Here is a 57,671-nt window from a genome sequence, read left to right as displayed (position 1 = left end):
CGACGTCGCGGCGGCCCTCGCCGACCCGCCCCCGGAACTCGTCGGGCTCGGGCTGCCCCGCCTCGCCGACCTGGCCCGCGACGACATCCTGTGGTGGGGCGAGGTGGCCGCCGGCCGGGAGCCGACACCCGAGCTGCCGCCCTGGGCCCGGGCGCGGCTGCCGGAACTGGTCGCCCTGGAGTCCCGCCTCCCGGCGTACGCGGACGCCGCGGCGACCGGGCTGATCCACTGCGACCTGCGGGTGGACAACGTGCTGATCGACACCGCCGGCCGGGCCTGGATCTGCGACTGGAACTGGCTCTGCCACGGGCCGGCCTGGTTCGACCTGGCCGGCCTGCTGATCACCGGGTACGCCAGCGGCCTCGACGCGGACGCGGCCTTCGCCACCCACCCGGCGGCAGCCGGCGCCCCGCCGGACGCGCTCGACGTGACCCTGGCCGCGCTGTCCGGGTACTTCCTCACCAGCGCGGCCGCCAGCCCCTCCTCCGCGTCCCCACACATCCGCGCTCACCAGCGGTGGAGCGGCGAGCAGGCGCTCGGCTGGCTGGCCGCCCGGCGGACCTGGGGCTGAGCCGTTTTGGCTCGTCCCGACCGACCTGGTAACCTGGCTCTTCGCGCAGCGATGACGCATGCTCGTCGCGCGTGGAAGCAGACCAAACCGAGCTATCAAGACGAGGCTGTCGCGTGGCGAACATCAAGTCCCAGATCAAGCGCAACCGGCAGAACGAGAAGCGCCGGCTGCGTAACAAGTCGGTCAAGTCGTCGCTGAAGACCGCCATCCGCAAGTTCAACGAGGCTGCGGAGGCCGGTGACGCCGAGAAGGCCACCGTCCTCATGCGCGACGCCGCCCGCAAGCTGGACAAGGCCGCCAGCAAGGGCGTCATCCACGCCAACCAGGCGGCGAACCGGAAGTCGGCGATCGCCAAGCGCATCGCCTCGTTCTCGGCCTGACAAGCGCCTGTAGATCTGCCGGAAGCCCCGGGCACTGACCCGGGGCTTCCGGCTGTCCACGTATCCGGACCGGCTCCGCGCGGGCACGTCGGCCGGGTGCGCCTCCTTCCCCGCTGAGCCAGGGGGACCCCCGCCGCTCGACGGCCGGTCGGGTCAGGGCATCGGGTCGTGGCGAACCGGGTCCACCCACGTGGCGCCCTCGTCGTACCGGACGACCTGGTCGTCGGGGCGGGCGGCCCGCAGCGTCGGGTCGGAGGCGGGGACCACGCCGGGGAGCGCGCGCGGGGCGGACGGCACCCGGGCCCGGCCGACCACCGGCTCCATCTGCCGGCGGAACCGGTCCCGTTCCTGCTCCGGCACCAGCGCCGCAGTGCGCACCACGACCTCGGCGACCATGTCGTTGAGCTTCACCATCGCCGCCACCGCGACCGGCAGCACCAGCACCGCCCACCAGGTGACCAACTCGGCGAGAGCGAGCAGCACGGCGAGCGCGACCGAACCCTCGAAGAAGAAGAAGCACAGCACCCCGCCCGGGTTGACGAACCGCAGCCCGAGCAGCCGGGCGTACAGCGGGCGGTACCGATCCTGGTCGGTGGGGACCATCGCCCAGCCCGTCCGGGGGGATCGGATCACCGGGCGCCGCCCTGCCGGGCGGCGGCGACGGAGAAGACGGCCCGCTCCAGCGCGTACGCCCGGTCGTCGGCGCCGCCCTTGACGGCGGCGTTGCACTCGGCAGCCGCACGCATCGCCTGCACCAGGCCCTCCGGCGTCCAGCCCCGCCCCTGCCGCTGCGCCCGCTCGATCTTCCAGGCCGGCATGCCGAGGCTGCTGGCCAACTGGTACGGGCTGCCCCGCCCGGCGGAGGCCACCCGGGCCACGGTACGGACGCCGTCGGCGAGCGCGTCGGCGATCGGCACCGGGTCGACGCCGACGTGCAGCGCCCAGCGCAGCGCCTCCAGCGCGGCGGGGACGTCGCCGACCATGGTCGCGTCGGCGACGGTGAAGCCGGTCACCTCCACCCGGCCGCGGTAGTAACGGGCCACGGTGTCGGCCCCGATCCGGCCGTCGGTGTCGGCGATGAGCTGCGAGCAGGCGGCGGCGAGTTCCCGCATGTCGGTGCCGACGGCGGCGATGAGCGCCTCGGCGGCGTCGTCGGTGCACCGGCCGCCGCCCCGGCGGAACTCGTCCCGGACGAAGGCGACCCGCTCCCGGTGCCCCTTGAGCTTGGCCGCCGGCACCACGGTCGCGCCGGCCGCGCGCAGCCCGTCAGCGAAGGCCTTCCCCTTCGCGCCGCCGAGGTGCAGCACCACGAGCTGCACCTCGGGGTCCGGGTTCTTCGCGTACGCCAGCAGCGCGGTGACCAGGTCCTTCCGGGCGTCCTGCCCGGCGCGGAGCACGAGCACCCGCCGGCCACCGAACAGCGAGGGGCTGAGCATCTCGGCGATCTCCCCCACCGCCAGGCTGCCGGCCTGGTACTCCCGGACGTCCACGTTCGGGTCGACGGCGCGCGCCGTCGCGACGGCTTCGCTGACCGCGCGCGTGGCGAGCAGCTCCTCGTCGCCGAGGACGAGCAGAATAGGGGGCAGGCTGGCGGGGGTCACGCCGCCCATATTCGCACGGCCCTCGACCGGATCGTGCCTGGTCATCGACGACTGTGACGGCACAGCCCGCGCTCAGCGCGAATCCCGACATTCGAGTCGATCCACCTGCTATCGAAACAAACTGCCTCCATCAGTTGTCCAGCCTGTCGGCACGGACATGTCCGGCTGTCCGCGTGTCCGGGCCGTTGTCCGGGTCCCGTGGTCCTCGACAGGTCCGGGTGTCCGGGTGTCCGGGCAGCTCCTCACGAGGCGGGAACCTCCGGGATCACGGGTACGGCCTCCAGCTTCACGACGGCCGGCGTCAGGTGCACCGTCGCTGCGCCACGGCCGCTCGTCTCGGTCGCTCTCTCCCGGTGCTCGCCTTCCTGCTGCGGTCCCCGCCGGACGTGGCCCGCTCCGGCGCGCTCAGGAAGTGCCGAACCCACCGCCGCTCCATGCTCCCGTCCCGGGTGACCGACGCGGAGCGCGCGGCGTTGGACAAGGCGGCGGAACAGTGCGCGAGCGCTTGGAGCAGATGGGCGAGCCGGCCCCGGAGCCGGTCCGTGGAAGGCGAACGACACAGCGTCGGGGCTACTGCCCGGCCTGCGCGAGCGACGCGGCGGAAGCCGCCTGGACCCGACTCATGGAGGCTTCCCGATGATCTACCCGACCGATAAGCGCGTGCGGTACGCCCCGTCCCTGGCCGTGTGGATCGTGGACACGCAGGAGAACCACACGGTGGGTGCGGATCAACTCTTGGCCGCGATGACGGTCTACGCCACCGAGTCCGGGGACATGCCGGACGGGTGCACCTGCGCGCCGGAATCCTTCAGCATCTCCCCCATGACCGGGGTGACCGCCAGTCCGGCGCGAGTCCACCGGCTCGGCCAGCAGGGTGGAATCGCCATGTACGGACACGGCACCGTGCCGGAGAACGGCGTGGCACCGGAGCGGGGCAACGCGCAGCAGTGCCCGCACGCGGACGCGGGCGGAGAGCGGCAGGCGCGCAAGCTGGCGAAGGCTGGCCGGTGGGACGACCTGTACGCGCTCACCGAGCCGTTCCCGGCCGCGCCGGGCACCCTCCAGCCGGCCGCGCCGGGTAGCAAGGCTCCGGCCGCGTGGCAGGGTGAGCCGCTGTCCGTGTCCGGGGTCGGGGTGATCCCCGACCGGCACGTCCACCCGTCCACCCGGGCGGACCTGGCCAGGCTCGGCACGCTCGCGGCGGAGGCCACCCGGCTCGGCAGCGAGGCGCGCAAGGCGCAGGCGGCAGCGGCGCATGGACCCATGGAGGTCCGGCGGCTCGCGACGGAGGCTGCCATGTCCGGCAAGGCGCTGGACGCGGCGGAGGTGGCCCGGATGGTCCGCGAGCGGCAGGAAGCGGCGGAAGCCGCGCAGGCGGTGGCGAACGGCACCCGGGACGCGGTGGACACGGTGCGCCGCGAGGTGGCCGCCGGGATCGCGGAGCGCCGGGCGGAGTGGCTGACCTACCTCCACGGCCAGGCCACCGCCGGGCTGGCGCGCCTGGACCTCGTGGTGGCGGAGCTGGAGGCTGCGGTGGAGAACCTGGCAGAGATCGATCGGGTGCGGCAGACCGTGGAACAGGCCAACTCCGGCCGCCTGTTCTCCGCCGGATCCATGATCGTCGGTAACGCCGTGGAGGCGGCCAGGCGGAGCCGGGAGCGGGCGGCCACCGCGCTGGCCGGGCTGGAGCGGAACGCGGCGAAGGCGAGCAAGGCGTCTGCCTGAGCCACCTGGACGAACGGCCCGGACCCTGCGGACGGGTCCGGGCCGTTTCACTGCGCGTCCGGGTCAGCGCCTCGCGCCTGGTGCGGCCGGTGCTCCGTGATCCACGCTTCCACGTCCTCCACGAGCCACACCGCTCCCCCGGCCAGCCGATCGAACGGCTCCGGGAAGTCGGGCCGGCTCGTGATCTGCACGACCCGAGCGCGGGACACCTGGAGGCGTTCCTGTAGCTCTGCGCTGCCGTACAGCCTGCGGACCATGGATCGACGCTATGCAACACGAGACTGTCATATCTGACACCTGTCGGACTTGACACTGACGGGTGCGACAGGTCACGGTGGGTGGCGAAGGCACCCCGGCTACGTGACTGGTCTCCGTGGCCGGGGTCCGCCGTTTCTACGGAGGGACCGACCGTGCCCATGGATGACGGACCGATCACACCGGAACTCGTGCTCTGGACAGCCAAGCGGGTGATCACGGCGCACTCCGAGCCGGCCAACCCGCACCGTGCCACCGGCCGCTGTGCGCAGTGTCGGGACAACGGGTGCGACATGCTGAGTTGGGCGATCGGGGTGGTCAAGGCCCACCGAGATTCCTCCGCCGCGCACTGACGGACGCGGCAGGGGAACTGAGCGCCAGCTCGAGGCGTCAGGGCTGCCGCCCCGGTCGGGTGCCGCGGGCCACCACCGCCAGGCCGCGCCGGTCCCGGATCACGGCGACGTCCCCGTCGGTGTCGGTCCGCAGCACCCGGGCCCCGGCGCGGGACAGCCGGGCCAGCAGCCCCGGATTGGGGTGGCCGTAGTCGTTGTCGGCGCCGACCGAGACCAGCGCGACCGACGGCCGGACCGCGTCGAGGAACTCGGGATCCTGGTACGCGGAGCCGTGGTGGGCGACCTTCAGCACGTCGGCCCGGAAGGCCCCGGACGGCAGCGCCTCCCGCAACGCCCGCTGCTCCTCGGTCTCGGCGTCGCCGAGCAGCAGGATCCGCACCCCGGCCACAGTGGCGGCCAGCACCAGGGAGTTGTTGTTCGGGTCCGACCGGCTGCCCCGCACCGGGTACGGCGGCCCCAGCACGACCAGCTCCACTCCCCCGGCCCGCCAGCTCCCGCCCACCGCCGCCGTACGCGTACCCGCCGAGCCGGCCAGCGCGGCGACGCGTACCTGGGACGCCCCGAAGGCCGGCTCGGACCATTGGGGGGTCAGCACGCCCGCCACCCGGCGGCCCCGGAACACCCCGGCGACCCCGCCGACGTGGTCGGCGTGGAAGTGGCTGACCACCAGCAGCGGCACCTCGCGTACGCCGAGCCGACGCAGGCAGCCGTCCACCCCGGCCGGGTCGGGGCCGGCGTCGACGACCACCGCCCGACCGGCCGCGACCGGGAGCACCAGCGCGTCGCCCTGCCCGACCGCGCAGGCCACCATCACCCAACCGGGCGGGGGCCAGCCGCCGGCCAGCAGCCGGACGGGCAGCGTGCCGAGCACCACCGCGACGGCGCACACCGCGACGAGCCGCCGGACCAGCGGCCGCCGGGTGGCGAGCAGCAGCGCCACGGTGAACCCGGCCAGCAGCAGGGCCCCGGTCACCCCGCCGGGCCAGGGCAGCGTCCCGGCCGGCAGCCCCGCCCCGTGCCCGGCCACGGCCACCAGCCAACGGGCCGGCCAGCTCGCCAGCCAGGCGGCGAACTCGGCGCCGGCCGGCCAGACCGGCGACACCACGGCGGCGGCGACACCGAGCACCGTGGCAGGGGCGATGGCCGGCACCGCCAGCAGGTTGGCGGGCACGGCGACCAGGCTGACCGTCCCGGAGATGCCGGCGACGACCGGGCCGCAGGTGAGCTGGGCGGCCGCCGGCACCGCCAGCGCCTCGGCCAGCCCCACCGGTACGCCCCGGCGGCGCAACGCGTCCCGCCAGCCGGGTGCGAGCAGCAGCAGCCCGGCGGTGGCGAGCACGGAGAGGGTGAAACCGGCGTCGCCGGCCAGCTCCGGGTCGGCCAGCACCAGCACGGTGACCGCGGCGCAGAGGGCGGGCAGTGCGGCCCGGGGTCGGCCGGCGGCGAGCGCGGCCAAGCCGATCGCCCCCATGGTGGCGGCCCGGATCACGCTCGGCGACGGTCGGACCAGGACGACGAAGCCGATCAGGGCCAGCGCGCACGCCACGGCGGCCGTCCGGGGTCCGGCCCGGGCCCAGCGGGCGAGCAGCAGCACCGCCCCGACGACGATGGCGACGTTCGAGCCGGAGACCGCGTTCAGGTGCGTCATGCCGGTGGCCCGGAAGTCAGCCTCGACGGTCGGGGTCAGCCGGCTGGTGTCCCCGACGACCAGCCCGGGCAGCAGACCGCCCGGCTCGTCGGGCAGCGGCTCGCAGGCGCGTTGCAGTCCGGCGCGGAGCGTGCCGGCGGCGCGCTGGAGCCACGGCGGCGGCCCGTGCGGGGTGGGTGGGCCGGTCACGGTGAGCACCGCGGCGGTCAGGTCACCGCCGCGCGGGGCGGTCAACCGGCCCTGCGCGGTCACCCGCTGCCCGGGGAGCAGCCCCCGCCAGGCCGGATCGCTGGCCAGCACCAGGCCACGGACCGGTCCGGCCACCCGCCGGCCGTCCCGGCCGGTGAGGCGTTCAAGGTCGGCCCGGACCAGGAGGGTGGCCGGCCGGCCGGCGGCGCCCCGGACGGGCCGTGGGTCGTCGCGGACGACCAGGTCCACGGTGACCGGGGCGCGCTCGTCGACCAGCGCCCGGATCGGGGCCGCGTCGCGGACCACGACGCGGGCGGCGGTGGCGCTGGCCCCGCACACGACGCCGACCAGCACGGCGACGGCGATCCAGCCGTGCCGTCGGACCTGGGCGGCCGGACGGCCGAGGGCACCGAGCAGGTCGGCGCCGAGGAGCGCGGCGAGGACGGCGGCGACGGCGGCCACCATGGTCGTCCCCGCGGCGGTGAGCTGCAGCCCGGCCAGCGCGGCGAGCCAAGCGGCCACCGCCATCCCGGCCAACCGCAGGTCCGGGGCTGCCTCCCCCGCCTCGGCCCGAACCGCCGGGACGTCCCCGTTGCCGGTGCTCACACCGTCACCAGATCCTTGAGCTGCTCGTACCGGGCGTCGCCGATGCCCTCGACCTGACGCAGGTCCGACACCGACCGGAAGCCGCCGTGCTGCTCACGATGGTCGAGGATCCGCTGGGCGAGGACCGGTCCGACCCCGGGCAGGGTGTCGAGCTGGGCGAGGGTGGCGGTGTTGAGGTTGACCGGCCCGCCGGGTGCCGCCCCGGCCACGGCCGGCCCCGCCGCACCCCCGGCCGCCGGTCCACCGGGCTGCCCGGCCAAGCCGGGCGGGGCGGTAACGCCGACCAGGACCAGTTCGCCGTCGGTGAGCTTGCGCGCTGGGTTGAGCAAGGCCACGTCCACGCCGGGCAGGGCGCCCCCGGCCGCCTCGACGGCGTCGGCGACCCGGGAACCCGCCGGCAGCCGCACCAGCCCGGGGCGGCGTACCTTGCCGGCGACCGCGACCACCAGCTGGCCCTTCACCGCGCCGGGCGAGCCGGCGGGGGACGGCTCGTCCGGCGCGGCGACCGTCGAGACCGGCCGGACGGGCTCGACGTGCGGCCGGGACCGCCAGGCCCAGAGCCCGGCCCCGAACACCACGACCAGGGCGACGGCGACCAGCGCCCGCACGCCGCGCCGCCCCGGGTCGAACGCGCCAGGGCCGGGCAGGAGGGCACGCCGACTCGAAGCCTTTTCGTCGTCCCCGACGGCGGCCGGGGGCGGGGCGAACCGGTCCCCGACCGCGGCCGGGGACAGGATGAACTGATTTCCCGCCGCGAGCTGGGGCGAGGTGGACCGGCGCGGGCCGGACGAGCGGCGGGGGCCTGAGGTAGCCGCCGCCAGCGGGTCCGGTGGGACCGACCAGGGCAGCTCCGGCCCGACCGGACGGGCCGACTCCGGCGGAATTGAGCCGGACAACTCCGGCCGGTCCGCTTCGGGCGGCTCCGGCGGGACCAACCCGGGCAACTCCTCGGACCCGGTACCGAGCCCCGAGTCCGGGAACGGATCCGGCAGCGGCTGGTGGGAGCGGGCCGGGGGAAGCAGGTCGAACGTGGGCCAGTCGGGTGCGATCGCCAGCGCCGGATCAGCCGGTTGCCGACGGATCCGGGCAGCCGGATCGGGACCGGCGACCGACGTGCCCGCATGGACCGGTGACCCGGGCGCCGACCTCGACGCGTCGGCATCAACCGGCGGACCGGACACTGAGCCCGGTCCGCCCGCGCCGTCGCGCGGGTCAGCCTCGGACGTCGGCGGGTCGAACAGTCGGGACAGCCGCTGCCGCACCCGGCTCTCCTCGTCATCTGGCACGACGCGAGGCTAGGGCGGACGAGCGGCGCCGCTCACCTCCGCGCTCGTCTCCTGTGGACAGCGGGGTCTGCTGTGGACAACGCCCTGATCATGCCGCGACGTGGTAAGGGACGGGCGGGCTCAGCGGCGGCCACCAGGTCGGGCGCGGTCAGCCCTCCGCCGCCGTATCCGTCCCCGGGCGGCGGTGGATCACCACGCAGGCCAGGCCCGGCCCGGCGTGCGCGGCGACCACCGCGCCGGCCTCGGAGACGTACGTGTCGTGCAGGCGGTCGCCGAGCCGGTCGGTCAGTGCGGCGACCAGTTGTTCGGCCCGCTGGGGTGCGGCGAGGTGGTGCACGGCGAGGTCCACCTCGGCGTCGCCGGCCGCCTCGACGGCCAGGTCCACCAGGCGGGCCACGCCCCGGCTGGCGGTGCGCACCTTGTCCTTGAGCACGATCGCGCCGTCCGGCATGTGCATGATCGGCTTCACCGACAGGGCGGTGCCGAACAGCGCCTCGGCGGCGTTGATCCGGCCACCCCGGCGGAGGAACTCCAGCGTGTCGACGTAGAAGAAGATGGTGGTCCGGTCGACGGCGTCCAGCGCGGCCTGCCGTACGGCGGGAAGGTCGCCGCCGCGCTCGGCGGCCGTGGCGGCGGCGAGCACCGGGAAGCCGAGACCCATCCCGGCGGAGCGGCTGTCGACGACCGTGACCCGGTCGCCGACCTCGGCGGCGGCCAGCCGGGCCGCCTCGACCGTGCCGGAGAGCTCGGCGGAGAGGTGCACCGAGACGACCCCGTCGACGCCGCCGGCGAGCAGCGAACGATAGACCTGCGCGAACTGCTCCGGGGACGGCCGGGACGTGCTCGCCGAGACCCGCCGGCCGCTGAGCGCCCGCGCGGCGTCGGCCGGGGACGTCTCCACCCCCTCCAGCCCCTCGGCGCCGTTGAGCACGACGGTCAGCGGGACGACGGTGAGCCGGTGCGCGCGCACCAGCTCGGGCGGGAGATAGGCGGTGGAGTCGGTGACGACCGCGACGGGCATGCCCGGCACGCTAGCCGATGTGGCTCCGGCGTGCCGGGGCCGTTCGGTCAGACCGCCTCGGTGAGCGCCGGCTGCGTGATCAGCCCGACATTGTGGGCGCGCAGGTGCCAGCCCCGGACGTCGTCGTGGCGCAGCTCGGTCCAGTGGCAGTTGGAGAGGGAGCCGAGGCTGCGCAGCACGGTGTGGTCCCAGCCGAGCAGGTACCCGACCCCTTGCCGGGCGCCGCCGCCGTGGGTGGTGACCACGACGGTGCCGCCGGTGGCGAGGTCGGCCGCGTCCTGGAAGGCGGCGCCGAGCCGCTTACCGAGGTCGTGGAGGTTCTCGATCCCGGCGCCCGGGTCGGGGTCGCCGGCCCGCCAGCGGGCGTACTCCTCGGGGAACCGCTCGGCGGCCTCGGTCAGGGCGAGGCCCTGCCAGTCGCCGAAATGCCGCTCCCGCAGCCGGGCGTCGGTGCGGACCGGCAGCCCGGTCAGCGCGGCGAGCGCGGCGGCGGTGTCCGCGGCCCGACGCAGGTCGCTGGCGACGATGGCGTCCGGGCGCAGCCCAGTGAGGACCGGCGCGGCGGCGCGGGCCTGCTCCCGGCCGAGGTCGTTGAGGGGTACGTCGGTCTGCCCCTGGACCCGACTGGCGGCGTTCCACTCGGTGTTGCCGTGCCGCCAGATGATCAGGCGGGTCATTCCGCGGCGGCGGCGCCGGCGGCGGTGTCGGCGTCGACGAGGTCCCGGTCCACGAACGGGATCTGCGGGCAGTCCTTCCAGAGCCGGTCGAGGGCGTAGAACTCGCGCTCCTCGGTGTGCTGGACGTGCACCACCATGTCGACGTAGTCGAGCAGCACCCAGCGGCCGCCCCGCTCGCCCTCGCGGCGCAGCGGCTTGGCCTTCTCCGGGAGCTCGAGCAGGCGCTCCTCGATGGCGTCGACGATGGCCAGCACCTGACGCTCGTTGGGGGCCGAGGCGACCAGGAACGCGTCGGTGATCGCGAGCTGGTCGCCCACGTCGATGATGACGATGTCCTCGGCCTTCTTGTCGGCCGCGGCCTGGGCGGCGGCCATCGCCAGCTCGTGAGCGCGTTCAGAAACTGTCACCGTTCTCCTTCGATCAACCGTGCGACCCTCCAAGCGTCTCACACCCGACCGGGCGGCGACTTGTCAGTTCTGGTCGATTACCGGGACGAACGCTCCATTGCCGGCGATATCACTCCTGGTAGAGGCGCCGTTTGGCGATGTACTGCACCACACCGTCCGGCACCAGGTACCAGACCGGTTCACCCCGGGCGACCCGGGCCCGGCAGTCGGTGGAGGAGATCGCCATCGCCGGCACCTGCACCAGGCTCACCGTGTCGGCGGGCAGGTGCTTGTCCGTGAGCTCGAAGCCCGGCCGGGTCACCCCGACGAAGTGGGCCAGCTCGAAGATCTCGTCCAGGTCCTTCCAGGAGAGGATCCGCTCCAGCGCGTCCGCGCCGGTGATGAAGAAGAGCTGCACCTTCGGGCCGTACTCGGCGTGCAGGTCGCGCAGCGTGTCGACGGTGTAGGTCGGGCCGCCCCGGTCGATGTCCACCCGACTGACCTGGAACCGCGGGTTGGAGGCGGTGGCGATGACCGTCATCAGGTAGCGGTCCTCGGCCGGGCTGACCGGCTCGTCGGCCTTCTGCCACGGCTGACCGGTGGGAACGAAGACCACCTCGTCCAGCTCGAACCGGTCCGCCACCTCGCTGGCCGCGACCAGGTGCCCGTGGTGGATCGGGTCGAAGGTGCCGCCCATGATCCCGATCCGCCGGATGTCTTCCTCCACCCAGCGATCGTAGGCCGGTGCCGGATGGGCCCCGGGCGGGGCCGCCGGGGCGTCCCGATCACCGGTCCCGCCCGACGGCCGCGCCAGGGCCGGGACGGGCTCGCGGCGAGCCCGACCCGGACCCCGGTCAGGCTGCCGCGGCGGCCACCGCCGTCCGGGCGACCAGCGCGCGGCGCAGGTCGTCGTCCATGTCGGTGACCCGTCTCCGCAACCCCGGCGTGAGGTCGTCGCGGGCCAGCAGGGCCGCGGCCAACTCCCGGGTGGGCTGCGCCACGGCGTAGCGGGGGAAGGCCAGGGTCGCGACCCGGTCGGCCGTCCAGGGGGTACGCAGCCGCGCGGCGGCCGGCATGTCGGCGAAGTACCGCTCGACGTACGCGGCGGTCAGCTCGGCCTGCTCCGGCTGCCAGAAGCCCTCCGCGGTCGCCTCCACGAGCCGGTTGGAGAGTTCGGCGTTGCGCGTGACGATCTCCCACGCCGCCGCCTTGGCGGCCGGGTCGGGCAGCGCGGCCCGGCAGGCGGCGGCGCGCTCCGCCCCGGTGGCGCTGCGGTCGGCGGCCGCCTCGGCGGCGATCTCCGGCTCGCCGGCCGCGCCGAGCACCACCAGGCGCAGCAGCAGCGCCCAGCGCAGGTCGGCGTCGACGGCGAGCCCGGCCGGCACGCCGTCGCCGGCCAGCCAGCCGGTGAGCAGCGCGGTGTCGGTGGTCGCCGAGATCAACCCGCGGGCCGCGGCGAGCTGGAGCGACCCGCCGGCCGGCGCCCCGGCGAGCAGCGTGGCGCAGGCCCCGGCGACCCGGAGCAGGGCGGCGTCCCGGGCCAGCGGCTCCAGGTAGCGGTCGATCAGGCCGCGGCTGAGGGTGAGCACGTCCTCCGCGATGATCACCTCGGTCTCGGCGGGCAGCGCCGCCGCGATCAGCGCCACCACCGCGGCGACCGGCCGCTCCCCGTCGGTGGCCGCGTCGAGCGCCTCACCCCAGAGCAGCGCCCGGGCCAGCGGATCGGGCAGGCCCGGCAGCACCATCGGCACCGCGTCGGCCGAGGCCGGATCGAGACGGATCTTGGCAAAGGTCAGGTCGCCGGCGTTGGGCAGCAGCAGGCCGGTGGCGGGCCCGCCGACCAGCCCGGGCAGCTCGGTACGGCCCTTGTCGGCGTCCGGGTCGAGGTCCACCTCGAACCGGCTCGCCGTCCCGTCGGCGGCGTACCGGCCGACGCCGATGCGGTGCGGTCGCAGCACCGGGTACGCCTCCGGCGCGGTCTGCACCACCGCCGCCTCGGTCCACCGGCCGTCGGCGTCCACGGCCGTCTCCATCCGCAGGGTGTTCACCTGCGGGCGGCGCAGCCAGCGCTCGGCCCAGTCGCTGAGGTCCCGCCCGCTCGCGGCGCTGAGGCTGCCCAGCAGGTCGGCCAGGGTGGCGTTGCCGAACCGGTGGGCGGCGAAGTGCCCGTTGAGGCCGGCCAGGAAGACGTCGTCGCCGAGCCAGGCGACGAGCTGCCGCAGCACACTGGCGCCCTTGGCGTACGAGATGCCGTCGAAGTTGAGCAGCGCCTGCGCGGCGTCCGCGACCTCCTCCGGCGCGACCGGGTGGGTGGACGGGCGCTGGTCGGCCGCGTACCCCCAGGCCTTGCGGCGCATGGCGAAGGTCGTCCAGGCCTGGTCGAAGCGGGTGGCCTCGGCGGTCACCCGGGTGCCGAGGTATTCCGCGAAGGACTCGTTCAGCCAGAGGTCGTCCCACCAACGCATGGTCACCAGGTCGCCGAACCACATGTGCGCCATCTCGTGGGCGATGGTGGTCGCGCGCAGCTCCCGCTGGGTGTCGGTGACCGCGGAGCGGAAGACATAGTCGTCGCGGAGGGTGACCAGGCCCGGGTTCTCCATCGCGCCGGCGTTGAACTCGGGCACGAACGCCTGGTCGTACTTGCCGAACGGGTAACGCTCGGCGAAGAGCTGGTGGAACCGGTCGAGGCACTGCTTCGTGACGGTGAAGATCTCGTCCGCGTCGGCGTCCAGGTGGGCGGCGAGGGAGCGCCGGCAGTAGACGCCGAGCGGGACGCCGTCGTGCTCGTCCTGCCGGACGTGCCACGGGCCGGCGATCAGCGTGAAGAAGTACGTCGCCAGCGGCGCCGTCGGCGCGAACTCCCAGCGCCCCGGCGCGGGCCGCGCGGCGAGCCGGCCGTTGGCCGCGACCGTCCACTCCGGCGGGGCGGTGACCGAGAGGGTGACCGGCGCCTTCAGGTCCGGCTGGTCGAACGCGGCGAAGATGCGCTGCACGTCGTCGAGGAAGGACATCGCGTACAGGTACGTCTCGCCGTCGGCCGGGTCGACGAAGCGGTGGATCCCCTCACCGGTGTTCGAGTACGCCATCTCGGCGCGGACGGTCAGCGTGTTCTCCTCGGCCAGCCCGGTCAGCGGCAGCCGGTTGTCGGTCAGCGCGGCCGGATCGAGGGCCCGGTCGTTGAGGCGCGCCTCGATCAGTCTGGTGGGTTTCACCTCGGCGAAGGTCTCGGCGCCGGGGGTGGCCCGGAACCGGATCGTGACGGCCGAGCGGAACCGCTCGCCGGCACCGGTCAGGTCGAGGTCCACCTGGTAGGACTCGACGGTAATCAACGCGCCACGCGCGGTCGCCTCTACACGGGTCAGGCTTGGCATCCGCTTATCCTGCCCGATGGGGATCCGGACGGGCCCCCCGTGACAGGTGGCGATGGAGGAACAACGATGGGTCAGCACCCCAAGGGCGACTTCGACCTCACCCGGGCGGTCTGGCAGCGGGCCGAGGGCGACACCTCCGACAGCGCGGTCGAGGTGGCCTTCGTCGACGACCTGATCGGCATGCGCAACTCGGCCGAGCCGGACGGGCCGGTACTGGTCTTCACCCAGGCCGAGTGGGACGCGTTCGTCGCGGGCGCCCAGGACGGCGAGTTCGACCTGGACTGAGCGCGGCCGCCCGCCGCCGGGGTGGTCCGCCACATCCCGGCGGCGCTCACCGGTCACCGTCGCCCCAACCGAGACCGCCGGGACCGGGGGCGTGGTGGAAGCCCGGATGGTCGGCGACGTCGGCGCAGCGCTCGCCGTCCGGCCCGACCGCCCCGCAGAACAGCCGCTCGGCCCGCTGCCAGGCGTCGGCGGGCGACAGCGCGGCGGCCCCGAGCGCCAACTCGGGGCGGAGCAGGCTCAGCGCCTCGGCGTACGCCACCGCGAGCTCCCGGGCCCGGTCGGCGTCGGCGGCGGAGAAGCCGAGGTGCACGGTGAAGTGCCGGGGCGGCACCGGCGCCCGGCGCGGCGGCGCGAGCAGCGGCACGTCCGGGCCGCCCCGCCCGCCTGCGCCCCGGCCGGCGCCGAACCCCTCGACCGCCCGCCGCTGCCGCCAGTACGCCGGCCTGTTCTCCCGCATCCGGTCCTCCCCGTCGTCGGTCCGGCCCCGCGGCCGGCCTCGCGTACGGCAGACAAACAGATTTCCGTCGTCCTGGGAGGGGCCAGCGCGACGAGCGTCGGCTGGCCCCTCCCACCGGCCGTGGTTTCGGTGATGATGGGCGGTTCAGCCGGCCGTGCGGGGGTAGACGCCACCGCGGCGGGCCGAGCGCCGCTGCCGACCAGTTCAGGAGCAGCAGATGAGCAGCGTCCCCGTCGACCGCAGCCCGGAGAGCACGCTGGCCTTCCTCCGGGAGGGCTACCGGTTCATCGGCGACCGCTGCGACCGCTACGGCAGCGACATCTTCCAGACCCGACTGCTGCTGGAACCGACCATCTGCCTGCGCGGCCGGCCCGCCGCGGAGCTCTTCTACGACAACGACCGGTTCCGCCGGCGGGGGGCCATGCCGATGCGCGGGCAGCGGACGCTCACCGGTGTCGGCGGGGTGCAGGGGCTGGACGATGCCGCGCACCGGGCGCGGAAGGCGATGCTGATGTCGATCATGACGCCCGCCGGCATCCGCCAGCTCGGCCAGCTCTTCGACGACGAGTGGCGGGCCCGGATCCCGGTCTGGGAACGGTCCGGCCCGGTGGTGCTCTACGACGAGGTCGCCGGGATGCTCACCCGGGCGGTCTGCGCCTGGGCCGGCGTGCCGCTGGCCGACTCGGACGTGGCCCGGCGGACCGCCGAGCTGCACGCGCTGATCGAGGCCTCGACCGCCGTCGGCCCCCGGCACTGGCGGGGCCGGCTCGCCCGCCGCCGCGCCGAACACTGGATCGGCGACGTCGTCGACCGGGCCCGCGCGGGCGCCCTGCACGCCCCGAGGGGCAGCGCGCTGCGGGTGATCGCCGAGCACCGGGACGACCGGGGCCTCCCGCTGCCCCGCCGGATCGCCGCGGTGGACCTGTTGAACGTCCTCCGCCCGACCGTCGCGGTGGACCGCTTCGTGGTCTTCTCCGCGCTGGCGCTGCACGACCACCCGCAGTGGCGGGAGCGGGTCCGCGGCGACGAGCCGGCCACCGAGGCCTTCGTGCAGGAGGTACGCCGCTACTACCCGTTCTTTTCGGTGGCGGCGGCCCGGGTCCGGCGCCCCTTCGACTGGGCGGGGCACCACTTCCCGCAGGGGCGGCGGGTGCTGCTCGACCTCTACGGCACCAACCATCACCCGGAGCTGTGGCCGGGGCCGGAGAAGTTCCGGCCCGACCGGTTCGTCGGCTGGCGCGGCGACCCGTTCAGCTTCATCCCGCAGGGCGGCGGCGACCACTTCACCGGCCACCGCTGCGCCGGCGAGTGGCTCACCATCGAGCTGATGAAGCGCGCGGTGACCAACCTGACCACCGCCATGAGCTACCGGGTGCCGCCGCAGGACCTGGCGCTCAGCCTGCGCCGGCTGCCCACCCTGCCGCCGAGCGGCTTCCTGATCGACGGCGTCCGCCGCACCGCCTGAGCCGGCTTCCCCCGCCTCCCACGAACGAATCGACCGCGCTGCTCAGGCCGCCTGCGGGTACGCGTCCTCCTGCGCGAAGAGTTCGTACCCGCGGGCTCCCATCGTCAGCGACACCGGGTGGTCGGCCGGGATCCGGTCCGGCAGGACCTAGCCGGCCTCGACCAACGACTTGATCCGGCGCAGCGTGTCCCGCAGCCCCACCTCCGGGTCGTGGCCGGTGGTCCGCCCCAGGGCCCGGCGGACCGGGTTGGACCGCCAGCGCAGCTCGGTCCGGATCTCGGTGCCCCGGTCGTGCGGGGCGGGGACCAGCTCGGCCTGACCCTGCTGGACCATTGGCCCCTCGGTGACCCGCCAGCTCAGCCGGCCCGGGCCGTCGACGGTGAGCTCGGCGCGCCACTCGGTGCCGCCGCCGGCCGGGTCGCTCGCCACGCAGCGCCACCGGTTGTCGTCGAGCTGCTCCAGGGTCGCCCACTCGGCCAGCGCCCGGTCCAGCCGTTCCCGGTCGGTCCAGAAGCCGATCACGGCGTCCATCGGGCGGTCCACGGTGATCCCCCGCTGCACGACGTACCAGCCGTCCGCCCGCTCGGCCTGGAGCGGACGCCGCCGCCGGGCCACCATCCGGCCGACACCGACCGCGGCCACCACCGCCGCGCCCGCCAGCGCCCACCTCGTTCTTCTGCTGGTCATCACGTCTCCTCCACCCGGGCGTCCGGCGATGGACCGCCCGCATCCCGCAGCGCTACCCGGCACGGAAGCGTCGAAACGACAAATCGGTTTGATCGGCAGAAATTAGGGCATCCGCTGGCCCCGTCCCCGCATTCCTCCGGGAGGCAGCATGACCTTCCATCACCGTCGACCCGGGCACCACGCCGGCCGCCGGGCGACCGCCCCGTTCGCCCCGGGGTCGTCATGAGCGCCCCGGCCCGCGATCAGCACGCGGCGGTCGCGCCGGCCCCGGTCGCCGGCGCCGCGACCGCCGCGCCGGGCGGCCCGCGGCCCGGTCGGCTCCCCGTCGAGTACGTCCTGCCGCTGCGCCGGTCCGACGACACCGGCCTGACCGGGCTGACCGACCACCTGCGCGACCTCGCCCGATGGGTGGACGTCACCGTGGTCGACGGCTCCGCGCCGGAGCTCTTCGCCCGGCACGCCGCCGCCTGGCGGGATCTCGTCCGGCACGTCCGGCCCGACCCCGCGCTGCGCGGCGCCAACGGCAAGGTGCTCGGGGTGCTGACCGGGCTCGACCTGGCCCGCCACGAGCACGTGGTGATCGGCGACGACGACGTCCGGTACGACGAGGCCGGGTTGCGCGCGGTGCGCGAGCTGCTGGACCGCGTGGAACTGGTCCGGCCGCAGAACCACTTCGACCCGCTGCCCTGGCACGCCTGGTGGGACACCGGCCGGACGCTGCTCAACCGGGCGTTCGGCGGCGACTGGCCCGGCACCCTCGCGGTGCGCCGGAGCACCTTCCGCGCCATGGGCGGGTACGACCCGGACGTGCTCTTCGAGAACCTGGAGCTGGTCCGCACCGTGCGGGCGTACGGGGGCAGCGTGGCGGCCCCCGCCTGGCTGCACGTACGCCGGCTCCCGCCGACCGCCGCGCAGTTCCGCGGGCAGCGGCTCCGGCAGGCGTACGGCGACCTGGCCCAGCCGCCGCGGCTGCTGGCCGCGCTGGCGGTGCTGCCGGGTGTGGTGGCCGCGCTGGCCGCCCGCCGACCCGGCCTGCTGCTGCGCGCCGCCGTCGCGACGGTGGCCGTCGCCGAGCTGGGCCGCCGGCGGGCCGGCGGCGCCCGGGTCTTCCCGGCGCACACCACCCTGGCCGCCCCGCTCTGGGTGCTGGAACGCGGGGTCTGCTCCTGGCTCGCGCTGGGCCGGCGGTGGCGCGGTGGCATGCCCTACGCGGGCACCCGGGTGCGCGTCGCCGCGCATTCTCTCCGGGCGCTGCGCCGCCGGCTGGCCGGGAACGCCCCCGGTGACCTGGTGCTGTGGGTGGAGGCCGACGGGCACGCCGCCGGCCGGTACGCGGCAGTGGTCGCGGACCGCTCAACGGGCGGCCCGTCGCCGAGCTGATTCGTCCACGACATCAGCTCCACAGCGACCGCCGACAGGTACCCCGCGCACGCGACAGCTCGCGGTCACTCCCCGGACGGACCGGGAGTGACCGCGAGCTGCGGCGTACGAGGTTCCCGGTCAGTACCGGACCTGTTCGCGGGACTGCTGCGCGGTGTCCTTCACGTCCTGCGCGGCCGACTTCGTGTCGTCCTTGACCGCGTGCGCGGCGTCCTGCGCGGTGGACTTCAGCGACTCGGTGGCGCGCTGCGCCGGCTCGCGCAGCTCCTCCTTGAGCTCGCTGGCGACCTCGCCCAGCTTCTCCTTCACCGTGCCGGCGTGCTCGCCGGCCTTCTCCTTGACCTGCGTGGCCACCTGCTGCTCACGGCGCGTCGCCGGGATCAGCGAGGAGACCAGCATGCCCACGCCGAAGGCGATCAGGCCGGCGGCGAGCGGGTTGCCCTCGGACTTCTCCCGCAGCACCTGCGGGGCCCGGTGGGCGGCGTCGCCGACGGTGGAGGCCGCGGAGGAGGCGTGGTCGCCCACCGAGTGCGCGGTGTGGCCGGTGCTGTGGCCCAGGTCGGAAGCGGTTCCCATCACCTTGTCCCTCACGTTCTGGAGCGCGTTGCGCGCCCGCTGCTTGCGGTCGTCGACGATGCGGCTCGGGCTGACCTTGTACGCCAGCGCGTCCACGTCCGAGCTGAGGCTGTTACGGGTGGCCTCGATCTCCCGGCGGATCTGGTCGGGATCGGTGCTCATCGGGTGACTCCCTCCGGGTGCGGCTTGAGCGCGTCGGGGATGCGCTGCACGCTGTCGTTGGTCTGCTTGAGGCCGCGAATCCGCTCGGCGTTCTTCTTGGCCATGGAGTAGAGGACCGCCGCGATGGCCGCCCAGATGACGGCCACGATCAGCCCGGCCCAGCCGGCGTCCATCACGTTGGACAGCCCGGCCCAGAGCGCGATCGAGAGGAAGAGCGCCACCATGTAGCCGCCGAAGCCGGCACCGCCGAAGAGGCCGGCGGCCTTGCCCGCCTTCTTGCCCTCCTGGCGGATCTCCGCCTTGGCCAGCTCGACCTCCTGCCGCATCAGCAAGGACAGGTCGGTGGTCACCTGGCGCATCAGCTCACCGAGGGAGCTGCCCCGGACCTCGTCCGCGGTGTGCGGCGCGCCCGCCTCCGCGTAGTAACCGGAGTCCAGTCCGGACCCCTGCGTCGGCATGCTCATGCCCTCGCCTCCCTTCTGACGGATCGGCCGCTCACGGACGGGTGACGCCGCTCGACGGCACGCCCGGCAGCGGGTCGGTCTGGCTGACCGGCGGCAGCGGCCGGCCGGTCCCGGTCTGCGGGTCGGCGTAGCTGCCCGGCGTGGGGTCGAGGTAGCCGCCCGGCGGCACGGCGTCCGGCACTGCACGCGAGGTCGGGATGACCGCCGTCCGATCCGGGTCGTAGCCGGTGCCGTACGCCCGCTGCGCGGTGCCGTGGTCGTCACCGGCGGTGGCGATGTTCTTGGTCAGCCGGCCGGCGAGCACGCCGAGGACGGCGGCGCCGATCAGGAAGGTGCCGGGGTTGCGGCGGGCGTAGGTCTTCACCTCGTTGAGGATGTCGCCCGGCTCGCGCTGCTCCAGCCAGCCGGCCACGCCATGGACCCGATCGGCGGCCTGGTGCGCCAGCTCGGTCACCGGGCCGGCCTGGCCGCTGTTCTGCGCCATCGAGCGCATCTCCTCGGCCAGCGAACGGAGCCCACCGGCGGCCCGCTGCTGCTGCTGGCTGGTCTGGGCGGCGACCTGGGTGCGGGCCTCGCCGTAGAGGTTGCGGGCCTGGCGCTGCGCCTCGCCCACCACCTCCCTGCCCTGCTCCTTGGCGGTCTGCGCGACCGCGCCGCCCGCGTTCGCGGCCTCCGAGCCGACCTGGCGGGCCTGGCCGCGGACGCCACCGCCGTTGTTCGACTCCTGCCCGTACGTGGAGGACGTGGGTGAGAGATCGTAAGTCATGACTACCCTTCCGCTCGGATGGTCGTAGCGGTTGTACTGGGGGGATCACACCGACGTGCTGTCGGCGTGACCTTTGACCTACCCCCGGTCGCCGGGTCCATGCCTGATTCGTCATTTCTCTGCGGAAGCGCCCCGTCACGATCACACAATGGAGGGTCGTCCGGTCCCGGGCGGCGAGTGATCCACGGAGGTGACAGCGATGGCACGTGACGTGCGCGGACGCGCCCCGGCCGGCCCGAAACCCCGGATCCAGGCGGTCGCCGCCGCGGTGGCCGCCCTCTTCGTCCTGCTCGGCGTGCTCGGGTTCATCCCCGGGGTCACCACGCACTACGGTGACCTGGCCTTCGCCGGGCACCACTCGGAGGCGAAGCTGCTCGGCCTGTTCCAAGTGTCGATCCTGCTCAACCTGGTGCACCTGCTCTCCGGCCTGGTCGGGCTGGTGCTCGCCCGCCGGATCGCCGGGGCCCGGCTCTTCCTGGCCGGCGGCGGGGCCGTCTACCTGGGTCTCTGGCTCTACGGCTTCGGGATCGACCGGGAGACGGCGGCGAACTTCGTGCCCTTCAACGACGCGGACAACTGGCTGCACCTGTTCCTCGGCTTCGGCATGCTCGTGGTGGGGCTGCTGCTCTCCAACGACGTCGGCACCGGCGGCCGGCTGGACACCCCGATCGACCGCCCCTGACCTGTGTCTTCACCCGGTCGGGTGGCTCGTGGCCCGACACACCGAGCGCGGAGTTTGCCGATTCCTTGCCCGGGGCAACGGAGGATCACCACGGGAGGTGACTCAACGGACGAGGAGGCGCGGCGATGCCACGCTGGTTGCGGGAGAACGCACTCACGGTCGCCATGCTCGGCGCGTTCCTGATCTTCCTGGTGTTGCAGAGCGTGTTCGGCTGGCAGGTCCACAACGAGGAGCTGACCCAGTACGGCGCGGCCCCGCTGAGCTGGTGGGCGTACCTCGGCACCGGGCACTTCGCCGAGGCGGTCTTCGAGAACTGGGAGTCCGAGTTCCTCCAGATGGGCGGCTACGTGCTGCTCACCGCGTACCTGGTGCAGCAGGGCTCGGCCGAGTCCAAGCCCGAGGGCCAGACCGACCGGCCCGACGACCCCCGCCGGGCCAGGCCGGACTCCCCCTGGCCGGTCCGGGTCGGCGGCCTCCCCCTGGCCGTCTACCGCAACAGCCTGTCGATCGCGCTGCTGCTGATCTTCGCCGGGTCGTTCCTCGGCCACCTGTTCGGCGGCGTCGCGGAGTACAACCAGGAGCAGGCGTTGGAGAGCGGCGCCGCCCCGATCGGCGCCTGGCAGTTCCTCTTCACCAGCGACTTCTGGTTCCAGTCCATGCAGAACTGGCAGAGCGAGTTCCTCGCCGTCGGCGTGCTGATCCTGCTCAGCATCGTGCTGCGGCAGCACGCCAGCCCCGAGTCGAAGCCGGTCACCGCCGCGCACGCCGAGACCGGCGCCTGACCCGCCGGGCCGGCCACCGTCAGGCGGCGACCGGCAGCCGCTTGGCGAAGCACACGCTGTACGGGTTGTCGACGTACTCGCCGTACACCGGGATGGGCTGGTACCCGCACGAGGTGTAGAGCCCGATCGCGGCCGGCAGGTAGGTACCCGTCTCCAGGCACACCACCGAGTGCCCGCGCCGGAAGGCCAACTCCTCCAGGGCCGCCAGCAACTGCCGGGCGACTCCCCGCCCCCGGTACGCCGGGCGGACGTACATCCGCTTCAGCTCACCGGTGTCGGCGGCCAGGGCCTGCAGGCCGCCGCAGCCGACGGCCCGCCCGCCCACCACGGCCGCCAGGTAGTGGATGTCGTCATGGGTGAGCGTCGCCTGCCCGTCCAGCCCGCCGTCGGCCTCCCGCAGCTCGCGCTGCTGAGCGGTGATCAGGGCGGCGATCTCGGGATCGGTGGCGGGACGGGATTCGATCAGCATCACGTCACGCTAAGCCGGGCGGATTTCGCGAAGGTTTCCGGCCAACGACCCGAGCACGGCCGGGGCCGAGCTATTCGTCGTCGTCCAGGTCGTCGTCGTCCAGGTCGTCGGAGAGGTCCGCGTCCAGGCCGCCGGCCGCCAGTTCGTCCTCGGTACGCCGCCGGCGAGCCTTGCGGGCGGCCAGCCGCTCCGCCGCGGAGGCGCGGGTCGACTTCTCCTCCAGCCGGATGTCGGTGCCCCGGTTGCCGGGGACGAAGTCCACCCCGGCGTAGAGGGTGGGCTGCCAGTCGAACTCCCGGTCGCCGATCCGCACCAGGTCGCCGGGGTTGGCGCCGGCCTTGGCCAGCTTCTCCTCGACGCCGAGGCGGGCCAGCCGGTCGGCCAGGAAGCCCACGGCCTCGTCGTTGTCGAAGTTCGTCTGGCGCACCCAGCGCTCCGGCCGGGCGCCGCGGACGGTGAACGAGCCGTCCTCCTCCACCTCGATGGTGAAGCCGGTGTCGTCGACCGCCCTCGGGCGGATCACGATCCGGGTCGGCTCGGCCGGCGGCGCCGCGCGGCGGGCCTGCTCGACCACCTCGGCCATCGCGTACATGAGCTCCTTGAGCCCCTCGCGGGTGGCCGAGGACACGTCGAAGACCTGGAAGCCGCGCGCCTCCAGGTCCGGCCGGACGATCTCGGCGAGATCCCGCCCGTCCGGCACGTCGATCTTGTTGAGCGCGACGAGGCGGGGCCGGTCGGCCAGGCCGCCGTACTCGGACAGCTCCGCCTCGATGGTGTCGATGTCGGCGAGCGGGTCCCGGCCGGGCTCCAACGTCGCCGTGTCGACCACGTGCACCAGCACGGCGCAGCGCTCGACGTGGCGGAGGAACTCCAGCCCCAGGCCCTTGCCGGTGGCGGCGCCCGGGATCAGGCCCGGCACGTCGGCGACGGTGAAGGTGTGGTTGTCCACCCGGACCACGCCCAGGTTCGGGACCAGCGTGGTGAACGGGTAGTCGGCGATCTTCGGCTTGGCGGCGGAGATCACCGAGATCAGCGAGGACTTGCCGGCCGACGGGAAGCCGACCAGGCCGACGTCGGCGACGCTCTTCAGCTCCAGCACCACGTCCAGCCGGTCGCCGGGCTCGCCCAGCTCGGCGAAGCCGGGGGCCTTGCGCCGGGCGTTGGCCAGCGAGGCGTTGCCCCGCCCGCCGCGCCCGCCCCGGGCCGCCTCGAAGGTGGTGCCCGCGCCCACCAGGTCGGCCAGCACCTCGCCGTCGAGGGTCTGCACCACGGTGCCGTTCGGCACCTTGATGATCAGATCGTGGCCGTTGGCCCCGTCCCGGTTCGAGCCGGCGCCGCCCTTGCCGTTCTCGGCCTTGAGGTGCGGGCGGAAGTGGAAGTCGAGCAGCGTGGTCACCTGCGGGTCGACGACCAGCGAGACGCTGCCGCCGTGCCCACCGTTGCCGCCGTCGGGCCCGCCGAAGGGCTTGAACTTCTCCCGGTGGATGGAGACACAGCCGTGCCCGCCGTCGCCGGCCTGCATGTGCAGGACGACCCGGTCAACGAACGTCGTCACGACGCCAATCCTTCCAGCGGGGTCCTCCCCCGCGTGAGAAAAAACGAAGCGGGCCGGGACCCGAGGTCCACGGCCCGCAACGCCTTCGAGCTACTGCTGCGGCACGATGCTTACGGTCTTGCGACCACGCCGGGTGCCGAACTGGACCGAGCCGGCGGCCAGCGCGAACAGCGTGTCGTCGCCGCCACGGCCGACCAGGTCACCGGGGTGGAACTTGGTGCCACGCTGCCGGATGAGGATCTCACCCGCGCTGACGACCTGACCACCGAAGCGCTTCACGCCGAGTCGCTGGGCCGCGGAATCGCGACCGTTACGCGAGCTGGACGCACCCTTTTTGTGAGCCATTGGAGGACGACCTACTTCCCGCTGGAGATGCCGGTCACCTTGACCTGGGTCAGCGGCTGGCGGTGACCCTGGCGCTTGTGGTAGCCAGTCTTGTTCTTGAACTTGTGGATCTTGATCTTCGGGCCCTTGGTGTGCGCGGCGATCTCGCCGGACACCGCGACCTTGGCAAGCTTCGCCGCGTCGGTCACCAGGTCGTCACCGTCGACGAGGAGCACCGCGGTGAGCTTCACCGCGTCACCGGGGGCACCGGTGAGCTTCTCGACCTCGATCACGTCGCCCTCGGCGACCTTGTACTGCTTGCCGCCGGTCTTGACGATCGCGTACATCGGAGGCGGACTCCCTGTCGTTGAGGCTGCTGGCGGTCGTTCCCACGGCGACTCGCCGGGTAGCAGTGACACCGGCGGCGCGGGCACGCGGGAACTCGGCACACCAAAGTGCGCCGCAGGAAAGGGTACGCCATGAACCGGCCGGCACCCAAACCGGGCCCGCCGGTCAGCGCGGGCAGAGCTGGTCGAGGCGCTCCTGGAGACGGTCGAACTCCGCCTCGTCGATCTTCTCGACGTCGGTACCCAGGCTACCGACCTCGGTGGCCAGATCCGCCAGCAGCGTCTTCAGCCGCGGGTCGGTCGCCAGCCCGGACTGCTGCCGCAGGGCGTCCCGCCAGCCGCCAGGGCCGCCTCGGCGTCGCGGCGGGCGGCGTCGGCCGCCGCCCGGTCGGTACGGCCCACGGTCAGCATCTCGGCCAGCTTCTGGACGTACGTCTGCACGGCGGTCGAACCGGCCCGCTTCGCGGCCAGGCAGACCCCCGGGTCGCCGGTCGGCGTCGGGGTGGGCGTGCCGGAGACACCCGGTGCGGCGGTGGCGGACGGAACCGGTGAGGCGAACCCCACCGCGAAGGGGTTCGAGTCGTCCCGGTCGGCGCAGCCCGTGCCGGTCAGCAGGACGGCGGCCACCATGGTGGCCGCGAGCGGGCGACGCATCTCTCCTCCTGTCCGAGGAGCCGCCGCCCGGCCGGGGGGCGTCGAGACGGCAGGGCCCCTTCCCCGGACACTGTTGCCGGTGAAGGGGCCCTGTCAAACGTCGCGCAGGTCAGCGGCTCACGGCCGGGTACGCCGGCGGGTGCCGCCGCGGCGAGAGCGCCGCCGGCCGGTGCCGCCCTCGGTGCCCTCGTCCTCGCCGTCGCCGAGCGCGTCCGGGTCGTCCGCCGCGGCCAGTCGGGCCGACTCGCCCTCCTGGGCGTCGGCGACCGCCGGGGCGGCCTCCGTGTCGGCCTCGTACCGGGACAGGTCGTAGCCCATGGTGTCGTGGTAGTCGGCCTCGGTCTGCGCCTCGACCCCGGCCACCGCGGCCTGGGGTACCTCGGTCACCTCGGCGACGGACTTCTCCACGGTGGCCGACTTGCGGGCCCGCCGCCGGGAGGAGGCGGAGCCCTGCTCGGCCGGGGCCGGCGGGGTGGTGACGGCCGAGGCGACCGCCTTGACCTTCTCCCCCGCGCCAGCGCCGGTACGCGGCTTCTCCGACACCGGCTCGGTGTGGATGATCAGGCCACGACCCTTGCAGCACTCGCAGGTCTCGCTGAACGCCTCCAGCAGGCCCGCGCCGATCCGCTTGCGCGTCATCTGCACCAGGCCGAGCGAGGTGATCTCGGTGACCTGGTGCTTGGTGCGGTCCCGGCCCAGGCACTCGGTGAGCCGGCGCAGCACCAGCTCCCGGTTCGACTCCAGCACCATGTCGATGAAGTCGATCACCACGATGCCACCGAGGTCGCGCAGCCGGAGCTGGCGGACGATCTCCTCGGCCGCCTCCAGGTTGTTCCGGGTGACCGTCTCCTCCAGGTTGCCCCCGGAGCCGGTGTACTTGCCGGTGTTGACGTCGATGACGGTCATCGCCTCGGTCCGGTCGATCACCAGCGAACCACCCGAGGGGAGGAAGACCTTGCGGTCGAGCCCCTTGAGGATCTGCTCGTCGATCCGGTACTCGGCGAAGACGTCGGTGGTGCCGGCGTGCCGGCGCAGCCGGGCGACCAGGTCCGGCGAGACGTGCTGCAGGTACGACTCGACCACGTCGTACGACTGCTCGCCCTCGATCACCAGCTCGCGGAAGTCCTCGTTGAACAGGTCCCGCACGACCCGGATGACCAGGTCCGGCTCCTCGTAGAGCAGCACCGGGGCCCCACCCTCGGCCGCCTTGGCCTGGATGTCCTCCCACTGCGCCTGGAGCCGCTTGACGTCGCGGGCCAGCTCGTCCTCGCTCGCCCCCTCGGCGGCGGTCCGCACGATCACGCCCGCGCCGTCCGGGACGAGCTTCTTGAGCACGTCGCGCAGCCGCTTGCGCTCGGTGTCCGGCAGCTTGCGGCTGATGCCGGAGGCGTTGCCGTTGGGCACGTAGACCAGGTGCCGGCCGGAGAGCGCGATGTGGCTGGTCAGCCGGGCGCCCTTGTGCCCGATCGGGTCCTTGGTCACCTGCACCAGCACCGAGTCGCCGGAGCGCAGCGCCTGCTCGATCGAGCGGGCCCGACCCTCCAGGCCGCTGGTGTCCCAGTTGACCTCGCCGGCGTAGAGCACCGCGTTGCGGCCGCGCCCGACGTCGACGAAGGCCGCCTCCATGCTGGGCAGGACGTTCTGCACCTTGCCGAGGTAGACGTTGCCGGCCATGGTGCCGGAGGAGTTGCGGGTGACGTAGTGCTCGACCAGCACGCCGTCCTCGAGGACCGCGATCTGGGTGCGGTCGCCGCGCTGGCGGACCGCCATCACCCGGTCGACCGCCTCCCGGCGGGCCAGGAACTCCGACTCGCTCAGGATCGGCGGCCGGGTACGCCGCTGCTCCCGGCCGTCCCGGCGGCGCTGCCGCTTGGCCTCCAGCCGGGTCGAGCCGGAGACGCCCTGCACCTCGTCGACGGCCCGGCGCGGCTCACGGATCTTGACCACGGTGGGCACGCCGTCCTCAGCGCCGCCCTCCACGTCACCGGCGCCCCGACGGCGGCGGCGGCGCCGGCGGCGGGTCAGCCCGTCGCCCTCGCCCTCTTCCTCCTCCTCGGCCTCCTCGGCCTCGGCCTCGGCGCTCTCGGCCTGGATGGCCTCTTCGGCCTCCTCGTCCTCGAGGTCCTCCGCGCCGCCCTTGCCCCGGCCGCGACCCCGGCGGCCGCGCCGGCGGCGGCGACGGGCCGCGGCCGACTCCTCGTCCTCGTCCTCCGCCTCGCCGATCTCCTCGGCCTCGGCGGTGGGCTCCTCGTCGATCTCGACCTCGGTCTCGACCGGCTCCACCTCGCGGCGGCCCCGCCGACGGCGGCGACCGGTCTCGACGGGCTCCTCGGCCGGCTCCTCGGCGGCCGGCGCGGGCGCGGCGGCCCGGACGACCGGCACCGCCTCCGGCTGCGGCGGCATGAAGAGCACCGTCGGCGCGGAGAGCGCGGCCCGCCGCCGGCGGGTCCGCGGCTCCGGCTGCTCGGCCGGCTGCTCGCCCGGAACGGCCGCGCCGGGCGCGACGTCGCCGGTGCGGTTCTCGATCCCGGCCCGCGGCGCGGTGGCGCCCGCGACGGCCGGCGGGAGGTCGGCGGCACCGGAGGTGGTCGGCGTCCGCTCCGCGGCGCTCTCTGCCGCCGGGGTCGGCTGCTCGGCCTCGGCCGGCTCGGCGGTCTCCTCCTCCTCGGCGGTGACCTCCTCCGCGGCCTCCTCGGGCGTCGGGACGGCGTCCGCCTGCGGCTCGGCCACGGCGTGCGGCTCGGCGGTGGTCGCGGCCTCCGGCTCGGCGGCCGGGGCCTCGGCCGCCGGCGGGACGGCCTTGCGCCGCCGGGTGCGCGTCACCTTGACCGGCGGGACGACCTCCGCGGAGGCCTCCTCCGCGGCGTCGGCGGCCACGGGCTCCTCGACCGCCTTGGCGGGGGTCGCCTTGCGGCGGCGCCGGGGGGTCTTCGGGGCGGCCTCCAGCTCACCCGCGACCGGGGCGAACACCTCGGCCTGCGGCGCCTCGCCGGTGGTCGTACCGGCGTCGCTGGACGCCTCGGCCGGCGCGTCGGTCTGCTCCGGCTGGTTGAGCGGGGCGACCCGGCGCCGGCTGGCCCGCTTGCGGGCCGGCGGCCGTGCCTCGGCGGTGCTGTCGGTGCTGGTGTCGGCGGTGTCGCCGGCCGGCTGTGAACCGGTCCGTTCGACGCCCTCGGGCTCGTTCTCGAGCATGGACGTTCTCCAGTTCTGGCTGCCCCGGGCGCGGGTGAGCGCTGCCACGCAGGGTCGCCGCAAAGTGTTTCCGCCGGGCGCGCGAGGTGCGCGACCGCCGAAGTCTGCCTGCTTGGAACACTGACCGTCGGTCAGTGTTCACCGATGGCTGCCCCGTCGCGATCCGCATCCAACGGATCCACGATCTCGCCCTGCGCGGTCAGCGTGCCCTGTGCCAGCCGGATCACCCTCGGGGCGACCGGCGGCTCCAGGGCGGCCACCACGCGGAGGCCGGAAAGGACGTCATCGGGCCGTACGGACGGGGTGACCTGCCGCACGACCAGTTCGAGTATCGCACACGGTACGGCCGGTGCCCCGGAAGGCGTCTCGGACGCGGGCACGACATCGATGCTGATGACCGCCGCGCGCGCGTCGAAGGTCCGCCGCCCCTGCTTGGTCATCCGCTCGACCTGGATCTCCTCGGCGGCGGTGAAGGCGGCCACGGCCTGCTCCAGCAGCGCCGGGTCGACCTCGGGCAGCTCGATCCGCCAGTGCGAGGCCTCGATCCGATCGGCCAGGCTGCCACCCCCGGCCACCACCGCGTCGAGCACGTCGAGCCCCGGTGAGAGCGCGGCGTCCAGGGCGGCCCGCAGCTGGGCCGGGTCGACCGGCTCGCGGAGACCGATCTCCAGGTACTCGGCCTCGCTGGCCACCCCGGTGGGCGCGGCGCTGGCGTACGAGATCTTGGGGTGCGGGGTGAAGCCCTGGGAGAAGGCGATCGGTACGCCGGCCCGGCGCAGCGCGCGCTCGAAGGCCCGGGCGAAGTCCCGGTGCGAGGTGAACCGCAGCGGTCCGCGCTTGGCGTACCGGATCCGGACGCGCTGGACGACGGGCGCCTGCCCGCCCTCCGGCTGTGGTTTCTTGCTGATCGTCGTGCTCCTCGGTCTCAGCATCGATTGATCATGAAGTTGTCACCGGCGACGCGCGGTGCCCGTGACAATAGCTTCATGATCACCGGAGCGGGGCGGGCGGCTGGCCGCCCGCCCCGGGGGCGTCACTGCTGGGCGCCGGACGGGACCTTCAGGCCGGAACCACCGATCGGGGTCAACGGGAGGAGCTTCTTCCCGGTGGGGCCGATCTGGATCTCGGTGTCCATCGACGGACAGACGCCGCAGTCGAAGCACGGGGTCCACCGGCAGTCGTCCTGCTCGTACTCCGACATCGAGTCCTGCCAGTCCTGCCAGAGCCAGTCCTTGTCCAGGCCCGAGTCCAGGTGGTCCCAGGGCAGGACCTCCAGCTGGTCCCGCTCCCGGGTGGTGTACCAGTCGAGGTCCACGCCGAAGGCCGGCAGCACCTCGGCGGCCGCCTCCACCCAGCGCTGGTACGAGAAGTGCTCGCTCCAGCCGTCGAACCGGCCGCCGTTCTCCCAGACCTTGCGGATCACCGCGCCGACCCGGCGGTCACCGCGGCTGAGCAGGCCCTCGATCAGCGACGGCTCGCCGTCGTGGTAGCGGTAGCCGATCGCCCGGCCCAGCGAGCGGTCGGAGTTGATCGCCTGCTTGAGCAGCTTGAGCCGGTGGTCGATGACCTCCGGGGTCGCCATGGACGCCCACTGGAACGGGGTGTGCGGCTTCGGCACGAACCCACCGATGGAGACGGTGCAGCGGATGTCCTTGGACCCGGTGGCGGCGCGGCCGGCCTTGATCACTTCGTGCGCCATGTCCGCGATCTCGAGGACGTCCTCGTCGGTCTCGGTGGGCAGGCCGCACATGAAGTAGAGCTTCACCTGCCGCCAGCCGTTGGTGTACGCGGTGACCACGGTGCGGATGAGGTCTTCCTTCGACACCATCTTGTTGATCACCTTGCGGATCCGCTCCGACCCGCCCTCCGGGGCGAAGGTCAGGCCGGTGCGCCGGCCGTTGCGGGACAGCTCCTGGGCCAGGTCGATGTTGAACGCGTCCACCCGGGTCGACGGCAGCGAGAGCGAGACGTTCGTGCCCTCGTACTGCTGGGCGAGGCCGGAGCACATGTCGCCGATCTCGGAGTGGTCGGCCGACGACAGCGACAGCAGGCCCACCTCGTGGAAGCCGGAGAACTCCAGGCCGTCGCGGACCATCTGGCCGACCGTGGTGATCGACCGCTCCCGCACCGGGCGGGTGATCATGCCGGCCTGACAGAACCGACAGCCCCGGGTGCAGCCCCGGAAGATCTCCACCGCGTACCGCTCGTGGACCGTCTCGGCCAGCGGCACCAGGGGCTTCTTCGGGTACGGCCAGGCGTCCAGGTCCATGGTCGTGCGCTTGTGCACCCGGAACGGCACGTCCGCCCGGTTCGGCACGACCCGCTGGATCCGGCCGTCGGGCAGGTAGTCCACGTCGTAGAAGCGTGGCACGTAGACGCTCTCCGTGCGGGCCAGCCGCAGCAGCAGCTCGTCCCGCCCGCCGGGGGAACCCTCGGCCTTCCACTCCCGGACGATCGTCGTGATCTCCAGGACCGCCTCCTCGCCGTCGCCGAGTACGGCGGCGTCGACGAAGTCGGCGATCGGCTCCGGGTTGAACGCGGCGTGCCCGCCGGCCACGATCACCGGGTCGGCGTCGGTGCGGTCGGCGGCCAGCATCGGGATGCCGGCCAGGTCGATCGCGGTGAGCAGGTTGGTGTAGCCCAGCTCGGTGGAGAACGAGACGCCGAACACGTCGAAGTCGCGCACCGAGCGGTGCGCGTCGACGGTGAACTGCGGCACGCCGTGGGCGCGCATCAGCTTCTCCAGGTCCGGCCAGACCGCGTACGTCCGCTCGGCGAGCACGTCGGGCAGCTCGTTGAGCACCTCGTAGAGGATCTGCACGCCCTGGTTGGGCAGGCCCACCTCGTACGCGTCGGGATACATCAGCGCCCAGCGGACGGTGGCCGCGTCCCAGTCCTTGACCACCGCACCCAGCTCGCCACCGACGTACTGGATGGGCTTGGTCACCTGGGGCAGCAGCGGCTCAAGCTGGGGCCAGACGGAGTTCGCCGCGGCGGGGCGCGGCGTCGTGGACGGGACGCTCATGATGCCCAAGGGTACGCGCCCGCCCGCCGGGCACCGCGCCGCACCGCCCGCCGGATCGCCGCCCATGCCGGGAGGAACCGGACCACCGGCGGTCAGCCGCGACCCGGGCGGCGGGGCGGCCGACGCCGACGTACGCCCTCGCTGGTCAGCGCGTGGTACACGATCATGACGACGATGCCGATCACCCCGACCAGCGGGCTGACGAACCAGCCCAGCGCGCCGCTGAACAGGTAGAGCACCATCCCGGTGACCGGGCGGACCCGCTGGGTGGCGACATACGCGGCGGAGATCCCCTCCCCAAGCAGCTCCGGACGTCGGTGCAGATAACTGAAGAAGGCGAGCCAGGGCGCGGACATCGCCGCCGCGGTCAGCACGTAGAGCAGCACGGCCACCCGCCGGTCGTGGTCGTTCCCGCCGTGGTCGAAGGCGTCGGCGAGCACCGCGGTCGGGAACGGGATGACGACCACGCCGAGCAGCAGCCAGAGGTTGATCCAGTTCAGGCCGAGCGTGGCCCCCCGGATCAGCCGCAGCAGCGTGTGGTGGTTGAGCCAGATCACCCCGATGTAGCCGAAGGAGACCAGGAAGGCGACGTACACCGGGAGTTCCTCGACCAGGCCGTCGAACAGCTCCCCCGACCGGTGGGCGGGCACCCGGAGCTCGATCACCAGCAGGGTGATGACGATGGCGAAGACCCCGTCGCTGAACCCGGTCATCCGGCCGACGTCGCCCACCGGGGACGTACCGGCCTCGCCCGCTGCGGACATGCGCCGAGACTAGGCGTGACCGTCCGGACACCGCTGGTGGCGCGCCGGGGCGGCCGGGCGGTGGACCCGTCCGGGGCCGGTCACCGGCCCCGGGCGGGCGTCCCGCGTCGACCGCGCTCCCGGCGGTCCGGAAGACGCCGTCCGGGGAGCCACCGCCGCCGGTCCGCCGGGCCTGCCTGGTCCCACCCGGGCACCCGCCACCCTCCGCCGTCACCATGGCGGGCGGGCGGACAGCCGGGTTGGGCGGCGGTGGCAGGGCGGTACTAACCTCGCATCCGGCGCGAGAGGAGATTGCCGCGATGTCGCAGCCGCAGCCGGGAGCAGACCGGCCGGGCGACGGGGGCACCCCGGTCACGGGCCGGGACCGGGATCGGGCGGTCACCGACCAGCCCGTACCGCCGTCCGCCGCGCCTCCCACGGGCCCGGACGGCACCCCCACGCCGCCCACGGACGCCCCGGCCGCGACCGGCGACGCCGCGCTGCCCGTGCCCGGCGACCAACCCACGCCGGACGACGACCGGACCGACGGCGACCGGGCGGACCCGGCCGGTACGACGGCCGATGACGGGAAGCTGGGCGCGACCGCCGCGACTGACGCGGCCGACGACGACGCGCCGGCCGCCGAGGACGAGATCCAGGTCACCGACGACGACCTCCGAACCACCGGTCCCGAGACCCCGGCCGCGACCGGCGCCCCGGCCGGCGACGGCGACGCGGCGACCGCGACCGGCGACGGCCCGGCGACGACCAACGGGGCCGGAACGACCCCGGCCGGTCCGGCCGTCGCGACCACCCCGCCTCCCGTCACCCCGGCCCGCGGCTCCGCCACCGTCCCGATCCGCGCCGAGCCGGCCCCACCACCCGACCCGACCCGGGTAACGAGCCGGCCAGACCCGACCCGCGTGGACGCCCGGCCAGACCCGACCCGGGTGGAGACCCGGCCGGAGCCGGCGGCCCCGCGGTGGAGCGGCTCGGCGGCCGTCCCGCCACCGCCGCCCCGCAAGCGCGGTTGGGGCGAGTCGGCCGAGCCCACCCCGCTCCCGCCGCCCGCGCCGGAGCACCAGGTTCCGGTCGACCCGTGGGCGGGCGCCGACACCAGCGGCTGGGAGCTGCACTCGGCCGACTTCCCGGCCCTGCCGCCGACGCTCCCCTACCCGGCGCAGCCGCACACGCTGCCCTACCCGGCGCCGCCGGCCGCCCCGCCGCCGGTCGTGCCCGCGCCGGTCGCCGCCCGTCCGGTGTCGCCGCCACCGGCGCCGGTGTCCCCGCCGCCGCCCGCGCCGGCCCGACCGCCGAAGCAGCGCCGCCGGTCGGCCCCGCCCCCGGCCGCCCCACCGCCGGACTGGCGGGCGCCGAAGGGGTACGTCCCGGTCCCGGTCCGCCGCCGGCGGCGCTGGCCGTGGCTGCTGCTGCTCACCGTCGCCTGCTGCTGCGGCGTCCCGCTCTGGTGGGCCCAGCCGCTCTCCGCCCAGTACCCGGCCAGCGCGGCGCTGCCGGACCAGGTCGCCGGCCTGCGGCTGCGCGAGGACGAGCGCAGCCAGGCCACCGCCGAGCGGTTGAAGACCGAGGTACGCCAGGCCCACCTGCTCGCCGAGGACACCTTCGCGGGTGTCTACGCCACGAACGACGGCAAGCGGGTGACGGTCTTCGGCGGCACGGGCTTCCGGTTCAGCCCGGAGTCCGACGCGAAGGCGGAGATCGCCCGGCTCACCGAGCGGTACGCGCTCGACCCCGCGGTGCCGGTGGAGACCGGTGTCCGGGGCCGGTACGAGCGCTGCGCGGTGGGCCGCGCCGACGGTGACGCGGTGGTGGTCTGCACCTCGGTCGACCATGGCAGCCTCGCCACCGGCGTCTTCACCCGGCTGTCGGTGGACGACAGCGGCGCCCTGCTGGACACGTTGCGCCAGCAGATCATCACCCCGGAGCAGTCCTGACCCTCACGTTCCGCAGTGTTTCAAATACATAAAGTCCTCGTTTGGTGCGACCGCATAACCGGCTGAGGGCTCACAATCGGGACATGTCGCGGCGTTGGCTGTTCGCCGATCAGCTGGGGCCGCACTTCCTCGACGACCGGCGACAGCCGGTCCTGCTGATCGAGTCGAAGGCGGTCTTCCGTCGCCGCGTCTACCACCGCCAGAAGGCCCACCTGATCCTCTCCGCGCTGCGGCACCGCGCCGCCGAGCTCGGCGACCAGGCGATCTTCCTGCGCGCCGAGACGTACGGGCAGGCGTTGAAGAAGGTCCGCGAGCCGCTGGAGATCTGCCATCCCACCTCGCGGCGGGCCCTGGCGTTCGTCCGCGGCCTGGACCAGGTCACCGTGCTGCCGGCGCGGGGCTTCGCGACCAGCCTCGAGGACTTCGCCGACTGGGCGGACGGCCGCCGGGGCGCGCTGCGGATGGAGGCGTTCTACCGGTTCGCCCGGGAGCACCACGGGGTGCTGCTGGACGGCGGCGAGCCGGTCGGCGGCCGGTGGAGCCTGGACGTCGAGAACCGGGAACCGCCGCCGAAGGACGGGAAGATCGACGTGCCGGCGCCGCCGATGCCGAAGGAGGACGACATCGACGCCGAGGTCCGGGCCGACCTGAACCGTTGGGAGCGGGAGGGGATCCGGTTCGTCGGCCGGGACGGGCCGCGCCGGTTCCCGGCGACCACGAAGGAGGCCAAGGCCCGGCTGCGGCACTTCCTCCGGCACCGGCTCGCCGCGTTCGGCCCGTACGAGGACGCGATGCTGTCGACCGACCCGTGGCTGGCGCACAGCATGCTGTCGTCGTCGTTCAACCTGGGCCTGCTGGACCCGGTGGAGGCGGTCCGCGGCGCCGAGCAGGCGTACCGCATCCAGGGCGCGCCGCTGGCCAGCGTGGAGGGCTTCGTCCGGCAGATCATGGGCTGGCGCGACTACATCTGGCACACCTACTGGTACTTCGAGCCGACCTGGCGCAACAGCAACAAACTGGGCGCGCGGCGGCCGCTGCCGGACTGGTGGAACGACCTGGACGCCGACGCGGTCGAGGCGCACTGCCTCTCCGACGTGCTCGCCGGGGTGCGGGACCGGGCCTGGGTGCACCACATCCCCCGGCTGATGGTGCTCGGCAACTACGCTCTCCAACGCGGCTTCCGCCCGGCGGAGCTGGTCGAGTGGTTCCACACCCGCTTCGTGGACGGGTACGAGTGGGTGATGACCGCCAACGTGGTCGGCATGAGCCAGTACGCCGACCTGGGCCGGATCACCACCAAGCCGTACGTCTCCGGCGGCTCGTACATCAACCGGATGAGCGACTACTGCAGCGGCTGCCGGTACGACCCGCGCAAGCGCCTCGGCGAGGACGCCTGCCCGTTCACCGCCGGCTACTGGGCCTTCCTGTCCGGCAACCGGGACCGCATCCCGAGCAACGCCCGGATGGCCCGCACCATGAAGCAGATGGACCGCCTCGCCGACCTCGACGCGGTGGTCGACCAAGAGAAACGCCGGGGCAGCGACCCGCCGTGACGGCACCGTGAAGCCGGCGCGGCGGGACCGCCGCCGCCCGGGGTCAGGACTCGGTCGGCGCCTCGCCGTCGACCGGCCCGCGGGCGCGCGGCGGGGCGTAGCGCGGCACGTACTCCTGGCCGGTCAGCTTCTGGATCTCGGCCATCAGCTCGTCGGTCATCGCCCGCAGCGAGGTCCGGTCGTCCGACCGGCCGGTGAAGTCCAGCGGCTTGCCGAACCGGATGCTGATCTCGGCCCGGCCGGGCCGGGGCACCCGGGTTCCGATGGGCTGCGCCTTGTCGGTGCCGGTCACGCCGACCGGGATGATCGGCACGCCGGCCGCCACGGCCAGCCGGGCCGCGCCGGTCCGCCCCCGGTAGAGCCGGCCGTCGGGCGAGCGGGTCCCCTCCGGGTAGACGGCGACGAGGTCACCGGCCTTGAGCACCGGGATGGCGGCGTCGAACGCCGACAGCGCCGCCCGGCCGCCGGCCCGCTCGACCGGGATGGCGCCCAGCCCGGTGAGCACGAACTTGGAGAAGGTGCCCTTCACGCCGGTGCCGTTGAAGTACTCCGACTTGGCCCAGAAGGCCAGGTGCCGGGGAACGACGGTGCCGAGCAGAAGCTCGTCGGCGACGGAGAGGTGGTTGCCCGCGAAGATCGCACCACCGGTCGCCGGAATGTGCTCCAACCCCTCCACGTGCGGACGGAAGGCCAACCGGAGCGTGGGCGCCACGATGAGCTTGCCGATGGTGTAGAGCAGGGGCACTGGTCCTCCGGCGGTCGTACGTGAACAGGCGATGTCACGGTAGCGGACGGTCCCATGCCGACCTGATCGGGTCGCCGGGCCGCCCGGGTGGTGGTCCGGCGGCGCGCACGCCGCCGGACCACCCGTCACCACCTCATACCCGCCGGACGACCACCGTCACCCGCTCGCCCTCGCCGGCCTCACCGGCGAAGCCGTCGGCGCCGTCGACCCCGTCGGCGAAGTCGATGGTGTCGGCCAGCACCTCCCGGGCCACGAAGTCGGTGTACGCGGACACCGCGGCCCGGACCTCCTCGGAGGCCGACAGCGACACCACGATCCGGTCGGAGACGTCCAGGTCGGCGTCCCGGCGGGCCTGCTGCACCACCCGGACCACGTCCCGGGCCAGCCCCTCGGCGGCCAGCTCCGGGGTGACCTCGGTGTCCAGCACGACCACGCCCTCACCGCCGGGCAGCGGCGCGGAGTGCTCCGCGTCGGCGGCGACCAGGCGCAGCTCGTACTCGCCCTCGGCGAGGGTGACCCCGGCGGCGACCGGGGCGCCGTCGACCAGCTCCCACTCCCCCGCCTTGACCGCCTTGATGACCTGCTGGACCTGCTTGCCGACCCGCGGGCCGAGCGCCCGGGGCACCACGGTCAGCACCTGCTGGCAGTACGCCGACACCTCCTCGGAGAACTCCACCGCCTTGACGTTGACCTCGTCGGCGACCAGGTCGGCGAAGGGCCGGAGCTGGTCGGCGACGGGCGAGGCCACGGTCAGCTTCGACAGCGGCAGCCGGACCCGCAGGCCCTTCGCCTTGCGCAGCGACAGGGCCGCCGAGGCGACCGCCCGCACGTTGTCCATCGCGGACACCAGCTCGCGGTCGGCTGGGAACTCCGCGGCCTCCGGCCAGTCGGTCAGGTGCACCGACCGCTCGCCGGTGAGGCCGCGCCAGATCTCCTCCGCGGTCAGCGGCGCCAGCGGCGCCACCACCCGGCAGAGCGTCTCCAGCACCGTCGACAGCGTGTCGAACGCCTCGGCGTCGCCGGACCAGAACCGGTCCCGCGAGCGGCGCACGTACCAGTTGGTCAGCGCGTCCAGGTAGGACCGGACGGTGGCGCAGGCGCCGGAGATGTCGTACGCCTCCATCTGCGCCTGGACCGTCGACACCAGCTCGTTCGTCTTCGCCAACACGTACCGGTCGAGCAGGTGCGTCGAGTCGGTGCGCCGGCGAGCGGTGTAGCCGTCCGCGTTGGCGTAGAGCGAGAAGAAGTACCAGACGTTCCACAGCGGCAGCAGCACCTGCCGGACGGCGTCCCGGATGCCCGCCTCGGTGACCGCCATGTCCCCGCCGCGCAGCACCGGCGAGGACATCAGCATCCAGCGCATCGCGTCCGAGCCGTACGCGTCGAAGACGTGGTACACGTCCGGATAGTTGCGCAGGCTCTTGGACATCTTGCGGCCGTCGGAGCCGAGCAGGATGCCGTGGCTGAGGCAGTTGCGGAACGCCGGCCGGTCGAACAGCGCGGTGGCCAGCACGTGCATGGTGTAGAACCAGCCCCGGGTCTGCCCGATGTACTCGACGATGAAGTCGCCCGGGTAGTGGTGCTCGAACCAGTCGGCGTTCTCGAACGGGTAGTGCACCTGGGCGAACGGCATCGAGCCGGACTCGAACCAGCAGTCCAGCACCTCCGGCACCCGGCGCATCATCGACTTGCCGGTCGGGTCGTCCGGGTTGGGGCGGACCAGCTCGTCCACCGCCGGCCGGTGCAGGTCGGTCAGGCGTACGCCGAAGTCCCGCTCGATGTCGGCCAGCGAGCCGTACACGTCCAGGCGCGGGTAGTTCGGGTCGTCGGAGCGCCACACCGGGATCGGCGAGCCCCAGAACCGGTTCCGGCTGATCGACCAGTCGCGGGCGTTGGCCAGCCACTTGCCGAACGAGCCGTCCTTGATGTGCCCCGGGGTCCAGTTGATCTGCTGGTTCAGCTCGACCATCCGGTCCTTGAACTTCGTCACCGCGACGAACCACGACGACACCGCCTTGTAGACCAGCGGGGTGTCGCAGCGCCAGCAGTGCGGGTAGGAGTGGGTGTAGGTGTCCTGCTTGAGCACCACCCCCCGCTCCTTGAGCCCCCGGATCACCGGCTTGTTGACGTCGAAGACCTGCTCGCCCTGATACGGCGGGACCAGCGCGGTGAACCTCGTGTGATCGTCCACGGTGACGATGGTGGGGATGCCGGCGGCGTTGCAGACGTTCTGGTCGTCCTCGCCGAAGGCGGGGGCCAGGTGGACGATCCCGGTGCCGTCCTCGGTGGTGACGAAGTCCGCGCCGAGCACCTGGTACGCGTTCTCCCCGGCCTGGTCGACCAGGAAGTCGTACAGCGGGGTGTAGCGGCGCCCGACCAGGTCGCGGCCGTACACCGTGCCGACCTGCTCGAACCCCTCCAGCTCCTTGGCGTACGCGCCGAGCCGCGCCGAGCCCACGACGTAGCGGGAACCGTCGCGGTCCAGCACCGCGTACTCGATGTCCGGGCCGACGGCGAGCGCCAGGTTCGACGGCAGGGTCCACGGCGTGGTGGTCCAGACGCCGAGGTTGACCGGCCCGCGCACCAGCTCCGGGGCGCTGTCGTCCGGGGTCAGGCCGAGCCAGACCGACAGGGTCGGGTCGTGCCGGTCCTTGTAGACGTCGTCCATCCGGGTCTCGGTGTTCGACAGCGGCGTCTCGCAGCGCCAGCAGTACGCCAGCACCCGGAAGCCCTCGTAGACCAGACCCTTGTCGTGCAGGGTCTTGAAGGCCCACATGACGCTTTCCATGTAGTCCAGGTCGAGGGTCTTGTAGTCGTTGGCGAAGTCGACCCAGCGGGCCTGCCGGGTGACGTACCGCTCCCAGTCCTGGGTGAACTCCAGCACCGAGGTGCGGCAGGCCTCGTTGAACCGGGCCACGCCGAGGTCGAGGATCTCCCCCTTGCTGGTGATGCCGAGCTGCTTCTCGGCGACCACCTCGGCGGGCAGGCCGTGGCAGTCCCAGCCGAAGCGCCGCTCGACGTGCCGGCCACGCATGGTCTGGTAGCGCGGCACCACGTCCTTGACGTAACCGGTGAAGAGGTGGCCGTAGTGCGGCAGGCCGTTGGCGAAGGGCGGGCCGTCGTAGAAGACGTACTCGTTCTTGCCGTCCGTCCCGGCGGGGCGGGCCTCGACGCTGGCCTCGAAGGTCTTGTCGGCCGTCCAGTGCTCCAGGACCCGGCGCTCGACCGCGGGCAGGTCCGGGCTCGCCGGGACACCGGCGGCGGTCGGGTCGTGCAACGGATAGGCCATCGGGGGTCGCTCTCCTCGCGCAGCTCACTCATCTGTGGTCTGCGAGGACGAGCCCTTTCCGGTACGCCGTCCGGCGCTCCGGGTCAGGCCCGCGGTACCACCCCGCTTGACGGTCAAGGTGCGACCGCCCGCTCGTTGGCCGGCTGTGACGGGCCGTCCCGTCCGGTTCTACTGGGCCGGTCACCCGGCTGTTCTTCCGGAGGCTCGCCGGTGATGGCCGGGTCGTCGCCTGTGTGCCGCCAAGCGTACTCGATCGGGTACGGAGATCGCCGCCGAGTAATCTCGGCGGGTGATCCGGATCGAGTTGGACGAGCCGACACTGGCTCGTACCCGGATCGCCACCAGCCCGCTCTGGGAGGCGATCACCAGCCTCTACCTGCTGCACCGGCATCCCGACGAGGCACCCTGGCCGTACACGGGGTGGGCCCGGCACGCGCGCCGGATGCTGGCCGAGGTGCCCGAGACCCGTCCGGCGCGCCTCTTCTTCGTCGCCGGCGCACGCTCCCCGGACTTCCTCACCCCGATCCCACCGGGCCCCGCCCCCACCATCGAGCAGGAACTGGCCGCGCTGCGGGCGACCCCGCCCGAGGTGGTCGCCGCGCAGATCCCGAACTACCACCGGCCGGACGACCTGCCGGAGTGGCTGCGACCGTTCGTCGACGACCCGACCCGGGCGTTCGGCCGGCTGGCCGACGGGCTCGCCGCGTACTGGGAGGCGGCGATCGCGCCCTGGTGGCCGGCGATGCGGGCGGCGCTCGACGAGGAGGTACTGCACCGGGCCCGGTCCCTCGCCGCCGACGGGCCGGACGCGCTCCTGGCCGACCTGCACGAGCGGGTGCGCTGGGAGCGACCGGTGCTCACCCTGGTCAAGCCGCCGGAGCAGCATTTCAGCGCGGTGGACCAGCGGCTGCTGCTGATCCCACTGATCTTCTCCCGGGGCGCGCTCGCCTGCTCCACCGACGACGCCGAGGTGGTCGCCGTCTCGTACCAGGCCCGGGGTGCGGTGCTGCTGGCGGACGGCACGCCGGCTCCGGCGGAGCCCGCCGCGCCCGCCACCGACCGGCTGGCCATCCTGGTCGGCCGGGGACGCGCGGGGGTGCTGCGGGCGCTGACCCGCCCGGCCACCACCGCCGGGCTCGCCGCCACCCTGGGCCTGGCGCCGAGCACCGTCTCGGAGCACCTCGCCGCGCTGCTCGCCGCCGGTGTGGTGCACCGCCGCCGGGTCGGCCGGCGGGTGCTGTACGGGCTGGAACCCGCCGGTCTGGCCCTGGTCCGCCTGATCGGCGCGGAGGCCGCGACCGCCTCGGCCTGAGGATTCGGCCAACGCCGAATTCGTTTCCCCGTCCCGCCCCGGCTCCCTAGATTCGCCGGCATGAGCGAGTACGCGATCGAGGCGGCCGGGCTGCGCCGCACCTACCGCAGCCGAACAGGGTGGCTACGACCCCAGCGCCGGGAGGTGGAAGCGGTCCGCGGCGTCGACCTGACGGTCGGCAACGGGGAGCTGTTCGGCCTGCTCGGGCCGAACGGCGCGGGCAAGACCACCACCATCAAGCTGCTGAACACGCTGCTCATCCCGACCGCCGGCACTGCCCGGATCTGCGGTCACGACGTGGTGGCCGAGACCCGGGAGGTACGCCGCCGGATCGGGTACGTCTTCGGCGGCGACCGGGGCCTGTACGACCGGCTCTCCGCCCGGGACAACCTGCGCTACTTCGCCGAGCTGTACGGCGTGCCCGGGCGGGAGCAGAAGCGGCGGATCGCCGAGCTGCTGGAGCTGGTCCGGCTCACCGGCCGGGAGGACGAGCGGGTGGAGGGCTACTCGCGGGGCATGCGGCAGCGGCTGCACATCGCCCGCGGCCTGCTGCACCGCCCGCAGGTGCTCTTCCTCGACGAGCCGTCGATCGGGGTGGACCCGGTGGCCGCCCGGGAGCTGCGGCAGACCGTCGCCGACCTGGCCGCCACCGGCACCACCGTGCTGCTGACCACCCACTACATGGCCGAGGCGGACGAGCTCTGCGGCCGGATCGCGGTGATCGCGAACGGCACCATCCAGGCCCTCGGCACGCCGGCGGAGCTGCGACACCACGCCGACGGCCGCCAGGTGCTGGAGGTCGAGGCGTACGGGGTGGGCGACGCCCAGCTCGCCGCGATCCACGCCCTGCCCGGGGTACGCGAGGCGAGCGTGACCGTCGCCGGGGCGGCGCAGGTGCTGACCGTGCAGTCCGACGCGGGGGTGGACGTGCAGGCCGACGTGCTGCGGGAGCTGGACGGCGTCCGGCTGGGCCGGGTCACCGCCCGGCAGCCCACCCTGGAGGACGCGTACGTGGCGATCGTCAACCGGGTCGCCGCGCAGGCCCGCCCGGTCGAGGCGGTGGCCGCGTGAGGACGCTGCGGATGATCGCGGTGGGCGCGCTGCTGCACGCCAAGCAGCTCAGCCGCTCCCCGTTCGAGATCGCGACCGCGCTGATCGTGCCGGTGGTGCAGGCGACCCTGGCGGTCTACCTGTTCCGGGCCGGCGGCGAACCGGGCCGGCTGCTGGAGGCCGCGGTCGGCGCGGGCCTGATGGGGGTCTGGTCGTCGGTGCTCTTCGGTTCCGGCGGCGCGATCCAGGGCCAGCGCTGGCAGGGCACCCTGGAGATGATCATGCTGGCGCCGCGCCCGCCCGCGCTGATGATCCTGCCGATCACCCTGGCCACCGCGCTCACCGGCACGTACGCGATGCTCGCCACCCTGCTCTGGGGCCGGGTGCTGTACGGCATCCCGCTGAACTTCGCGCACCCGGTCCTCTTCCTGGTCGCGGTCCCCGGCTGCGTGCTCGGCCTGGGCATGTTCGGCCTGCTGCTGGCCTCCACCTTCGTGCTGATGCGTAACGCGAACGCGCTGACCAACACGCTGGAGTACCCGATCTGGCTGGTCTCCGGGATGCTGGTGCCGCTCACCGTGCTGCCCGGCTGGACCGGCCCGATCGCCGCCGCGCTGCCCACCACCTGGGGCGCCCGGGCGGTCCGTGAGGCGGCCACCGGCGGGCCGGTCTGGCCCTCCCTCGGCATCTGCCTGGCGATCAGCCTCGGCTGCCTGGCCGTGGGCGCGCTGATGATGACCTACGTCGAGCGACGGGCCCGCGCCGCGGCGACCCTCGCGCTGGCCTGAGGAGACGACGATGACGGCACTCTTCCGGCTGATCGGTGTGGGCGGTGTGATCGCCTACCGGGCCCTGTTCAACTGGACCACCCCGGCGATGTTCATCGGCTCGCTGCTGGTCGGCCCGATCTTCCAACTGCTCTTCTTCGCCTACCTGGGCCGCCAGCTCGGCGTCGCCGACGACCGGTTCTACATCGTCGGCAACGCGGTGCTCGCCGCCTCGCTGTCCTGCGTCTTCGGCGGCACGATGGCGGTGGCCAACGAGCGCCGCTTCGGCACCCTCGGCCACGTGCTGCTGTCGCCGCGCAGCCGGACCGCCGTCTTCCTCGGCCGGGCCCTCCCGTACGCCGGCAACGGCCTGCTGATCGCGGTGAGCACGCTCACCGTCGGCTCGCTCCTGCTCGGCCTGCGGATGCCCGTCGACGCCCTGCCCGGCCTGCTGCTGACCCTGGCGGTGGGCTCGCTGGCCTGCGGCTTCTTCGGCCTCACCCTGGGCGCGGTGGGACTGCGGTTCCGGGACGTCTGGGTGGTCTCCAACGTCTCGGTGGCGCTGCTGCTCCTGCTGACCGGGGTGAACGTTCCCGCCGCCGGGCTGCCGGCCTGGATGCGCGCGGTCGGCGAGGTGCTGCCCATCACCCATGCCGCCCGGGCGGCCCGCCACCTGGCGGTCGGCGACGGCTTCGCGGCCGCCGCCCCGGACCTCACTGCCGAACTCGCCGTCGGCGCCGGCTACGCCGTGCTGGCCGCCGTCCTCCTGAAGGTCTTCGAGGCCGAAAGCCGCCGCCGAGCCTCCCTGGACACCCTCTGACCCCACCCACCCCAGTCCGGTGATCATGAAGTTGTTGTCACGACACGCCGCGGTCGCCGACAACAACTTCATGATCAACCGCGAGGCGGGCGGGCCCATGACGACCGTCACAGCCGGGTGGCGTCACACCGCCGGCACCGTCGCCCGTCGTACGGGTGTATCCGTTCAACGAGGGAGGCCAGGATGAGTCGGATCGACATGGCGGCGGTGGCGCCGGAGGCGTACCGGGCGGTGCTGGGGCTGGAGAAGTACGTCCAGACCAACGTCGACCACACGGTGCTGGAGCTGGTGAAGCTGCGGGCGTCGATGCTCAACGGCTGCTCCTTCTGCGTGGACATGCACAGCCGGGACGCGCTCGCCGCGGGCGAGTCCAGCCGGCGGCTCTTCGCGGTCGCCGCCTGGCGGGAGGCGCCCTTCTTCGACGAGCGGGAGCGGACCGCGCTGGCGCTGACCGACGCGGTCACCCGGCTCGGCGAGCACGGCGTGCCGGACGAGGTCTGGGACGCCGCCGCCAAGGTGTGGTCGGAGAAGGAGCTGGCCGACTTGGTCGTCGCGATCGCCACAATCAACGTGTGGAACCGGATCGCGGTGACCAGCCGGACCGAACCGCCGACCGAGGTGTGACCGGAACCGCGCCGTGGCAGGCGGCCTACGCGCTGCAGGCGCACCGGCCGATGCTGCTCGGGCTGGCGTACCGGCTGCTGGGCAGCCTGCACGACGCGGAGGACGTGCTCCAGGAGGCGTACCTGCGCTGGCTCGGCGCCGACCGGGAGTCGGTCGCCGAGCCGCGCCGGTACCTGTCCCGGGTGGTGACCCGGCTGGCGCTGGACCGCCTGCGGGCCCGGCAGGCCGCCCGGGAGACGTACATCGGGCCGTGGCTGCCCGAGCCGGTGCCGACCGCACCGTCCCCGTTCGGCCCGCTGGACAGCGCCGAACTGCGCGACTCGCTCTCCACCGCGCTGCTGCACCTGCTGGAACGGCTCACCCCGCCGGAGCGCGCGGTCTACGTGCTGCACACCGCGTTCGCGCTGCCGTACGCCGAGATCGGCGACATCCTGGACCGGTCGGCGGCCGACTGCCGGCAGCTGCACCACCGGGCGGCCGCCCGGATCGCCGACGGTCGCCGGCGGTTCACCGCCGGCCCGGCCGAGCAGCGGCGGCTGCTGGACGCCTTCCTGGCCGCCTCCCGCGACGGCAACCTGACGCGGTTGACCGAGCTGGTGGCGTCCGACGCAGTCTCCTGGAACGACGGGGGCGGCGCCGTCCGGGCGGCGCGCAACCCGGTGCGCGGCGCGGACCGGATCGCCCGCTTCTTCGCCGGCCTCTACGGCCGGGGACGCCCCATCGAGGCGGCCCCTGCCGAGCTCAACGGCGGGCCGGCGCTGGTGCTCCGCTGGTCCGACGGGACCCGCTACACGCTGGCCGTCGCGGCTGCGGACGGCCGGATCACCGACCTCTACCTGGTCGGCAACCCGGCGAAGCTGTCCCGGCTGCCCGGCTGAGCACACGGAACGGCCCCAACCCCGGTCCGGGGTCGGGGCCGTCGATGGCTCAGCCCAGCTCGGGGAACCAGAGGGCGAGCTCGCGCTTCGCGCTGTCGATCGAGTCGGAGGCGTGCACCAGGTTCTCCCGATTGGACAGGGAGAGGTCGCCCCGGATGGTGCCGGCGACGGCCTTGCGGCCGTCGGTGCTGCCGATCATGCCGCGCACCACCTCGATCACCTCGTCGCCGGAGAGCACCAGGGCGACCAGCGGGCCGCTGGTCATGAAGGTCTTCAGCGGCGGGTAGAACGGCTTGTCGACGTGCTCCGCGTAGTGCAGGTCGGCGAAGTCGCCGTCCATCGTCCGGGTCACCATCGCGTCGATCCGCAGGCCCTTGCGCTCGAAGCGGGACACGATCTCGCCGACCAGACCACGGCGGACCGCGTCGGGCTTGATCAGTACGAGCGTGCGCTCATCGGCGCTGCTGCTGGACACGCTGGGTTCCTCCTGTGCGCGGAAGCCGGTCGGGCTGGGTAGGTTCAGCCTAGCGACCCGGTCCCGGCGTCGGCGCGGCGGCTGCTCTTCCCCTCGGTCGCCGATCCGGCCTAGCCTGGCCCTAGACCCCTGGGAGGTCCACTGTGGCGAACGGCGGGAACCGACCCATCGCGCCGGTGCGCAAGCTGATCGCAGCGGTGCTCGGCACCGTGGCGACCTTTGTCGTGCTGTTCGGGCTGGGGATGACCAGCTGGGCCATCGTGGCCCTCGGCGTCGCGCTGCTGGTGCTGGCGATCGCCCTGGCCACGGTACGCGGCGGCGGGCGCACCTGGGTGGTCGGCGTGGGGCACGTGCACAGCGCCTCCGAGCCGCCCACGCAGTACGCGTTCGGCCGTTGCGAACTCCAGCTGGTGATCGACGCCCCCGGCCTGCCGCCCCGCTCCAAGAAGATCATCGAGCCGCGGGTGCCGGTCGCCAAGTGGCCGTCGCTGGGCCAGCCGCTGCCCATCCGGGTCGCCCTGGACGACCAGCGGCACGTCCGCGTCCTCTGGGACGAGGTGCCCACCCACGCCGAGACGGCCGCCGCGACGGCGGACCTCCCGCCGGAGTACGCCGGCGCCGAGCCGGTCGACGAGGTGCTGATCGCGCAGGAGGCCCCGCCGTGGGCCGACCGCGCCCCGGAGGACGACTTCCGCGACGACTTCCCACCCGCGCCGGACCCGCTCCTCGACGACGTCACCCTGCTGCCCGAGGACCGCGAACCGGTGGTGGTGCACCAGCGCCCGGGCGGGCAGGTGGTTCTGGAGGGCACCGTGGTCGAGCAGCCGATGACCGGGCCGCTGCCCCGCCGCGCCACCCCGGCGCCCCGCCCGCCGGCCGAGGAGCGGTTCGACACGACGGTGCCGGTGGACCCGATCGACCTCCCGCTGGACGACCCGGCGCCGGAGGCACCCCCGACCGCGGAGGAGCTGGACGAGGCCATCTTCGGGTACGCGGGCGACGACGCCGCCGACGTGGCCGCTCCGATCAGCGGCATCGGCATCACCCTGCTGGTGACCGACCTGACCCGGTCGCTGGGGTTCTACCGGGACCTCGGCTTCGACGAGGTGGACCGGGGCGCCGGCAACGCCGTCCTCGCCTCCGGCACGACCCGCCTGGTGCTGAGGGAGGTCACCGGGGCGGCCCCGATCAGCCGGCGGCTGGTCCACGTCAACCTGGAGGTCGACGACATCCAGGCCGCGTACGAGCGGCTGCGCGGTTCCGGCGTCCGCTTCACGTACGCCCCGCGGGTCGTCAACCGGGGCGCGAAGCTGGAGGTGTGGGCAGCGGCGTTCCGCGACCCGGACGGCCACGGCATCGCCCTCACCCAGTGGCGCACCCTCGCCGACGCCTGACAGGCGGGCCGGGCGCCGACGACGCCCGGCCCGGCTCAGCCGAGGATGACCCGGCGGACGTGCAGGGCGTAGGCCCACACCAGGGCGAAGATGACGCCCAGCACCAGCAGCGACCAGTGCAGCAGGCCGGAGAGCATCAGCAGACCCTGCACCACGGTGCCCGCGTGCCAGGCCCACGGCCGCCCCATCCGGCCGGCGAGCACGACGCAGGCCACGGCCAGCGCCACGATCGCCGCGATGGCGGCACCGCCGAGGTCCCCACCGACCACCCGGATCGGCTGGATGGCGAGCAGCAGCACCAGTGCCTCCAGGGCCAGCGTGCCGGCGCCGAGCCCGCGTACCGCCTTCTCCGGGTTGCGCAGGCCCGACCGCCGTTGTCCCGGCGCGGGCCCGCCGGGCTCCCCGATCGGCGTCTCCGGCCCTTCCGGACCGCCGGTCCCGGCAGCGCCGTCCGGCCCGGCGACCGCTCGGTCCGGGACGCCGGCCGCAGCCGACGGCGACCCGGACGCCGGGGCGGCGTCGGGATCCGGCCGGCCGGCCGCGCCCGGTTGCTTCTCCACCGGGCCGGTCATCGCTTCAGCAGCCGGCGGGCGTCGGCCACGGTCACCACCGACCCGGTGATCAGCACGCCGACCCCGGACAGCTCGCCGGGCACGTCGGACTCCGCCTCGGCGATGGCCGCCTCGATGGCGTCCGGCATCTCCTCGGCGACCTCCACCCGCTCCGACCCGAAGACCTCCCGGGCCAGCTCGGCGAGCTCCTCGACCGGCATCGCCCGGGGCGAGCTGTTGCCCGTGACCACCAGGTGGTCGAGCACCGGGTCCAGCAGCTCCAGCAGGCTGGCCGCGTCCTTGTCGCCGAGCACGGCGAGCACGCCGACCAGCTTGCTGAACGCGAACTCCTCCTGCAGCGCGGTGACCGTGGCGGCCATCCCGTGCGGGTTGTGCGCGCCGTCGAGCAGGACCGTCGGGGCGGTGCGGACCTTCTCCAGCCGACCGGGCGAGCTGGTCGCGGCGAAACCCTCCCGGACGGCCTCGATGTCCAGCTGCCGCCGAGCGCCGGCGCCCAGGAACGCCTCGACGGCGGCGAGCGCCACGGCGGCGTTCTGTGCCTGGTGGGCGCCGTGCAGCGGGATGAAGATCTCGTCGTACACCCCGCCGAGGCCCTGGATGGTGAGCACCTGGCCGCCGACCGCGACCGCCCGGCGGAGCACGCCGAACTCGGCGCCCTCCCGGGCGACGGTGGCGCCGACCTCGGCGCAGCGCGCCAGGATCGGCCGGGCGGCCTCCTCCTCCTGCGCGGCGCAGATGACCGTCGCGCCGGAGTGGATGATGCCGGCCTTGTGCAGCGCGATGTCCTCGATGGTGTCGCCGAGCCACTCGGTGTGGTCCAGCCCGATCGGGGTGAGCACGGCCACCCCGGCCTGGATGACGTTGGTGGCGTCCTCGGCGCCGCCGAGCCCGACCTCGACCACGGCGACGTCGACCGGCGCGTCGGCGAACGTGGCGAACGCCAGCGCGGTGGTCATGTCGAAGTAGGTCAGCGGCTCGGCGGAGCGCTGGTCGACCAGCTCGGCCAGCGGCTCCACCTCGCGGTACGTGGCGACGAAGCGCTCCTCGCTGACCGGCTCCCCGTCCAGGCTGATCCGCTCCCGGACGGTCTCCAGGTGCGGGCTGGTGTAGCGGCCGGTGTGCAGCCCGAAGGCCCGCAGCAGCGAATCGATCATCCGGGCGGTCGAGGTCTTCCCGTTGGTCCCGGTCAGGTGGATCGACGGGTACGCCCGCTGCGGACTGCCGAGCAGGTCGAGCAGCATCTCGATGCGGTCCAGCTCGAAGTGCATGCGGGTGAAGCCGCGGGCGGCCAGGGCGGCGTCGACGGCGGCGAATTCGGTGCGGTCGGTCACGAGGGCAGCGCCTCCAGGGCAGCGTCGATCCGGATGAGGTCGGCCTCGGCCACCGCGAGCCGGTCGCGGATCTTCGCCACCACCGGCTCCGGGGCCTTCCCGACGAACGCCGGGTTGTCCAGCTTCGCCCGGGCCTGCGCGACCTCCTTCTCGGCGGCCGCCCGGTCCTTGGTGAGCCGGGCCCGCTCGGCGGCCACGTCGATCGAGCCGCGGGTGTCCAGCGCGACGCTGACCTCCCCCGGCATGGCGAGCGTGGCGCTGGCCTGGAAGTCGTCGGTGGGCGCGTCCAGCCGGACCAGCGACCGGATCAGCGTCTCGTGCGCGGCGATGCCCGCCGGCGCGAGGCCGTCCAGTCGGGCCGCGACCCGCTGCGTCGGCCGCAACCCCTGGTCCGACCGGAACCGGCGGATCTCGGTCACCACCCGCTGGAGGGTGCCGACCTCGCCTTCCGCGGCGTCGTCGACCAGCGTACGGTCGGCGAGCGGCCAGGCGGCCGTCATGACCGTCTCGCCGCCGGTCAGCGCCGTCCACAGCTCCTCGGTGACGAACGGGATCACCGGGTGCAGCAGCCGCAGCAGCTGGTCCAGCACGTGCCCGAGCACCCGCCGGCTGACGTCGGCGGCCGGGCCACCCTCGGCGAGCACCGGCTTGCTCAGCTCCACGTACCAGTCGCAGACGTCGTCCCAGGCGAAGTGGTACAGCAGGTCGCAGACCTTGGCGAACTCGTACGCCTCGAACTGCTCGTCCACCTCGGCGGTGACGTGCGCCAGCCGGGACAGGATCCACCGGTCGACGGTCGACAGCGTCCCGGCCTCCGGCAGCGGGCCGTCGGTGTGGGCGCCGTTGAGCAGCGCGAACCGGGTGGCGTTCCAGAGCTTGTTGCAGAAGTTGCGGGAGCCCTGGCACCACTCCTCGCTGACCGGCACGTCCTGGCCGGGGTTGGCGCCCCGGGCGAGGGTGAACCGGGTGGCGTCGGCGCCGAACCGGTCGATCCAGTCCAGCGGGTCGACCACGTTGCCGAACGACTTCGACATCTTCTTGCCGTGCTCGTCGCGGACCATCCCGTGCAGGGCCACCACGTCGAACGGCTGGACGCCGTCCATCGCGTACAGGCCGAACATCATCATCCGGGCGACCCAGAAGAAGAGGATGTCGTACCCGGTGACCAGCACGCTGGTCGGGTAGAACTTCGCCAGGTCCGGGGTCCGCTCGGGCCAGCCGAGGGTGGAGAACGGCCACAGCCCGCTGGAGAACCAGGTGTCGAGGACGTCCTCGTCCTGGCGCCAGCCCTCGCCGGTGGGCGGCTGCTCGTCGGGTCCGACGCAGACGATCTCGCCGTCCGGGCCGTACCAGACCGGGATGCGATGGCCCCACCAGAGCTGTCGGGAGATGCACCAGTCGTGCATGTTGTCGACCCAGGCGAAGTAGCGCTTCGCCAGCTCGGCCGGCTCGATCTTCACCCGGCCGTCGCGGACCGCGTCACCGGCCGCCTTGGCCAGTGGCGCGGTGTTGACGAACCACTGCAGCGACAGCCGCGGCTCGACGGTGGTCTTGCACCGGGAGCAGTGCCCCACCGCGTGCACGTACGGCCGCTTCTCCGCGACGATCCGGCCCTGCTCGCGCAGGGCGGCGACGATCGCCGGGCGGGCCTCGTACCGGTCCAGCCCCTCGAACGGGCCGTGGGCGGTGATGATGCCGCGCTCGTCCATGATCGTCAGGGAGGGCAGGTCGTGCCGCTGGCCGATCTCGAAGTCGTTGGGGTCGTGCGCCGGGGTCACCTTCACCATGCCGGTGCCGAAGCTCGGGTCGACGTGCTCGTCGGCCACGATCGGGATCCGCCGGTCGGTGAGCGGCACGGCGACCTCGGTGCCGATCAGGTGCCGGTACCGCTCGTCGTCGGGGTGCACCGCCACCGCGGTGTCGCCGAGCATCGTCTCCGCCCGGGTGGTGGCCACCACGACGTCGTCGCTGTAGCGGATGGAGATGAGCTCACCCTCGTCGTCGGTGTGCTCCACCTCGATGTCGGACAGCGCGGTGAGGCAGCGGGGACACCAGTTGATGATCCGGTTGGCCCGGTAGATCAGCCCGTCGTCGAAGAGCTTCTTGAACATGGTCTGCACGGCCCGGGACAGGCCCGCGTCCATGGTGAAGCGCTCGCGGTCCCAGTCCACGGCGTCGCCGAGCCGGCGCATCTGGCCGAGGATCGCGCCGCCGGACTCGGCCTTCCACTGCCAGACCCGCTCGACGAACTTCTCCCGGCCCAGGTCGTGCCGGGACAGGCCTTCCCCGGCGAGCTGCCGCTCGACCAGGTTCTGGGTCGCGATGCCGGCGTGGTCCATGCCGGGCAGCCAGAGCGCCTCGAAGCCCTGCATCTTCTTCCGCCGGGTCAGGGCGTCCATCAGCGTGTGCTCGAACGCGTGGCCCATGTGCAGCGAGCCGGTGACGTTCGGCGGCGGGATGACGATGGTGAAGGGGGGCTTGTCGCTCTCCGCCGACGCCCGGAAGTGGCCGGCGGCTACCCACTGCTCGTACCGTCGCTGCTCTACCTCGCCGGGCTGGTACTGGCCGGCAAGGGTCGGGGCGTCGGGGCGTCGGGCATCCAGTCTCTCGGTCACCCTGAAAGTCTACGGAGCGCTTCGGCGGACCTGACGTGCGCCACCTGTTGTTCGCGTACGGTGGCGGACATGTCCGACGCACATCTCACCGAGCGTCAGCTCGGCGACGGGCCCGAACCGGTCGACCTGACCGACGAGCCGATCCAGCTGAGCCGCCGCGACGCCGCCGCGCTCGACGTCGAGGGAAAGCCGCCGGCGTCCCGTCGCCGGCGGGTGGTGCTGACCGTCGCGCTGGTGGCCGGACTGGCGGGCCTGGGTGCGCTCGGCGCCGGCGGCTGGCGGGTGTGGGAGCAGAAGGACACCGACCTCACCACCCCGGCGAAGGTGGCCGGCCTGACCCGCGACGACAGCGAGCGGGCGCGCAGCACCGCGGACTACCTGCGGGACGGCTTCGCCGCCGACATCGACCTGGACAAGAGCTTCGGCACCGTCTACAGCGACCCGGCGGACGCGAAGCGCGCGGTGCTCGTCTTCGGCGGCACCACCCTGCTGTGGCAACCGGAGCGGGATTTGAACAGCCTCTTCGGCCTGATGGCCGACTCGACCGGCAAGGTCACCGGGCTGCGCGAGGTGGACGCCGGCCGGCTGGGCGGTGTCATGAAGTGCGGTACGACCAGCGGCGACGGCGGCGACTTCGCCGTGTGCGGGTGGGCCGACCACGGCAGCGCGGTAATGGCGATGTTCCCGGGCCGTTCCGTAGCGGAGGCCACCGGCCTGTTCCGCCAGCTCCGCGAGGGCATCCAGAACCGCTGAACGACAAATGGGCTGCGCCGCGGCGTAGCCCATTCAACAATGCGCGGAAACGCAGATGAGGCCACCCCGAAGGGTGGCCTCATCTGGCATGTTTGTCCGGCGGTGTCCTACTCTCCCACACCCTCCCGAGTGCAGTACCATCGGCGCTGGAGGGCTTAGCTTCCGGGTTCGGAATGTTACCGGGCGTTTCCCCTCCGCCATGACCGCCGTAACTCTATCGACATGTCAAACAACACCACCACACGTGGTCTGTTGTTCGTTTGTCGGGAGTTGCACAGTGGACGCGTAGCAGCTTGGTAGTCAAGTCCTCGGCCTATTAGTACCGGTCAACTGAACCCGTTACCGGGCTTACATTTCCGGCCTATCAACCCAGTCGTCTAGCTGGGGGCCTTACCCCACAAAGTGGGTGGGATACCTCATCTTGAAGCGAGCTTCCCGCTTAGATGCTTTCAGCGGTTATCCCTTCCGAACGTAGCTAACCAGCCGTGCCCCTGGCGGGACAACTGGCACACCAGAGGTTCGTCCGTCCCGGTCCTCTCGTACTAGGGACAGCCCTTCTCAAGTATCCTACGCGCACGGCGGATAGGGACCGAACTGTCTCACGACGTTCTAAACCCAGCTCGCGTACCGCTTTAATGGGCGAACAGCCCAACCCTTGGGACCTGCTACAGCCCCAGGATGCGACGAGCCGACATCGAGGTGCCAAACCATCCCGTCGATATGGACTCTTGGGGAAGATCAGCCTGTTATCCCCGGGGTACCTTTTATCCGTTGAGCGACACCGCTTCCACATGCCAGTGCCGGATCACTAGTCCCGACTTTCGTCCCTGCTCGACCTGTCAGTCTCACAGTCAAGCTCCCTTGTGCACTTGCACTCAACACCTGATTGCCAACCAGGCTGAGGGAACCTTTGGGCGCCTCCGTTACCCTTTAGGAGGCAACCGCCCCAGTTAAACTACCCACCAGACACTGTCCCTGAACCGGATAACGGTCCGAAGTTAGATACCCAAATCAACCAGAGTGGTATTTCAAGATTGCCTCCACCCATACTGGCGTATGGACTTCACCGGCTCCCACCTATCCTACACAAGCTAATTCGAATACCAATGTCAAGCTATAGTAAAGGTCCCGGGGTCTTTCCGTCCTGCCGCGCGTAACGAGCATCTTTACTCGTAATGCAATTTCGCCGGGCCTGTGGTTGAGACAGTGGGGAAGTCGTTACGCCATTCGTGCAGGTCGGAACTTACCCGACAAGGAATTTCGCTACCTTAGGATGGTTATAGTTACCACCGCCGTTTACTGGCGCTTAAGTTCTCCGCTTCGCCCCGAAGAGCTAACAGGTCCCCTTAACGTTCCAGCACCGGGCAGGCGTCAGTCCATATACATCGAATTACTTCTTCGCATGGACCTGTGTTTTTAGTAAACAGTCGCTTCCCCCTGCTCTCTGCGGCCATACAACGCTCCACCCGCGCGGGGCTTCACGTCTCCGGCCCCCCTTCTCCCTAAGTTACGGGGGCAATTTGCCGAGTTCCTTAACCACAGTTCGCCCGATCGCCTCGGTATTCTCTACCTGACCACCTGTGTCGGTTTGGGGTACGGGCCGCTAAGAACTCGCTAGAGGCTTTTCTCGGCAGCATAGGATCACTGACTTCACCTGAATCGGCTCGGCATCACGTCTCAGCCTATATGCACCGCGGATTTGCCTACGGCACGGCCTACACGCTTACCCCGGCACAACCACCGGCCGGGCTCAGCTACCTTCCTGCGTCACCCCATCGCTTGACTACTACCCGCCAGGTTCCCACGCTCACCGCGTTTGGTCCGAAGACCGCCCACAGATCGGGTGGTTAGCACAACGAGGTTCGTCAGGGTCGCTCTTTCGCGGGTACGGGAATATCAACCCGTTGTCCATCGACTACGCCTCTCGGCCTCGCCTTAGGTCCCGACTCACCCAGGGCGGATTAGCCTGGCCCTGGAACCCTTGGTCATCCGGCGGAAGGGTTTCTCACCCTTCTTTCGCTACTCATGCCTGCATTCTCACTCGTGCCGCGTCCACAACTGGGTCACCCCGTTGCTTCACCCCCGGCACGACGCTCCCCTACCCATCCACACACCTGCACAAGGAATCAAGTCCAAGCGAGGTTGAAATGTGAATGCCACAGCTTCGGCGGTGTGCTTGAGCCCCGCTACATTGTCGGCGCGGAACCACTTGACCAGTGAGCTATTACGCACTCTTTAAAGGGTGGCTGCTTCTAAGCCAACCTCCTGGTTGTCTATGCGACTCCACATCCTTTTCCACTTAGCACACGCTTAGGGGCCTTAGCTGGTGATCTGGGCTGTTTCCCTCTCGACTACGAAGCTTATCCCCCGCAGTCTCACTGCCGCGCTCTCACTTACCGGCATTCGGAGTTTGGCTGATTTCGGTAAGCTTGTGGGCCCCCTAGACCATCCAGTGCTCTACCTCCGGCAAGAAACACGCGACGCTGCACCTAAATGCATTTCGGGGAGAACCAGCTATCACGGAGTTTGATTGGCCTTTCACCCCTAACCACAGGTCATCCCCCAACTTTTCAACGTTGGTGGGTTCGGCCCTCCACGCGGTCTTACCCGCGCTTCAGCCTGCCCATGGCTAGATCACTCCGCTTCGGGTCTAGGACACGCGACTGAATCGCCCTATTCAGACTCGCTTTCGCTACGGCTCCCCCACACGGGTTAACCTCGCCACGTGCCACTAACTCGCAGGCTCATTCTTCAAAAGGCACGCCGTCACCCCGCAAGGCTCCGACGGATTGTAGGCGAACGGTTTCAGGTACTATTTCACTCCCCTCCCGGGGTACTTTTCACCATTCCCTCACGGTACTCGTCCGCTATCGGTCACCAGGAAGTATTTAGGCTTACCAGGTGGTCCTGGCAGATTCACGGCAGATTTCAGGGGTCCGCCGCTACTCGGGAACACCCACAGAAGGTCAGCAACTTTCACGTACCGGACTATCACCGTCTACGGTTGGCTTTTCCACACCATTCGGCTAGCCACTGACTTTGTAACTCCTCGAACAAGTGTCAGCTCGTTCAGCGGGGTCCCACAACCCCGACCACGCAACCCCTGACAGGTATCACACGCAGCCGGTTTAGCCTCAATCCGCTTTCGCTCGCCACTACTCACGGAATCACTATTTGTTTTCTCTTCCTACGGGTACTGAGATGTTTCACTTCCCCGCGTTCCCTCCATACACCCTATGTGTTCAGGTGCAGGTGACACCACATGACTGGTGCCGGGTTTCCCCATTCGGACACCCTGGGATCACAGCTTGGTTGACAGCTCCCCCAGGCCTATCGCGGCCTCCCACGTCCTTCATCGGCTCCTGGTGCCAAGGCATCCACCGTTCGCCCTTGACAACTTGACCACAAAGATGCTCGCGTCCACTGTGCAATTCTCAACAAACGACCAACCCACAACCCGATCCGCCCCACACCAAACCCGACGACCCGCCGGCGGTATGCGAGGCCAGGCCATGCCTGGCAGACTCCCGAAACCTCAACGGCCTCGGACCAGTCTCTGAAAGACAACCAAGGTTGTTCCTTCAGGACCCAACAGGGTGCTCTACATCCTCCCCCAGCCGCACCAGGACTTCATTCCACACCACCGAAGTGGCCGTACTAGAAGGACCCCGGCCGTTGCCGAAGGAAAACTCGCCAGTGTCTCCGCCATTGAGCACCCCGACCCGACATTCGCGGGCCGCGGGCTCCTTGCACCCTTTCAGGTGAAGGTGCTCCTTAGAAAGGAGGTGATCCAGCCGCACCTTCCGGTACGGCTACCTTGTTACGACTTCGTCCCAATCGCCAGCCCCACCTTCGACGGCTCCCTCCCACAAGGGGTTGGGCCACCGGCTTCGGGTGTTGCCGACTTTCGTGACGTGACGGGCGGTGTGTACAAGGCCCGGGAACGTATTCACCGCAGCGTTGCTGATCTGCGATTACTAGCGACTCCGACTTCACGGGGTCGAGTTGCAGACCCCGATCCGAACTGAGACCGGCTTTTTGGGATTCGCTCCACCTCACGGTATCGCAGCCCATTGTACCGGCCATTGTAGCATGCGTGAAGCCCTGGACATAAGGGGCATGATGACTTGACGTCATCCCCACCTTCCTCCGAGTTGACCCCGGCAGTCTTCGATGAGTCCCCGCCATAACGCGCTGGCAACATCGAACGAGGGTTGCGCTCGTTGCGGGACTTAACCCAACATCTCACGACACGAGCTGACGACAGCCATGCACCACCTGTGACCGCCCCCGAAGGACCCGACATCTCTGCCGGTTTTGCGGCCATGTCAAACCCAGGTAAGGTTCTTCGCGTTGCATCGAATTAATCCGCATGCTCCGCCGCTTGTGCGGGCCCCCGTCAATTCCTTTGAGTTTTAGCCTTGCGGCCGTACTCCCCAGGCGGGGCGCTTAATGCGTTAGCTGCGGCACAGGGAACCGGAGAGGCCCCCCACACCTAGCGCCCAACGTTTACAGCGTGGACTACCAGGGTATCTAATCCTGTTCGCTCCCCACGCTTTCGCTCCTCAGCGTCAGTATCGGCCCAGAGACCCGCCTTCGCCACCGGTGTTCCTCCTGATATCTGCGCATTTCACCGCTACACCAGGAATTCCAGTCTCCCCTACCGAACTCTAGCCTGCCCGTATCGACTGCAGGCCCGCAGTTGAGCTGCGGGTTTTCACAGTCGACGCGACAAGCCGCCTACGAGCTCTTTACGCCCAATAAATCCGGACAACGCTCGCACCCTACGTCTTACCGCGGCTGCTGGCACGTAGTTGGCCGGTGCTTCTTCTGCAGGTACCGTCACTTACGCTTCGTCCCTGCTGAAAGAGGTTTACAACCCGAAGGCCGTCATCCCTCACGCGGCGTCGCTGCATCAGGCTTCCGCCCATTGTGCAATATTCCCCACTGCTGCCTCCCGTAGGAGTCTGGGCCGTGTCTCAGTCCCAGTGTGGCCGGTCGCCCTCTCAGGCCGGCTACCCGTCGTCGCCTTGGTAGGCCATCACCCCACCAACAAGCTGATAGGCCGCGAGCCCATCCCAGGCCGAAAAACTTTCCACCACCAGTCATGCGACCAGCAGTCCTATTCGGTATTAGCCCCGGTTTCCCGGGGTTATCCCAAAGCCTAGGGCAGGTTGCTCACGTGTTACTCACCCGTTCGCCGCTCGAGTACCCCGAAGGGCCTTTCCGCTCGACTTGCATGTGTTAAGCACGCCGCCAGCGTTCGTCCTGAGCCAGGATCAAACTCTCCAACAAAAACTTGTTGAAAACATGTCCTGACAACAAAAGTGTTGCCAAAGGAATCCAAACCAACAACCCTCCCGAAGGAGAACTGCCAGTCCGGGGTATAAATCAATTTGGCACTGGCTTATCAAGCACCCTGTTGAGTTCTCAAAGAACAACCACACACCATCC

The 57,671-nt window shown here is 72.2% G+C and carries 48 protein-coding genes and 3 rRNA genes (1 of these 51 running past the window's edge); 18 read left to right on the top strand and 33 right to left on the bottom strand.

All coding sequences use genetic code 11. From position 1 onward, the window contains the following. On the top strand, positions 1–571 hold the 3' portion of the coding sequence (locus tag OG799_RS00255; protein ID WP_406041854.1) for a phosphotransferase. It extends 419 nt beyond the left edge of the window; 571 of the gene's 990 nt are visible here — the last part of the coding sequence; its start codon lies off the left edge, out of view; the stop codon is at positions 569–571. Between the two features lie 113 nt (positions 572–684). After that, a complete protein-coding gene (gene rpsT / locus OG799_RS00250; protein WP_406041852.1) occupies positions 685–951 on the top strand; it encodes a 30S ribosomal protein S20 in 267 nt (88 codons plus the stop codon). 153 nt (positions 952–1,104) lie between these two features. Here the strand turns inward: rpsT and OG799_RS00245 are convergent, their stop codons facing one another. Next, on the bottom strand, positions 1,105–1,581 hold the full coding sequence (locus tag OG799_RS00245) for a hypothetical protein (RefSeq protein ID WP_406046159.1): 477 nt from the start codon (positions 1,579–1,581) through the stop codon (positions 1,105–1,107). Then, on the bottom strand, positions 1,581–2,561 hold the full coding sequence (holA, locus tag OG799_RS00240) for a DNA polymerase III subunit delta (protein ID WP_406046158.1): 981 nt from the start codon (positions 2,559–2,561) through the stop codon (positions 1,581–1,583). Before holA ends, OG799_RS00245 begins: the two co-directional genes overlap by 1 nt. Before the next feature lie 627 nt (positions 2,562–3,188). On the opposite strand from holA, the gene OG799_RS00235 reads away from it, so the two are divergent. Then, the gene (locus OG799_RS00235; protein ID WP_406041850.1) at positions 3,189–4,277 is read left to right on the top strand and encodes a hypothetical protein; all 1,089 of its coding nucleotides are present in this window, start codon (positions 3,189–3,191) and stop codon (positions 4,275–4,277) included. A 47-nt stretch (positions 4,278–4,324) separates the two neighbouring features. Here the strand turns inward: OG799_RS00235 and OG799_RS00230 are convergent, their stop codons facing one another. From OG799_RS00230 to pepN, 8 genes are all read right to left on the bottom strand, one after another. Further along, a complete protein-coding gene (locus OG799_RS00230; protein WP_406041848.1) occupies positions 4,325–4,534 on the bottom strand; it encodes a helix-turn-helix transcriptional regulator in 210 nt (69 codons plus the stop codon). A gap of 388 nt (positions 4,535–4,922) precedes the next feature. Continuing rightward, on the bottom strand, positions 4,923–7,250 hold the full coding sequence (locus OG799_RS00225; RefSeq protein WP_406046157.1) for a ComEC/Rec2 family competence protein: 2,328 nt from the start codon (positions 7,248–7,250) through the stop codon (positions 4,923–4,925). Between the two features lie 74 nt (positions 7,251–7,324). After that, on the bottom strand, positions 7,325–8,176 hold the full coding sequence (locus OG799_RS00220) for a helix-hairpin-helix domain-containing protein (RefSeq protein ID WP_406046156.1): 852 nt from the start codon (positions 8,174–8,176) through the stop codon (positions 7,325–7,327). A 586-nt stretch (positions 8,177–8,762) separates the two neighbouring features. After that, positions 8,763–9,635, bottom strand: a complete 873-nt coding sequence (locus OG799_RS00215) for a DegV family protein (protein WP_406041846.1) — start codon at positions 9,633–9,635, stop codon at positions 8,763–8,765. 47 nt (positions 9,636–9,682) lie between these two features. Beyond that, the gene (locus tag OG799_RS00210) at positions 9,683–10,312 is read right to left on the bottom strand and encodes a histidine phosphatase family protein (protein ID WP_406041844.1); all 630 of its coding nucleotides are present in this window, start codon (positions 10,310–10,312) and stop codon (positions 9,683–9,685) included. Continuing rightward, complete coding sequence (rsfS, locus tag OG799_RS00205) at positions 10,309–10,719, bottom strand: ribosome silencing factor (RefSeq protein WP_406041842.1); 411 nt, start codon at positions 10,717–10,719, stop codon at positions 10,309–10,311. Before rsfS ends, OG799_RS00210 begins: the two co-directional genes overlap by 4 nt. Positions 10,720–10,828: 109 nt before the next feature. Further along, positions 10,829–11,425, bottom strand: a complete 597-nt coding sequence (gene nadD, locus OG799_RS00200) for a nicotinate-nucleotide adenylyltransferase (protein ID WP_406041840.1) — start codon at positions 11,423–11,425, stop codon at positions 10,829–10,831. A 127-nt stretch (positions 11,426–11,552) separates the two neighbouring features. Then, on the bottom strand, positions 11,553–14,069 hold the full coding sequence (gene pepN / locus OG799_RS00195) for an aminopeptidase N (RefSeq protein WP_406041838.1): 2,517 nt from the start codon (positions 14,067–14,069) through the stop codon (positions 11,553–11,555). Between the two features lie 66 nt (positions 14,070–14,135). On the opposite strand from pepN, the gene OG799_RS00190 reads away from it, so the two are divergent. Further along, a complete protein-coding gene (locus OG799_RS00190) occupies positions 14,136–14,354 on the top strand; it encodes a DUF397 domain-containing protein (RefSeq protein ID WP_089013001.1) in 219 nt (72 codons plus the stop codon). A gap of 46 nt (positions 14,355–14,400) precedes the next feature. Here the strand turns inward: OG799_RS00190 and OG799_RS00185 are convergent, their stop codons facing one another. After that, positions 14,401–14,811: a hypothetical protein gene (locus OG799_RS00185; RefSeq protein ID WP_406041835.1), complete on the bottom strand. Its 411-nt coding sequence runs from the start codon at positions 14,809–14,811 to the stop codon at positions 14,401–14,403. 217 nt (positions 14,812–15,028) lie between these two features. Here OG799_RS00185 and OG799_RS00180 point away from each other — a divergent pair, with 217 nt between their 5' ends. Then, positions 15,029–16,276, top strand: a complete 1,248-nt coding sequence (locus OG799_RS00180) for a cytochrome P450 (RefSeq protein WP_406041833.1) — start codon at positions 15,029–15,031, stop codon at positions 16,274–16,276. Between the two features lie 147 nt (positions 16,277–16,423). On the opposite strand, the gene OG799_RS00175 is transcribed toward OG799_RS00180, so the two are convergent. Beyond that, positions 16,424–16,963 (bottom strand): cyclase, encoded by a 540-nt coding sequence (locus OG799_RS00175; protein ID WP_406041831.1) that lies wholly within the window; start codon positions 16,961–16,963, stop codon positions 16,424–16,426. 222 nt (positions 16,964–17,185) lie between these two features. On the opposite strand from OG799_RS00175, the gene OG799_RS00170 reads away from it, so the two are divergent. Continuing rightward, complete coding sequence (locus OG799_RS00170; RefSeq protein WP_406041829.1) at positions 17,186–18,343, top strand: glycosyltransferase; 1,158 nt, start codon at positions 17,186–17,188, stop codon at positions 18,341–18,343. A gap of 120 nt (positions 18,344–18,463) precedes the next feature. On the opposite strand, the gene OG799_RS00165 is transcribed toward OG799_RS00170, so the two are convergent. The 3 genes from OG799_RS00165 to OG799_RS00155 are packed head-to-tail and all read right to left on the bottom strand — an operon-like array spanning position 18,464 to position 20,311. Further along, complete coding sequence (locus tag OG799_RS00165) at positions 18,464–19,081, bottom strand: DUF3618 domain-containing protein (RefSeq protein ID WP_406041827.1); 618 nt, start codon at positions 19,079–19,081, stop codon at positions 18,464–18,466. Continuing rightward, positions 19,078–19,545, bottom strand: a complete 468-nt coding sequence (locus tag OG799_RS00160; RefSeq protein WP_406041825.1) for a phage holin family protein — start codon at positions 19,543–19,545, stop codon at positions 19,078–19,080. Before OG799_RS00160 ends, OG799_RS00165 begins: the two co-directional genes overlap by 4 nt. 31 nt (positions 19,546–19,576) lie before the next feature. Beyond that, positions 19,577–20,311, bottom strand: coding sequence for a hypothetical protein (locus OG799_RS00155; RefSeq protein ID WP_406041823.1), 735 nt, complete (start codon positions 20,309–20,311; stop codon positions 19,577–19,579). Positions 20,312–20,510: 199 nt separating this feature from the next. Between OG799_RS00155 and OG799_RS00150 the strand changes: the two genes are divergently transcribed. Next, positions 20,511–20,993 (top strand): DUF4383 domain-containing protein, encoded by a 483-nt coding sequence (locus OG799_RS00150; RefSeq protein ID WP_406041821.1) that lies wholly within the window; start codon positions 20,511–20,513, stop codon positions 20,991–20,993. A gap of 125 nt (positions 20,994–21,118) precedes the next feature. After that, on the top strand, positions 21,119–21,775 hold the full coding sequence (locus OG799_RS00145) for a DUF6766 family protein (protein WP_406041819.1): 657 nt from the start codon (positions 21,119–21,121) through the stop codon (positions 21,773–21,775). A 19-nt stretch (positions 21,776–21,794) separates the two neighbouring features. Here the strand turns inward: OG799_RS00145 and OG799_RS00140 are convergent, their stop codons facing one another. The 9 genes from OG799_RS00140 to OG799_RS00100 form a co-directional block, all read right to left on the bottom strand. Then, on the bottom strand, positions 21,795–22,244 hold the full coding sequence (locus tag OG799_RS00140; protein ID WP_406041817.1) for a GNAT family N-acetyltransferase: 450 nt from the start codon (positions 22,242–22,244) through the stop codon (positions 21,795–21,797). A gap of 70 nt (positions 22,245–22,314) precedes the next feature. Beyond that, positions 22,315–23,799, bottom strand: a complete 1,485-nt coding sequence (gene obgE, locus OG799_RS00135) for a GTPase ObgE (protein WP_406041815.1) — start codon at positions 23,797–23,799, stop codon at positions 22,315–22,317. A gap of 90 nt (positions 23,800–23,889) precedes the next feature. Next, positions 23,890–24,144, bottom strand: a complete 255-nt coding sequence (rpmA, locus tag OG799_RS00130; RefSeq protein WP_101412393.1) for a 50S ribosomal protein L27 — start codon at positions 24,142–24,144, stop codon at positions 23,890–23,892. Between the two features lie 11 nt (positions 24,145–24,155). Continuing rightward, positions 24,156–24,470, bottom strand: coding sequence for a 50S ribosomal protein L21 (rplU, locus tag OG799_RS00125; protein WP_250797382.1), 315 nt, complete (start codon positions 24,468–24,470; stop codon positions 24,156–24,158). A 285-nt stretch (positions 24,471–24,755) separates the two neighbouring features. Further along, on the bottom strand, positions 24,756–25,124 hold the full coding sequence (locus OG799_RS00120) for a hypothetical protein (RefSeq protein ID WP_406041812.1): 369 nt from the start codon (positions 25,122–25,124) through the stop codon (positions 24,756–24,758). 117 nt (positions 25,125–25,241) lie between these two features. After that, entirely contained in the window at positions 25,242–28,316 is a 3,075-nt protein-coding gene (locus OG799_RS00115) for an Rne/Rng family ribonuclease (RefSeq protein WP_406041810.1), read from the bottom strand. A 131-nt stretch (positions 28,317–28,447) separates the two neighbouring features. Further along, entirely contained in the window at positions 28,448–29,248 is an 801-nt protein-coding gene (locus OG799_RS00110) for a TIGR03936 family radical SAM-associated protein (RefSeq protein WP_406041808.1), read from the bottom strand. A 101-nt stretch (positions 29,249–29,349) separates the two neighbouring features. Beyond that, positions 29,350–31,341 carry a TIGR03960 family B12-binding radical SAM protein gene (locus tag OG799_RS00105; RefSeq protein ID WP_406041806.1) on the bottom strand — a complete coding sequence of 664 codons (1,992 nt, stop codon included), beginning with the start codon at positions 31,339–31,341 and terminating at the stop codon, positions 29,350–29,352. Between the two features lie 92 nt (positions 31,342–31,433). Then, positions 31,434–32,105 carry a TMEM175 family protein gene (locus tag OG799_RS00100; RefSeq protein WP_406041804.1) on the bottom strand — a complete coding sequence of 224 codons (672 nt, stop codon included), beginning with the start codon at positions 32,103–32,105 and terminating at the stop codon, positions 31,434–31,436. A 299-nt stretch (positions 32,106–32,404) separates the two neighbouring features. On the opposite strand from OG799_RS00100, the gene OG799_RS00095 reads away from it, so the two are divergent. Further along, a complete protein-coding gene (locus OG799_RS00095) occupies positions 32,405–34,039 on the top strand; it encodes a hypothetical protein (RefSeq protein ID WP_406041802.1) in 1,635 nt (544 codons plus the stop codon). Positions 34,040–34,122: 83 nt separating this feature from the next. Continuing rightward, a complete protein-coding gene (locus tag OG799_RS00090; RefSeq protein ID WP_406041800.1) occupies positions 34,123–35,592 on the top strand; it encodes a cryptochrome/photolyase family protein in 1,470 nt (489 codons plus the stop codon). Between the two features lie 43 nt (positions 35,593–35,635). On the opposite strand, the gene OG799_RS00085 is transcribed toward OG799_RS00090, so the two are convergent. Both OG799_RS00085 and ileS read right to left on the bottom strand, forming a co-directional pair. Continuing rightward, positions 35,636–36,337, bottom strand: coding sequence for a lysophospholipid acyltransferase family protein (locus tag OG799_RS00085; protein ID WP_406041798.1), 702 nt, complete (start codon positions 36,335–36,337; stop codon positions 35,636–35,638). Between the two features lie 133 nt (positions 36,338–36,470). Further along, on the bottom strand, positions 36,471–39,626 hold the full coding sequence (gene ileS, locus OG799_RS00080) for an isoleucine--tRNA ligase (protein ID WP_406041796.1): 3,156 nt from the start codon (positions 39,624–39,626) through the stop codon (positions 36,471–36,473). A gap of 289 nt (positions 39,627–39,915) precedes the next feature. Between ileS and OG799_RS00075 the strand changes: the two genes are divergently transcribed. The 6 genes from OG799_RS00075 (at position 39,916) to sigJ (ending at position 45,077) form a co-directional block, all read left to right on the top strand. Further along, positions 39,916–40,938 (top strand): ArsR family transcriptional regulator, encoded by a 1,023-nt coding sequence (locus OG799_RS00075; protein WP_406041795.1) that lies wholly within the window; start codon positions 39,916–39,918, stop codon positions 40,936–40,938. 60 nt (positions 40,939–40,998) lie between these two features. Further along, positions 40,999–42,009: an ABC transporter ATP-binding protein gene (locus OG799_RS00070; protein WP_406041794.1), complete on the top strand. Its 1,011-nt coding sequence runs from the start codon at positions 40,999–41,001 to the stop codon at positions 42,007–42,009. Next, on the top strand, positions 42,006–42,776 hold the full coding sequence (locus OG799_RS00065) for an ABC transporter permease (protein ID WP_406041792.1): 771 nt from the start codon (positions 42,006–42,008) through the stop codon (positions 42,774–42,776). The genes OG799_RS00070 and OG799_RS00065 overlap by 4 nt, the downstream gene beginning before the upstream one ends. A 10-nt stretch (positions 42,777–42,786) precedes the next feature. After that, entirely contained in the window at positions 42,787–43,575 is a 789-nt protein-coding gene (locus OG799_RS00060; protein WP_406041790.1) for an ABC transporter permease, read from the top strand. Between the two features lie 183 nt (positions 43,576–43,758). After that, positions 43,759–44,199: a carboxymuconolactone decarboxylase family protein gene (locus OG799_RS00055; RefSeq protein ID WP_406041788.1), complete on the top strand. Its 441-nt coding sequence runs from the start codon at positions 43,759–43,761 to the stop codon at positions 44,197–44,199. Continuing rightward, positions 44,196–45,077 (top strand): RNA polymerase sigma factor SigJ, encoded by an 882-nt coding sequence (gene sigJ / locus OG799_RS00050; protein WP_406041786.1) that lies wholly within the window; start codon positions 44,196–44,198, stop codon positions 45,075–45,077. Before OG799_RS00055 ends, sigJ begins: the two co-directional genes overlap by 4 nt. Positions 45,078–45,126: 49 nt before the next feature. On the opposite strand, the gene ndk is transcribed toward sigJ, so the two are convergent. Further along, positions 45,127–45,552, bottom strand: coding sequence for a nucleoside-diphosphate kinase (ndk, locus tag OG799_RS00045; protein ID WP_406041784.1), 426 nt, complete (start codon positions 45,550–45,552; stop codon positions 45,127–45,129). A gap of 143 nt (positions 45,553–45,695) precedes the next feature. On the opposite strand from ndk, the gene OG799_RS00040 reads away from it, so the two are divergent. Next, positions 45,696–46,946 carry a VOC family protein gene (locus OG799_RS00040; RefSeq protein WP_406041782.1) on the top strand — a complete coding sequence of 417 codons (1,251 nt, stop codon included), beginning with the start codon at positions 45,696–45,698 and terminating at the stop codon, positions 46,944–46,946. Positions 46,947–46,981: 35 nt separating this feature from the next. On the opposite strand, the gene OG799_RS00035 is transcribed toward OG799_RS00040, so the two are convergent. From OG799_RS00035 to OG799_RS00025, 3 genes are read right to left on the bottom strand one after another with little or no spacing between them, the layout of a single operon-like run. Next, a complete protein-coding gene (locus OG799_RS00035) occupies positions 46,982–47,518 on the bottom strand; it encodes a DUF4233 domain-containing protein (protein WP_406041780.1) in 537 nt (178 codons plus the stop codon). Next, positions 47,515–48,849 carry a bifunctional folylpolyglutamate synthase/dihydrofolate synthase gene (locus OG799_RS00030; protein WP_406041778.1) on the bottom strand — a complete coding sequence of 445 codons (1,335 nt, stop codon included), beginning with the start codon at positions 48,847–48,849 and terminating at the stop codon, positions 47,515–47,517. Before OG799_RS00030 ends, OG799_RS00035 begins: the two co-directional genes overlap by 4 nt. Beyond that, entirely contained in the window at positions 48,846–51,464 is a 2,619-nt protein-coding gene (locus OG799_RS00025; protein ID WP_406041776.1) for a valine--tRNA ligase, read from the bottom strand. The genes OG799_RS00030 and OG799_RS00025 overlap by 4 nt, the downstream gene beginning before the upstream one ends. A gap of 69 nt (positions 51,465–51,533) precedes the next feature. On the opposite strand from OG799_RS00025, the gene OG799_RS00020 reads away from it, so the two are divergent. Continuing rightward, positions 51,534–52,217, top strand: a complete 684-nt coding sequence (locus OG799_RS00020; protein ID WP_406041774.1) for a hypothetical protein — start codon at positions 51,534–51,536, stop codon at positions 52,215–52,217. 94 nt (positions 52,218–52,311) lie between these two features. On the opposite strand, the gene rrf is transcribed toward OG799_RS00020, so the two are convergent. From rrf to OG799_RS00005, 3 genes are all read right to left on the bottom strand, one after another. Next, positions 52,312–52,428 (bottom strand): 5S ribosomal RNA (gene rrf, locus OG799_RS00015). Positions 52,429–52,513: 85 nt separating this feature from the next. Further along, positions 52,514–55,621 (bottom strand): 23S ribosomal RNA (locus tag OG799_RS00010). A gap of 374 nt (positions 55,622–55,995) precedes the next feature. Continuing rightward, a 16S ribosomal RNA gene (locus tag OG799_RS00005) occupies positions 55,996–57,512 on the bottom strand. The 16S, 23S and 5S rRNA genes sit together here, the layout of an rRNA operon. Between the last annotated feature and the right edge of the window lie 159 nt (positions 57,513–57,671).

Origin of the sequence: Micromonospora sp. NBC_00898 (assembly GCF_045207895.1) — a bacterium.
In the GTDB taxonomy this organism is placed as follows: Bacteria; Actinomycetota; Actinomycetes; order Mycobacteriales; family Micromonosporaceae; genus Micromonospora.
This window is presented reverse-complemented; position numbering and strand designations above follow the sequence as displayed.

Excerpts from the sequence above, each read along its gene's own strand:
- OG799_RS00185 (WP_406041835.1), bottom strand. The coding sequence starts at position 14,811 with ATGCGGGAGAACAGGCCGGCGTACTGGCGGCAGCGGCGGGCGGTCGAG.
- OG799_RS00060 (WP_406041790.1), top strand. The coding sequence starts at position 42,787 with ATGACGGCACTCTTCCGGCTGATCGGTGTGGGCGGTGTGATCGCCTAC.
- rplU (WP_250797382.1), bottom strand. The coding sequence starts at position 24,470 with ATGTACGCGATCGTCAAGACCGGCGGCAAGCAGTACAAGGTCGCCGAG.
- pepN (WP_406041838.1), bottom strand. The coding sequence starts at position 14,069 with ATGCCAAGCCTGACCCGTGTAGAGGCGACCGCGCGTGGCGCGTTGATT.
- OG799_RS00155 (WP_406041823.1), bottom strand. The coding sequence starts at position 20,311 with ATGACTTACGATCTCTCACCCACGTCCTCCACGTACGGGCAGGAGTCG.
- OG799_RS00095 (WP_406041802.1), top strand. The coding sequence starts at position 32,405 with ATGTCGCAGCCGCAGCCGGGAGCAGACCGGCCGGGCGACGGGGGCACC.
- OG799_RS00140 (WP_406041817.1), bottom strand. The coding sequence starts at position 22,244 with ATGCTGATCGAATCCCGTCCCGCCACCGATCCCGAGATCGCCGCCCTG.
- OG799_RS00175 (WP_406041831.1), bottom strand. The coding sequence starts at position 16,963 with ATGACCAGCAGAAGAACGAGGTGGGCGCTGGCGGGCGCGGCGGTGGTG.
- OG799_RS00090 (WP_406041800.1), top strand. The coding sequence starts at position 34,123 with ATGTCGCGGCGTTGGCTGTTCGCCGATCAGCTGGGGCCGCACTTCCTC.
- OG799_RS00145 (WP_406041819.1), top strand. The coding sequence starts at position 21,119 with ATGCCACGCTGGTTGCGGGAGAACGCACTCACGGTCGCCATGCTCGGC.
- OG799_RS00215 (WP_406041846.1), bottom strand. The coding sequence starts at position 9,635 with ATGCCCGTCGCGGTCGTCACCGACTCCACCGCCTATCTCCCGCCCGAG.
- OG799_RS00180 (WP_406041833.1), top strand. The coding sequence starts at position 15,029 with ATGAGCAGCGTCCCCGTCGACCGCAGCCCGGAGAGCACGCTGGCCTTC.
- OG799_RS00160 (WP_406041825.1), bottom strand. The coding sequence starts at position 19,545 with ATGAGCATGCCGACGCAGGGGTCCGGACTGGACTCCGGTTACTACGCG.
- OG799_RS00165 (WP_406041827.1), bottom strand. The coding sequence starts at position 19,081 with ATGAGCACCGATCCCGACCAGATCCGCCGGGAGATCGAGGCCACCCGT.
- OG799_RS00150 (WP_406041821.1), top strand. The coding sequence starts at position 20,511 with ATGGCACGTGACGTGCGCGGACGCGCCCCGGCCGGCCCGAAACCCCGG.
- OG799_RS00110 (WP_406041808.1), bottom strand. The coding sequence starts at position 29,248 with ATGCTGAGACCGAGGAGCACGACGATCAGCAAGAAACCACAGCCGGAG.
- ileS (WP_406041796.1), bottom strand. The coding sequence starts at position 39,626 with ATGGCCTATCCGTTGCACGACCCGACCGCCGCCGGTGTCCCGGCGAGC.
- rpmA (WP_101412393.1), bottom strand. The coding sequence starts at position 24,144 with ATGGCTCACAAAAAGGGTGCGTCCAGCTCGCGTAACGGTCGCGATTCC.
- OG799_RS00055 (WP_406041788.1), top strand. The coding sequence starts at position 43,759 with ATGAGTCGGATCGACATGGCGGCGGTGGCGCCGGAGGCGTACCGGGCG.
- OG799_RS00100 (WP_406041804.1), bottom strand. The coding sequence starts at position 32,105 with ATGTCCGCAGCGGGCGAGGCCGGTACGTCCCCGGTGGGCGACGTCGGC.
- OG799_RS00210 (WP_406041844.1), bottom strand. The coding sequence starts at position 10,312 with ATGACCCGCCTGATCATCTGGCGGCACGGCAACACCGAGTGGAACGCC.
- OG799_RS00230 (WP_406041848.1), bottom strand. The coding sequence starts at position 4,534 with ATGGTCCGCAGGCTGTACGGCAGCGCAGAGCTACAGGAACGCCTCCAG.
- OG799_RS00235 (WP_406041850.1), top strand. The coding sequence starts at position 3,189 with ATGATCTACCCGACCGATAAGCGCGTGCGGTACGCCCCGTCCCTGGCC.
- OG799_RS00070 (WP_406041794.1), top strand. The coding sequence starts at position 40,999 with ATGAGCGAGTACGCGATCGAGGCGGCCGGGCTGCGCCGCACCTACCGC.
- OG799_RS00170 (WP_406041829.1), top strand. The coding sequence starts at position 17,186 with ATGAGCGCCCCGGCCCGCGATCAGCACGCGGCGGTCGCGCCGGCCCCG.
- OG799_RS00035 (WP_406041780.1), bottom strand. The coding sequence starts at position 47,518 with ATGACCGGCCCGGTGGAGAAGCAACCGGGCGCGGCCGGCCGGCCGGAT.
- OG799_RS00020 (WP_406041774.1), top strand. The coding sequence starts at position 51,534 with ATGTCCGACGCACATCTCACCGAGCGTCAGCTCGGCGACGGGCCCGAA.
- OG799_RS00115 (WP_406041810.1), bottom strand. The coding sequence starts at position 28,316 with ATGCTCGAGAACGAGCCCGAGGGCGTCGAACGGACCGGTTCACAGCCG.
- OG799_RS00190 (WP_089013001.1), top strand. The coding sequence starts at position 14,136 with ATGGGTCAGCACCCCAAGGGCGACTTCGACCTCACCCGGGCGGTCTGG.
- OG799_RS00225 (WP_406046157.1), bottom strand. The coding sequence starts at position 7,250 with ATGGCGGTGGCCGCTTGGCTCGCCGCGCTGGCCGGGCTGCAGCTCACC.
- OG799_RS00120 (WP_406041812.1), bottom strand. The coding sequence starts at position 25,124 with ATGCGTCGCCCGCTCGCGGCCACCATGGTGGCCGCCGTCCTGCTGACC.
- holA (WP_406046158.1), bottom strand. The coding sequence starts at position 2,561 with ATGGGCGGCGTGACCCCCGCCAGCCTGCCCCCTATTCTGCTCGTCCTC.
- OG799_RS00105 (WP_406041806.1), bottom strand. The coding sequence starts at position 31,341 with ATGAGCGTCCCGTCCACGACGCCGCGCCCCGCCGCGGCGAACTCCGTC.